This window comes from Streptomyces sp. NPDC055400 (assembly GCF_053644375.1).
In genome coordinates, this window is the sequence record NZ_JBSHLM010000019.1 from 205,797 (window position 1) to 249,286 (window position 43,490).

Consider the following 43,490-nt stretch of genomic DNA (forward strand, 5'->3'; position numbering starts at 1 on the left):
TTCCACGGCGTCGCCTCGAAGCCCTATCGACAGCGCATCTCAAGACGCGCCGTAGCCCTGACGGTTCCCCGCGAGCTGGCCCACCAACATCACGCCGAGGCCGACCACCAGTACCACGCTGCCGATCAGGGTGCCCCATGCCCGGGTGCCGGGGTCGCTGATGACCAGGAAGATGGCCTGCCAGCACAGCGCGAAGGCAACCACCAACTGTCCCCAGCCATAGAGACGGGGGTTACGGACTCGGCGCCGGTTCATGGGAAGCACCCAGCCACGGGTCACCGCTGCCACACCAAGAACGGCAAAGAGCAAGGCCAGCAGCACAAGAGGTATAGCGACGAAAAGCTCCACGGTCTCACTCCTGGGCGCCGGACCCACGCCGCACACCAGCGTGATCATGGCACCCCCCGCGACGCGCGTCCACGGGGTGGGGAATTACGTGAACTTACCCCTGGGGAATAACGTGATCGTTCACACACCACGACATGACGAGTTGTACCTGCCAGCACCTCAACCACCAGACCCGACCATGCGACGTCGTCACGTACGACTCGCCGCCAGACGTGCGGACCCTGCGGCCCAGTCCGGCCTTCGCAACATGGCGAGCCACCTCCGCCGCGACGGGAGCCCTCAACGCCTGCGACAGAACCCCGCTCCCATCAGGCAGCGGCACCGCCACCCGGTGCGGCCGAGCCGCCGGCCCCACCTACCCGACCACATCCGCGTCCACCTGTCCGAGTGCCTCACCTTCTGCCTTCACTGCACCAACACTTTGGGTTCAAGCGCCGATTGCTGTTTCGAACAGGGCGGGTCAGCAGTGAGTTCTGTGGAACGTCCTCGGCCGGTCCGCGGTCGTTGTGCTGGTCGGGTCAGGTGGCGAGCGGGCCGGGTAAGCCGGGCTCGTCGGCAATGGAGTTGGAGGGCGCCGCCGCCCTTGAGTCGGTGCACGCCTGGGACCACCCGGTACCGCGAGGAAGTGGGAGTCCGTGCCGGGAAACCGGATCTCCCCAAGGGCGGGGTCGGATTCACCTTCCTCGAGTACTGTGACTCTCCGTGATCGAATCCGAGATTGAGATCAGCGGAGACCTGGTCCGCGCCCTGCTGCGGGAGCAGCATCCGGACCTGGCCGAGCTGCCCATTCGCGAGGTGGCGGGCGGCTGGGGCAACCAGATGTGGCGGCTGGGGGACGATTTGGCCGTCCGGATGCAACGGATGGACACCTCCCCCGAGCCCCAGCTCAAGGAGCGCCGCTGGCTGCCGGTGCTGGCCCCGCGCCTGCCACTTGCGATTCCGACTCCGGTGCGGGCCGGCGCACCGTCCGAGCGGTTCCCCAAGGTGTGGACCGTCATGACATGGGTCGAGGGCACGCCGCTGGACCACGGCTCGATCACTCGCGGCGACCATGCGGCCGACACGCTGGCGGCCTTCCTCAAGGCGCTGCATGTGGCGGCGCCTACCGACGCCCCGGACGCCTCGGACTTCGGCGCTCACCCCAAGGAATGCACGGACGGCTTCGAGCATTTCCTGCAGGCCGTGGACCTCGGCCGCTTCGCCGAGGACGACATCCGGGCCGTGTGGGACGACGCGGTCGCAGCTCCCGAATGGGAGGGCCCGCGCGTGTGGGTGCACGGCGACCTGCACCCCGCCAACGTCGTCGTCACGGACGGCACGCTGGCGGGCGTCGTCGACTTCGGCGCCCTCTTCGCCGGCGACCCGGCATGGGACCTCGCGGCCGCCTGGCTACTGCTCCCCGTGGGCGGCGCCTCACGGTTCTTCGACAGCTACGCACAGGCGGATGAGGCGACAGTCCGACGGGCGCGCGGGCTGGCCGTGATGAAGAGCCTGTTCTTGATGCTGATGGGTCAGAACGGCGACCTCGGCCTGCCCGGCGGCAAGAGGGAGTGGGGGCCGGCAGGACGGTCGTCACTCGAACGTGCCTTGAAAGGCCTTTGACCTCGGGCAGACCGGCGGTCAGCATTGGTTCAGTCGTCAGCCTGATCGTCTCTCCTGCGTACCGCGCGCCGTGGGCTCGGGATGCCCAGGTCGACCGTTCGGGGCACCCCAGCCAAGCGCACTGCTTCGGCGTGCTTTTGCCGAAGCAGCGTGAGCGTCAGCTCGATGCCTTCGATCTCGCCGAGCCAGCCTTCGGCCTCGGCGCGGGCACGGCGGGCGAGGAGGTCGATCTCGATCTCCTCCAGCGGTGTGATCATCTGCGGGTTCATACGCACGCGGGCTGTCCCGTGCTGCCGCCCTCCGCAATTCCCTTGCTTGAACCCTGGTCCGAATTGGTGCGGCGCTGTTGGGCCACCTCAGGCTCCAGACCAGTTCCGGCTACATCGAGTCCTCCGAGCGCCGTCACCGCTGGACCGTCGAATGCACCATGGCCTGCTCACCGGCTGCCGACGACTGCACCGCCGCTACGAACGCAAAGCCGACCGCTTCCTCGCCTTCGCGAGCATCGCCTGCGCCCTCATCGGCTACCGCAGACTGACGACGTAGCGGCTCCTACGACGCGTCGACGTAGGCGAGATGGGCCCGGCAGACGGTGCAGCGGAAGAGCATGGCAGTAGCAGACTCCCCCAGGTGGGTCAGGAACTGCTCGAGCTGGGCTTCGTCCCGCCAGCCGTCGAGGCGCATGTCGGCCCGCAGCTGGGCGAGAGCATCAGGACGCACGGCCAGCTCGGCGTACCCGGCTTCACCCACGAAGGCGGCCGCGGTCTGGCAGTGGACGAGCCAGTGGGGATCCTGCCAGGCGTGGAAGCCAGGGGTGCGGCGGGTGACCTCATGCAAGACGTCTTCGCTGGCACAGTCCAGCCCGATGGAGTCGGCAAACTCGCCCGCGAACCGTTCGGCCGCACTTCCATCTGCGATACACCACGGGCAGAAACATCCGTTGACCTCGTGGACCGTATAGAAGGGGGCCGTGTAGATCCAGCCCCTGTCGCGCTCGCTGCAAGCGCATGTCCCGGCGGCCTCGCGGATCGAGGCCAACTCCACCAAAGGCAGCGACCTCCTGCGAGAAGGCGCTGAACTGTGTTCCGCATTCAGCGTGGCTGCGGCCCACGGGCTGCTGCAGCAGCCCGTACTCAGCTGGCTCCTTGTCCGCTGTATCGCGGAGGAATCCGGCCTGCGCAGCCGGGCCATGCAAATGCTGCGCGGCAGGTCGAGTTTCACAGGACAGCGGACCAACAGGTCCCTGGATCACCGGCTCGGCACAAGGACACACAACGAGCGTCGCGGCTCTGATCGCGCCTCGTGGAAGGCCCGTTGGGGGGGGTCAGCGGTCGACGGGCGCGAGACGGTCCAGCCCGGTCTCCCGCAGAATGCGTGCCACGGTCTCCTCCTGCCTGCTGGCGGCGCCAATGACGGTCTCGATGCCGCCGGGCAGCAGGTCCCGCTCGCGGTACCAGTCCCGCAAGTGCGCGTCCGTGACCTGCGCCAGGTACTCAAGATCGGGCTTCGTGGCGTGCCGGACCAGCGTCTCCTCGTACGGAATGTCGAGGTAGTAGCAACGCGTGATCCCGCGGTGGTCCCGGATCAGGCCCTGGAGCATCTCGCCGTACCGGTCGGCGTACAGGATCCCCTCAACGACCGTATGGAATCCAGCATCGAGCGCGTAGCGGGCCGTCATCCCGATCAGCCCGATGTTGGCCGCGCCCGGCCGGTCGCGTTCGCGCAGCACGATCCTTCGGAGGTTGTCTTGGCCTACCAGGGCCAGTCCCCGCCCGAAGCGGTCCCGGATTCCGGCCGCCACCGACGACTTGCCCGACGCCGAGTTTCCGCGCACGACCACGAGGCGGGTCTCTTCAGTTCCCACGTTCACGCGCGAACCGTAGCCGCCACCGCTGACAGCGGCCGGCGAGAACGGGAAGTCCCTCGCTGGGACAGTTCCCGACCTACACGTTGTCCGGGCCGATGCCCATAGCGCGGGCCATCGCGGTCAGCAGCCGCTTGACGCCCCTGAGAGGTCGGTGCGTGAGGTGATGTCCGCTTCTCGGTGAAGGTGGTGCAGGACAGAGGGTGGTGTTGAATATGGCTCCATGAATGAGAGTGGGCGTGCGGCGAGCCGGACGGCGGTACTGGTCTGCCAGGGGCGAGCGGCCGCGGACGGGAGGGCCGCTACAGGCCGGTTCGCGGATCCGGTGGCGGGACGGCTGCTGCGCGTCGCGGAGCGTACGCCCGTGGACGAGGTGCGCGCGAGCACTCCGCCGAAGGGCTGGCAGGCGCGCACCGCGTACGAGAGTGTGCGGGCGTGCGCCGAGGTGGTCGTGCCACGGACGGTCGCGATCGACGAGGCCCTGCGCGCCCGCGCGACCGGCCAGCTCGTGATCCTCGGTGCCGGTCTGGACACGCGCGCGTGGCGTCTGCCCGAGCTCGCGCAGACAGATGTGTGGGAGGTCGACCATCCGGCCTCCCAGCAGGACAAGCGCGCACGCCTCGCCGAGGCCGCGCAAGTGGTCCAAGGACCGGATGAGGGCAATCGCCCCGCCGCCGAGCTGCCTGACATCGCCCGTTCCGTACGGTTCACGCCGGTCGATTTCGCCGTCGATGATCTGGGTGCGGCGTTGGACGCCGCCGGGCACAACCCATCCGCGCCGACGACATGGCTGTGGGAAGGCGTCGTCCCGTACCTCACGCGCGACGAGGTGCGCGCCACGGTGGCCGCGCTCGCCGCCCGGACGGTCCCGGGCAGTGCACTCGTCGTCAATTATCAGGCGCCGTCGGTGAAGGCGAACGCAGGGCGGCTGCTGACACGCGTGCTCGGCAGTTCCGTCACGTCGGGCGAGCCGTGGCGCTCGCTGTGGAGGCCACAGCAGATGGCCGCACTGCTCGCGGAGTACAGCCTGCGGGTGGTGTCGGACGACTCCCTCCTCGCCCTCGCACACACCCTCGACAGCCCGGCACGGGGGCGGACATCCTTGCAGTCGAGTCGCGTAGCCGTCGCAGAGAGCCACTAACGCGAGGATATGAATCAGCCGGGCTTGGCCGAGTGCTGCTTCCCGGCAAAGCTGCCGGCGGCGGGACAGCCAATGACGGCCGAGGCTCTCCTGTCACGCTGGCCGACCGGTGCGTGGAAGACCGCGCTGATTGGCGGCGTGTCATACTTCTACGGCGAGTTCGACGCGCGGGATATCGCCATCGCCGAACGTACTTATCCCGCACTCCGAGCGCTGGTCAGTCGCGCGGGCTGCCTTGAAGTACATCCGGCCGGCGACGCCCCGCCGGAGTCCGTGCTGGACGCCGCCGCCGAGGATTCCCAGCACCTGGGACAGCCCCAACACAGATGGGACGCCAACCGCCTTCGCGCCGACTGTAGGGCTGCCCCACCGGTGCGGGCGCGCCGATAAGACGCTCTGGACGCGCCCGCACCGCCTGACGTCACCGCTGGAGCCCGTCACCCACTCTCCTGGCCTCGCCCGCCGTACAACACGGCAACGTGGACCGTGGGGACCCGCCCGGACCCGGACCATCCGCCCAACTGCCGGGGCGGCCCTGCACTCCGCAGACCTACGCGCGCAGACGAGCGCCGCCAGAGCAAACGCCCTGCCCTCCGGCCAAGACCCGCCGCCGCCGTTGGCCCTGGTGGGGAGCGGTCGTTCCCGCGCCGGCGCCCGGACTGGGCACTCCCACGGGAACGTCCGCATGCGGCAGGGCGAGGCGCTCGCGCAGCCGGGCGGCGGCAACGAGGACGCCGACAGCGTCGCGGTGAACCACCGCGAGCGCCTGGGCAATGGTCTCGATCGCCTCCAGGGCGTCGTCGACCGCGTCACGGCTCCACGACCCCCACCCAGTGGCCGTGTCCGCCAGGTGGGCAGCCTCGTCGGCGACGGCTTCCACCCGCTCGCCGACGCCCGGGGCGCCTCTATTCGGCAGCAGGTCCATGACCTCCACATCGACGCCCGCCAGGAGCTGGGAACGAAATCCTCATCCCGCCCAACAGGCTGAACCACCCTGCGGGCGACGACGGCTGCTCCCGGGGCTCGACGTCGCCCGTCAAGAGCAGCTCCGGTCTCCCCTGCCCGCGTGCACAAGTGCCCGGACGGGCAGGCCTCGCAGCCCTTCTGGTCGACGAACCCAGAGGCCAGCGCTGCCGCGAACAACTCCCTTGCATGTTTGGTGCCGTTCACGCCCTCGTGCGTGCCGTACTCCTCGGGGTCGGGGACGCCGAGCTGCGAGCGACAGGCACGCATGTACGCCACCGTCGCCGCAACATCCAAAGGCAACTCCCGCCAGATCGCATCCGGGATACAGGTGCTGGCAGTAGCCTCGTCCTCCTCCCCCACAAACTGCCACGGATCACCGGGGGATTGCGGAGGGCGGCCCATACGTACGAAATACGCTTCACCGCCGTCCTGCTCGTGCGCGAACACCACGAACGCGCCGGCCGCATGGAGACCGTGGATCGACTCGCGCATCGTTTGTGTGCCGGGCGCATTCTGGGCCTGCGCCATGGCCTCCACGGGCACGAGTTCTACCTGCTGGCCGCGGGCGATCGGCAGGCTGCCGCCGTCCAGCAGGTAGTCCAAGTACACGGCGGCCTCGGGAACCTGCCCCTGGTAGACACCGGCAAGTTCATGGACCCGGCGCAGCAGATCCAGAGAACCGGCCTCCAGGCGCGGATCGTTGATGGACGCGGCGTCAACGTCCTTGCTTGCTTGCAGCCATACGTCGTAGCCGAAGCCCGGTGGGTCAAGGTCCCGCAGCGCGTACTGGCGCGGGAGGCGGGCGCGGCGTGGCTTGCCCGGCTTTCTGCGGCCCATCCAGAGGCGTACACAGTGACCTCTTCCGTCGATCCGGTTACCGGCGAGAAGGTCACCGTCCTCGCGTGGATCGAGCAGCATCCGGACGTGGACGGGCGAATCGTCGATCGGGACCGCGCCGAGGAGATCGGAAGGACAACCTTCGGCCCGCTGCTGAGGGCCAACTGACCGACCGGGCGGGCCCGCTCAGGCGAGGGCGGCTGCGCCGTCAGGCTCGTCCTCCGGAAGTGGCGGTGCGATCGCTCCGCCGGGCCGATGGGGCATCTGGCGGCGGGGTTCTCGGACCCGGCGCCGCTGGGCCCCGGACCACCGTCTGGTGCCGGGCAGGTGGGAGCGAGGCGGATGATCCGCAGCGCGAACGCCAGCCAGAGCACCGTCATGGTGGCGGCTGCCACGCCCGTCCAGGTGATCACATGGGCGATGCCGCCGCCCGTCGGAAGACCGGCCATGGCCACCAGTACGGTCAGGGACCAGCGGAAACAGCCGCGACAGGTGCTCACGGTGCGGCCCAGGCTCACGAGGGGGCGAGGTCCCTGCCAGGCCGTGCAGGGCCCGCTGCCGCAGCGAAGGCAGGATGAACAACGAGGTGACCTGCCAGAACAGTTGCCGTCCGCTACGGTCTCCCACCAGGTGATTCCGGCCCCGTACGCATCTTTAGGATGGTCCCGGGCCGACGCCGGAGACATCCCTTCCGCGACCGCGACAGCGGCGGGCCGAATTCCTCAGGTAGGGCCGTGATTCCTTTCAGGCTCGCTATCAGATGGGTGGATGCTCTGCGGTGGATGATGGAGGGATGCTGGTTCGAATCGAGGGATCGAATCTGCCCGGCCGGGAGTGCGGGCAAGAGTGTGGTCCCGGATACCGCAACATCCACGTCGCGGTGCAGCGGCGTGATCGGCCCCGTGAGCTGCTCGGCCTGCATCCGGGAGATGCGCTGTCGGCGCAGTGGGAACTGGAAGTCACGGCCACGACCGTCGAGGGAGGTTGAGACCTGCGGGGCCCCTATGTGCAGGGGCGGCCCGGCGGCAGGTTCATCTACCTGTCCTGGGGGACGGTCGACGATCACGAGGCGTTCACGATGTTCCGGCGGGCGAAACTTTGGTTCGACGGCATCGCCCCCGGGACTCTCGCGGCGGCCGTCGAGGGTGGCCTGCTGGTGGGGAGGCTGGGGCTGACGGACGCGCGTGGGAACCCGTTGTGTGCGGCGGTCCGGCCACCCCTGATCGAGTGGTCCACCTCGTAGCACCGCGTACAGATCGATCCCCGCGGACTTCCAGGTCCACTCCCGCCGACCAGCCGCGTGTGCAGAACCGAACGGGCCACCAGCAGCCGCGTGTTGCTTCAACCGTCAACTGCAGGTTCCCATGAGGGTGGCCCTGGGGGGTGCCCCTATGCCTTTGGTCAAGGGAAACGGGGGTGCGTCGGGTCGGTGAGCCGGGGCAGCATGGCGGGGTGGCTGATCTGCCGTGGGATGACGTGAAGTGCTTCTTCGACCCGGACTTGATGGGGTCGTTGCCGGACGTGCGTGTCCCGGATGCCTCGGTGGAGGACTGGCAGGCGGTCCTCGATCTTGTCGTGGAGAAGGGCTGGAAGTGCCAGTACTCCGAAGGGAAGAGGGTGCTTCCGGTGCCCCGGGCGGAGGTTGTGCTGTCCCGTCCGGCGGATGCCGAGTGCCCGGACCTGCGGGTCTGGCCGGCTGCCGATGTGTTGGCGATCTTCCGTTTCCATGCCGACGATGAAGTCGACTTTGACGTCGACCTGCGGGAGTGGCAAGGCCAGGAGCGACTCGATATGTTCTGCGGCTTCCTTCGGGAGATCGGGCGGCGGCTGGGCAAGCCGGGTGCTGATGGACCCGGAAGGCGACTCCGGCCATCCGGTGCTCGGCTTCGACGTGGAGGCCGATCGAGTCGTTCTCCTCGCAGACCCGCAGGTCAGGTGACTGCGGCCCACGGCTGCGGCTCGTAGAAGGTTCCGTCGCGGAGCATCGCGAACAAGACGTCGGCCCGCCGTCTGGACAGCGGTTGGGGCGGGCCCTCTATCGCAGCTCCTGCGTTCCTATGACGGACAGTAGTTGCAGCTTTTCGTAGCTCTCGCTGCCGGGGGTGGCGGTGTAGACGATCAGGAGGTGCGACTGGTTCGGATCGACCAGCGTCTGGCAGGTCAGTTCCAGTGCGCCGACCTCGGGGTGGACGAAGTGCTTCACCTCGTTGGGACGGATACCGACCTCGTGCTCGTTCCACACCTGCCGGAACTCCTCGCTCTGAGCGAGCAGCAGGTCGGCGAGGTGGGCCGCGCGGGAACCGGGACCCCGCAGCGTGGCCACCCCGCGCAGACCCGAGACGAACATGCGACTGAGAAAGGCATGGTCGTCGGACGCGTAGAGCCGGCGCGTGGCGGGGTCGGTGAACCATCGGTAGCCGATGCTGCGGGCCGGGCCGCTGTAGGCGGTCAGGTCGCCGGTGAGCGCGACGCTCGGTGGGGTCTGCCGCAGTGTCTCGCCGAGCTCGGTGACGATCTCCGCGGGGGTGTCCTGCAGGCGATCGAGGATGCGCAGCAGTCCGGGCCCGATGTGTTCGCTGTCCGCGCCCCGTGTGGGCGGATGGTGTCCGGCGAGCCGGAACAGATGGTCGCGCTCGTCGAGGGAGAGATGGAGTCCCTGCGCGATGGAGGCGATCATCTGCTCGGACGGCTGGGGCCCACGCTCTCGCTCGAGCCGCGCGTAGTAGTCGGTCGACATGTGACAGAGGGCAGCCACTTCCTCTCGCCGCAGCCCGCTCGTCCTGCGGTGCCGCCCGCGCGGGAGACCGACGTCCTCGGGTTGCAGTGACTCCCGGCGGCGCCGGAGGAACCCCGCCAGTCCTGTCCGGTCGATCACCATGCGCGCCTCCTTCGATGCTCATTTCTACCGCCCACGTATCTCGCAAGCCACGGACTGTTGATCCCCCCTTCATCCGTTGCCTCCGGCGCGGCGCCGTCCGAGGCTTGATGACGCACCCACTGTCCCCGTCAGTGGATCGAGCCGCCATGAATGACGCCGCAGTGGTCCACAACGGTGGGGGCACGACACAACCCAGGAGCGGGCACATGCCACGGAAACCCATCGACATCGCCGTCCCCGAGCTGTCCGGTAAGCGCGCCGTCGTCACCGGAGCAAGCGACGGCATCGGGCTCGGTCTGGCCGCGAGGCTCGCCGCGGCCGGGGCCGAAGTGCTTCTGCCCGTTCGCAATCCAGGCAAGGGGGCAGCCGCGATCGCCACGATCCGTCAGGCGGTGCCCGAGGCGGACGTGTCGCTCCGCGAGCTCGATCTGTCCTCGCTCGCCTCCGTCACGGCCCTCGGCAAGACCCTGCAAGAGGAGGGCCGGCCGATCCATATCCTCATCAACAACGCCGGCGTCATGACCCCGCCCGACCGGCAGACGACCGCCGACGGCTTCGAGCTGCAATTCGGCACCAACCACCTCGGCCATTTCGCCCTGGTGGCCCACCTGCTGCCGCTGCTGCACGCCGGCCACGCACGCGTGACCTCACAGGTCAGCGTCGCGGCGAATCGGGGCGCCATCAACTGGGACGACCTGAACTGGGAACGCTCCTACGACGGCATGAAGGCCTACAGTCAGTCGAAGATCGCGTTCGGGCTCTTCGGCCTCGAACTCACCCGGCGCAGTCAGGCCCATGGCTGGGGCATCACGAGCAACCTCTCCCATCCCGGGGTCGCTCCGACGAACCTGCTCGCCGCTCGCCCCGAGGTCGGCCGCGACCAGGACACCAGGGGTGTGCGCATCATCCGGGCTCTGTCGGCCCGCGGCATCATCGTCGGGACAGTGAGCACCGCGCAACTTCCCGCCCTCCACGCCGCCACCTCCCCCGACGCCGAACGTGGCGGGTTCTATGGGCCGCGCGGACTCGGGCACATGGGCGGTCCTCCCGGAGAGCAGAAGCTCTACTCGCGCCTCCGCAGCGCCGAGGAGGCCCGACGCATCTGGCACGTCTCCGAAGAACTCACACAGGTTTCCTTCCCGAGCAATTGATGCGCTCGGCGCCTGCTCCGTGCACGCCGCCCCGCGAGTTGTGGACCGCTGTCATGAGTGCTGGCACCAGGCCGAACCGTCGCACATCCAGGTCCAGTACCTCAGGAGCACCACCTGGGGAGATTCAGAGCAGTAGGCAAGGCAGCGGCGCACTGTCGTCGCGATGTGGTCAGCCGGGGCCCTGGGGACCGTGCGGCAACGTCCCAGGTCAGCGGCGGCCACGCGGGCCCTGCGGCGGTGCGGTGCCTTAACCGCTGGCGTTCTTCGCCTGCCGGGTCGGTTTGCCGGTCTTGTTCTTCGCGTCGGCCCCTTTTTTCGGCGACCGCTGTCTCCAGTGCCTCCAGGACTTCGGCGTCGACGGGTAGTCCGGCTGCATCGTCATGCGCGCGGGCCATGGTCGAGTCCACGCTGACCAGTGACAAGTCCGTCTTGCCCTGCCTCGCGGCCTCGGCGATCACGCCCTCGGGGCGGGTCGTGAACACGCCGGCCTTCCGCCAGTACCGGAACCGGTCCTACACCGTCTGCCACGGCCCGAACCGGCCGGGCATCTCCCGCCACTGGCCCCCGACCGGAACTTCGACACCACACCCTCGAACTGGGCCCGCGGATTCTCCGGATACGGACCGAACTCCCCGATCGGCAGGAACGGAGCAATGAACTCCCAGTCAGCATCAGTCAGTTGCGCACGCGACATACCCCCAGTTCTACCGGGCCCGAGCCCGCACGGGTCCGCAACCCGATAGAGGTGGGGCCTCGCCGCTCGTGACGTGTCGATCTTGCGTGACCTGGGTGTTCTTGGCTGTCTCACGGCCTTGTCACCCATGATCAGTCTGAAATCCGTGGCGTTTCCTCGCGAGGGCGAGGGCGAGGGCGAGGTCTAGATCAGGCGGCTTGCCCGTGTCGGCCGAGCACACCACGCTGAGCCCTGAGCACGAGGACTACCGGCGAGCCCAGATCGCGCACCGATGAGTTTCGCGCGCCGCGCTGGTCTTTACGCCGGACACCCACGGACGGAAGGCTGGGCCATGCGGAAACTGATCTACGGCATGAACCTGACCCTGGACGGCTACATCGCCGCGGCCGGCGACGACATCGGCTGGAGCGGACCGCCGAGCCACGAGCTGTTCCAGTGGTGGCTCGACCACGAGCAGGCGAGTGGCCTGTCGCTGTATGGGCGCAAGCTGTGGGAGACGATGAGCTCCTACTGGCCGACCGGCGACCAGCAGCCGGGCGCCACCCCGGCGGAGATCGAGTTCGCGCGGAACTGGCGGGACACGCCGAAGGTGGTGTTCTCCTCGACGATCGACAAGGTCGACTGGAACACCCGCCTGGTCACCGGCGACGCGATCGCCGAGATCACCCGGCTCAAGGCCGAGGACGGCGGCCCAATGGGCATCGGCGGCGCAACGCTCGCCGGGGCGGCCATGCGCGCCGGGCTGATCGACGAGTACGCGATCGCCACCCATCCGGTCCTGGTGGGCGGCGGCACGCCGTTCTTCGCCGCGCTGGACAGCTGGGTGAACCTGAACCTGGTGGAGACGCGGACGTTTCCCGGCGGCGTGGTCCTGACCAGGTACGAGACGAGGCGCTGAGCAGCCCCCCCGGCCCGAGCCGACCGGCCCCGAGCGGATGCTCCGCGTCCCCAAGTACCGCACCAGCCTCGTCGATCCCTACTGCGAGCACCTGCGCAAACGCTGGACCGAGGGCCCCGCCGTCCCCCGCGACGCCGTGGTCGCCGCGCTCACGCGTCCGTGGAGCAACGGCCCCGCGACCGCTCGCCGCAGCCCAAGGGCCGGCCCCCTCACACACCCGACCAACGCACGGCGCCCAGGCTACTCAGAATCCGGGATCGCGTTCAGGCGCTATGCACCGGACCTCATTCCCGTCGAGGGCATCTGTACTGCTGCGACGCAGCAGCCAGTCCGTCAGCCGCGGGCGAAGGCCAACAGGTCGGCGTTGAACTGATCGGCGAACTTCGGGACCATCGACAAACCGTGCGGGGCGCCCTCGTAGACCTTGAAGGTCGCGCCCTTCACCAGCTTCGAGGACTTGTTGCCCGCGGCCACGATGGGGACGATCTGATCGTCGTCGCCGTGGATGATCAGGGTCGGGACGTCGATCCGCTTGAGGTCCTCGGTGAGGTCGGTCTCGGAGAACGCCTTGATGCAGTCGTAGGCGCCCTTGATGCCCACGGACATGGACCACAGCCAGAACTCGTCGCGAGTGCCCTGCGTCACCGTCGATCCAGGGCGGTTGGCGCCGTAGAAGGCCGCGCTGAGGTCCTGGTAGTACTGCGAGCGGTCGTTCGCGACGCCGTTGCGGATTTCGTCGAAGACCTCGATCGGCAGTCCCTCGGGGTTCTCCGCCGTCTTCAGCATCAACGGCGGGATCGCGCTGAGCAGAACGGCCTTGGCGACCCGGCCGGTGCCGTGCCGGCCCATGTAGCGGGTCACCTCACCGCCGCCGGTCGAGTGGCCCACCAGGATGACGTCCCTCAGATCCAGGGTCTCGATCAGGGACGCCAGATCCTCGGCGTAGGTGTCGAGGTCGTTGCCGTCCCAGGGCTGGCCGGAGCGCCCGCCGCCGCGCCGGTCATGGGCGATCGCTCGGAAGCCGTTGTCCACGACCAGTTTGGCCTGCGGGTCCCACGCGTCGGCAGTCAGCGGCCAGCCGTGGCTGAAGACGACCGGCTGACCGGAGCCCCAGTCCTTGTAGAAGAGCTCAGTGCCGTCCTTTGTGGTGATGAAAGGCATGGTGAGGTTCCTTACGATCGCATCGACACCGGATATGACAGCCCGCCAGATCTGGACTCCACGCGACGCTGGACGCGGAGCGCCCCAGTATCCGGAGCCGGACTTCGCCCGGCATGGGATGGCGGCACGACCTGACGCAGCACGGTCGCCGACCTGCCGCGGCACCCGCGCGGGGACAGTCGTGGTCGCCGCGGATACGAGCCCCCGGACACTGGGGACGACGAAGGTCGCGCCCCACTACCGTGTCCGTGGCCCGGTTCGGGAAGAGGGCCCGTGGCCTCCACGCGTAGACCGCGTGCACTGCAAACAGGCTGCCAGAGAATGCGAGATCTCGCTCATTCCGCTGCTGCGTTGCCCCACCTGAGCTCCGCGACTACCGTGGCCAAGGTGACACCAGGCGCCATCTGCCGCCAGGCGTCACTTCACGTAGATAGTTTCCCGACTCTGAGCCTGCGGCCTCTCGCCCCTCGACCGTACCGATTCTCACGGGCGGATTTGGCGCACATTCCGCGTTCAGGTGCTTCCGGGAGGTCACGTGTCCGCCACGCACCACAACACCACAACCGTCGACGGCCAGGAACTGTTCACGTCGCGTGCGCCGGCCAGCCCAGGGAAGCACCTTTTCGTCCCCTGGCACGAACCAGTCGATCTCTTCGGCGATGCCGTCGGCGTCGCCCTCCTGGTCGACGGCGTCGCCGCCCTGGCCTTGGGCACGTTCAGCCCGGTCGTGAAGGACAACGGCCGCCGGTTCAGCATGCCGTCGCGTTCCACATCACTGTCGAGTCGGGGCGCCTGGTCCGCCTCCACCTCTACGAGGACACCGGCCTGGTCGCCAGGAGCCTGACCGCAAAGCGGCTGAGACAGCGGCCGACAGGCCCGAAGCCGACACGACGCGCCCTCTGCCCGAGTTCGCATGGAAGCCGGCGCAAGAAAGGTGGCGTGGTGGCCACATTGACAGCACTGAACGTCGGGATGCCCAAGGATGTCCCCTGGCACGGCAAGAACGTGCACACCGGGATCTACAAGCAGACCGTGTCCGGGCCACGCATGGTGCGGCGGCTCAACATCGACGGCGACGGCCAAGGCGATCTGGGCGGGCACGGCGGCGAGCAGCGGGCGGTCTTGGTGTACCAGACCGACTCCTACCGCTACTGGGCTCGGGAACTGGGCCGCGACGACCTCACTCCCGGACAGTTCGGCGAGAACTTCACCGTCGATGGCCTGCCCGACGACGAGGTCTGTATCGGCGACCGCTACCGCATCGGCGACGCGCTCTTCGAGGTCACACAGCCGCGCGTGACTTGCTACCGCGTGGGTCTGCGCATGGGCGAGCCTCAGATGGCAGCTCTGCTGGTTGCCCACCACCGCCCCGGCTTCTATCTGCGGGTCATCGAGGAAGGGGAGGTGGAGGCCGGGCAGGAGATCGTCAAGGTCGCCACCGGCCCCGAGGCGATGACCGTCACGGAGATCGACCGGGTGCTCTATCTGCCAGGGCACACCCGCGAACAGGTCGAACGGGCCCTGCGGATCCCCGCGCTCAGCCCCGGCTGGCGGGCCTCCATGCAGACCCTGTTGGACCAGGCAGGCAACGAGGCGGCCGGGGCCTCCGGCAGCGCGGGACTGAACACCGCGGCGACCGCCCCGCCCCCCGCCTGGCCGGGCTTCCGTCCGCTCACCGTCACCCACATCCAGCCCGAGAGCCGCAGCGTGTTCTCCCTGTCGCTGGCCGCCGACGACGGCTCCGATCTGCCCGCCGCGCTGCCGGGCCAGTTCCTTACCGTCAAGATTCAGCCCGAGGGAGATACTGCGCCGCTGATCCGCAGCTACTCGCTGTCCGGGGAACCGGGCACCGGCACCTACCGCATCAGCGTGAAAGTCGAACCCCACGGCGCGGCCAGCAACCACCTGCGCGCCCACCTACGCACCGGCGACCACCTGGACGCCGCCGCACCCCGCGGCACCTTCTGTCTGGCCGGCGGCGACAACGCCGTGGTCCTGGTGTCAGCCGGCGTCGGCGTCACCCCCGTACTGGCCATGCTGCACGCGCTCGTCCGCGACCGCTCCACTCGACAGGTGTGGTGGCTGCACGGAGCCCGCGACGGCACCGAGCACCCCTTCGCCCAAGAAAGCCGGGACCTGATCAGCACACTCCCCCACGCCCGGTCGACCGTCTACTACAGCAAACCGGCCCCCAAGGACCGCCAGGGCGTCGACTACGCGGAGACCGGCCGCCTCTCCGCCGACCGCATCCGCGCCCTCGGCCTGCCGGCCGACGCCGACGCCTACCTGTGCGGACCGACAGCCTTCATGGACGGCATCACCAGCGCCCTCATCGACGCAGGTCTGGAAGCGTCCCGCGTCCACACCGAGATCTTCGGCGCGGGCGCCTCCCTCACCCCCGGGATCAAAGACTCCGCGACCGCGGCCGCGCCCCACCAGCCGGCGGGAGCGGCCGGCACCGGCCCCACGGTGTCCTTCGCCCGCAGCGGTCTCAACGTCCCCTGGAACAGCACCCAGGATTCCCTGCTCGAACTCGCCGAAGCCTGCGACGTCCCCGTCCAGTGGTCGTGCCGCACCGGCGTATGCCACACCTGCGAACTCGCCCTCATGTCCGGCGCAGTGACGTACTCACCCGAGCCGGTCGAGCCCCCCGCCGACGGCAATATCCTCATCTGCTGTTCCAAGCCCACCGAAGACATCATCCTGGACCTGTAGAGCGCGGCGAGCCACCCGCGGGCCGCGGACAACCCCACCATTTATGGACCGATGAGTCAAGAAGTGGTAAGGTGCGGCCATGGGCCGCCCCCGAAACTTCGACGAGAGCCACGTTCTGGAATCCGTGCGCGAACAGTTCTGGAACCAGGGTTATGCAGCCACATCACTGCAGGACCTGATGGGAGCTACAGGGCTGGGCAAGGGAAGCTTGTACGGGGCGTTCGGCGACAAACGCCAACTCTTCCTCCAGGTACTGGACAGCTATCGCGACGAGCAGCTGAACAGTGTCCGCCAGATCCTCACCGGACCCGGCACGGCCATGGAACGACTGACAGACCTCCTTGAAGGCGCAGCCACGGGGTTTGCGGAAGACACGCGGCGACGCGGTTGCTTCATGGTCAACAGCACCTCCGAGCTGCACAGCCAAGAGCCTGAAGTGGCCTCGCGGGCCAGAACCACCTATCAAGCTGTCGAAGATCTTCTGGTTGCCTGCGTGAAGGAAGCACAGCACGAAGAAGCCCTGGACCCGGGTGCCGACCCCCAGGAGCTCGGACGCCTACTGCTTGCCGTCCTTCAGGGCATCGAGTTTCTCGCCAAAACCAACATGGACGGCTCGGCCCTGCTCCAGATCGGCCGCGCCGCACTTTCCCAGCTCCCCCGCCCCTGACCCAGCGGTTGGCCCCGCACCCGCCGCGGACTCACCCTGCAGCAGGACTCGCGGTGATCAGTCCGTCAGAGCAAGGGCATTGCCGACCTCGTCGAGCGGCACCTCGTGTCCCGCCTCGCACATAGCACCTGCCCTCAGCGGCGCACTGCAGTCGTGATGGCTGACGAGAAGAGCCGGGCACCAGGGCTCCGACAGGGCGGGCCAGACCAGTGGGCTTGGACAGGGCCATCGAGCAGGCACGCCGGTGCGCAGGATGCCCGTCAGCACCGGGACCGTCGCCGGGCTCAGATTTCAACCACGAGGCGGCCCTCAGTATCGGAGGCGACCGATCGGGCCCGTCGAAATCCTGCCGCTCGCCCTGCTGCAGAGCAGCTTGCGGGCGGCACCATCAATTCTTGACCACGCGGTCCATATCTGTTCTACTTGACACATCACAAGAATTGCCCGGGATTCCGCGAAGAATAATTTCCGATTCCTGCGTGCGACAGCGAGCCGTACAGGCTCAGGAGTAGTACGTACTCCCCCTCCATCACCCTGGAATGACAGTCCAGGATCCCGTTCTGAAGGGCTTTTGATCATGGCGACGCGTGAGGTTGTGGAGAAGTTCTTCGGCCTGCTGGCCGCCGGAGACCCGCAGGCGGTCGCCGGGGTGTTCGCGGATGACATCGACTGGTACGTTCCCGGCTCACCGTCTCTGCCCTGGACGGGCCAGCGTTCCAAGGGCAGCGACGTGGCCGACTACCTCCGGACCCTCGCGGCGAACATCGTCCCGGAGAAGAATGTCGACGAACTCGAGGCTCTCCTCGTTGACGGCGACCACGCGGTCATGCTGGGACGGTTCACGCGCGTCGCGAAGACCACGGGCCGGACCTACGTGATGCCCATCGCCATGCACTTCCAAGTGGCAGGCGACAAGATCGTCAAGATGTACCTCTATGAGGACACCCTCAAGGTGTCTGAGGCCTACACCGACTGACGGACCGGACACCTCGCAATCGAGGACGGGTCGACACAGGCCCTGCGACTCTCCCGGCTACGCTTGCGCGGGACCGCCCCGTGGCGCGTGACTGCGGGGCGCCTTGTGCGGTTCAGTCGACCGTCTCCCCGTTGTGCATACCACCCTTGCAGAGGTTGTCCACCAGATCGGGCGTTCCGCCGCCCTGCTTGCACTGAGAAGGGGTGACGTCGGTTGGGGCGCCCAGTGCGGGTGCGGTGGCACTGGCGGCGCCTGTGAGGCCGAGTCCGGCGAGGGCTGCCGTGGCGATGACGGCGGGGAGGATTCGTCGAATGCACATTTGGTTCCCCTTTCACGGATTGTCTCGGTTGGGGTACTAATCAGCTTAATCACCATGTGGATGGCACGTCATGTTGCGCCATTCAGGTGACAGCGCTGTCGGGTGCGGGGTCGGTGACGCGACCCGTCGGACAGGCCCTAGGGACCGAGCTCCTTGTTCCGGGCGACTGCCGCCAAGATCCCCCGCTGTTTGTTGAGTGAGTCTCAATTGGGCAAGTCGGTGAGCGCGGTGTGCCGCGGACGGCCGTGGAGCCTCTCGGTGAAGGACCCGGCTCTGCTGGTCGCGGCGTACTGGCGCACGAACCTGACGATGCGCCACTTCGCGCCGCGCTCCAGAGTGTCCAAGCCGGCAGCAGACTGCATCATCGACCACCTCGGGCCGATGCTCGGGAGCCCAGCAGGTCGTACTGGGTGCTGACGCCGGGTGACTCTGACGCTGGAGATTGATCGCGCTGGTCAACGTGCTCTCGATAGCATTGGCTGATGGCTCGCAGCGATAGAAGGGCACGACGTCTCGTGGTCGAGGGGCAGAACTTCCTCTGGACCTTGAGCCACACCCACCGCGCCCTGGGCAACGGCCGATACGAGGACTGCTGCGAAACCCTCATCATCCGCCAGCGCAAAGCGAGGGGACGTCTCCGCATCGTCTTCCAGGCAGGCCCCGACAGGCTTGTCCCTGACGGGTCCCTCATGCCATCAGGAGCCGTCGGCACGGAGCTCGGCAGAACCTTGAACCTGCACGAGCCGGGCACGGTCAGAGCCCTGCTCGACGCAGCCCTGAAAGGCGGTTGGCGTTCCGACGATGCCATGACTGAAGAGATCGACGGCTGGAGCATCTTCGATGAGGTGGTCCAGTACCGCGGAGCGACTTCGCCCGACTGAGCTGCCCGCATGGCCGGCTGGTTCTGATCGTCTGCGCTGCCGGCCACCCCTCAGCGGCAACCGGTTGACTTTCATAGTCACCGGGCAGCCGGGCTGCGATCGGGGTCTCTCGTCTCTACCGTGATGGAGGAGGAGTGGCGGATGGGCTCGCTGTCCGAGGAGTTGGAAGCGCGCGAGGCAGCCGCCCGGCTGCTTGTGAAGGAGCGGGAAGCCGAGGTCGCCGAGCTGTCGGAGAAACCGGAGCTGGCCAGGGCGGGGCTGGAGCATCTCCGGATCACGCGGGAGACAGTCAATGAAGTGGGCGGAGATGACGCCGGAGAAGCCGGCTGTCGCGATCCATGCCGACCGGTCGATCGAGGATGAGCCGGTGGTGTCGGCGTATGCGGGGTTTCACCCTCCCGACCCCGACAGCGCCGTCGCGCTGCGCCGCTTGCGCCGCACCATCGCCTGGATCGTCTACCGCCGACCCGGCAAACGCATCGCCCTCGCGGTAGAAGTCACGCCGTCAGTCCTGCCCGGCACACTGACCATCATGATGAATCGAGAAGAAGCGGCGGCCGCGCGGCAGCGGGTGATCGACGCATACGCACAACTACCGCAAGCAGTCCCTGACGTCGCTGTCGAAGACTTACGGCAGGCGAACCAACTGGCGTGGGCGGAACTGGACATGGCAGGCGCGCCCTTGGATGCACCCGGCGAGCGAATCTACGCGCTCGGCTTCGTAGGACCCGGACCGGACCTGAAGGTAGGACTGACAAGCTCACGACCGGGGCAGGCCGACAGGTCTGGCAGAACTGCCACCGCGCGCATCAAATCTCTGGAGCGGATTGGCCTGGCTCATCACACCGTCATGGTGCGGGCCTGGATCTCGAGGCCAGTAGCGAACGCCCGCGACTGGGAGGCTCAATCCCTCAATGTGCTGGGTGCGCTTGAGGGAGCCACAGCGATCGGCGAGTACTTCCGCGGCGTCGACTTCGACTTGGCAATGGACGTCATCCACAGCGTCCGCAGCGACTCCATGACCTCAGTCCGTCGAGTACACAGGTGAGCGACCCGCGTCGCCGACCGTCACGGCGAACGCCGCCAGGATGGTCGGCGTCCTTCTGAGCCACCTCGGCGCGCACTCGGCCACGGCCGCTGCCAACTCTCTGCGAGTCATGTGCGGTACTCCAATGTCGGGCTCGGAGGCCCCACTCCCGAGGGGTGGATGTGGATCAAGCCGCAATGCTGTCACCCACCAACAGTTCACCAGCTGATGCCGGCCATCACCGGCAGGTGGTCGCTGCCGGTGGCAGGCAGCACCGATGAGCTCTTCGCCTCCACGCCACGGATCAGGATCTGATCGATCCGCGCCACCGGGAACTTCGCCGGCCAGGTGAAGCCGAAGCCGTCTCCGGCCGCTTCCTGGACCGAGTGCAGTTGCGAGGTGATGCCGTCGAGCGCGCGGTCGTCCGTGGTGGCGTTCAGGTCGCCGAGCAGCACCACCCGTTCGTTCTGCTCGGCGGCGATGGCCTCATCGAGCGCCTGCGCGTTCCTGTCCCGCGTTTCCGTCCGGAAGCCCCCCCTGGGCATGACCCGTACGGACCCCAGATGGGCCACGTACACGGCGAGAGGTCCCTGGTCCGTGGCCACCGTGGTGCGCAGCGCCCGGTTGTCGACGAGCTTGACGTCGGCCGGCTTGCTGTCGCCGAGCGGGCCCACATCCTGCTTGATGTCGACCGGCTGGGTGTCCGACAACGGCAGCTTGCTCCACAGCCCGACCGTGCCCTTCACCGTGTGGTACGGGTACGCCTTCGCCAGCTCCTTCTCGTACGTGCCCTTGTCCTGCGCGGACAGCTCCACCAGCGCCAACACGTTCGCACCGGAGGCAGCCAGGTGGCGGGCGGTGCCCACCGGGTCGGGATTCTCGGCGCCGACATTGTGGCTGGCCACCGTGAGGTCGCTGCCCGCCTGTGACTTGTCGCCGAACAGTCCGCCGAAGAGGTTCAGCCACACCACGGCCGGCAGCAGCAGGGCAATCACCGCGGAGGCGGATCGGCGCCACAGCGCCCCGGCAAGCAGCACCGGCATGAACACGCCGAACCACGGCAGGAAGGTTTCGACCAGGCTGCCGAGGCCCCCGGAATTCGGGATCTGCGCGTGCAGCAGCATGACCAGACCGAGCAGCAGTGCCAGCGCCGCGAGCACCAGGCCGCGCCTCCAGGGCCCGGGCCGGGAGGCGATACGGATCGCCCGGCGGATGCTCGCGCGCCTGCCATGGGAGTCGGCATTCCGGCGGCCGTCGGCGTCCCGCCCGTTCCCCGCCGTGTCCGGGGCCTCGGCGCGCTCCTCGGCGTCGACCTGGTGCCGCCCATCCGACATTGCTTGCGTTGCTTCAGTCACTGATCAAATTCCCGAACTCTAAAACCGTGGAAAGGTTGCCTGGTTGGCCGTATGCGGTGCTGGGGTGGGCAGTTCAACGGCGACAAGGAGTCCGCCGGCAGGGCGCGGGGTGATCGTGAGGCATCCGTCGTGTACGTGGGTGATCGTCTTGACGATGGCCAGACCGAGACCGACGCCTGCGTGGTCGGAGTGGATACGTTCGGTGCCGCGCTGGAAGGGCTCGGTGAGAGTCGAGACCAGCTGGGGGGTGAGGTGCCCGCCGGTGTTCTCGACCGTGAGCACCACGCTGTGGGGGCGGACGCTGGTGCGGACCCACACGTTGCCTTGTCCGGGCACGTTGTGGACGATCGCGTTCTGCACGAGGTTCGTGGCCAGCTGGAGCAGGAGCGCCGGTGATCCGATCGTGGGGGCGATGTCGCCGCTGGTTTCGAGGGTGACGCCGTTCTTTTCCGCGAGGGGGAGGAGCGTTTCGGTGGCTTCTTCCGCCATGAGGGACAGATCGACGTGTTCCCGCGTGAAGGACCTCTGCTCGGCGCGGCTGAGCAGGAGCAGTGCCTCGGTGAGATCGATGGCCCGGGTGTTGACGGCACTGAGGCGGTCGATCAGTTCGCCGGTGTCGCGGTTCGGATCGGTGCGGGCCACGTCGAGAAGTGACTTCGAGATGGCCAGCGGGGTGCGCAGCTCGTGAGAGGCGTTGGCGGCGAATCTCTGCTGTTCGGCGACGTGCGCTTCGAGCCGTACGAGCATCGTGTCGAAGGCGTCGGCGAGTTCACGGAACTCGTCCTTGGCGCCCGGCAGCTGGATGCGGTGGGAGAGCGATCCGTTCGCGGCCATGCGGGTGGCGTGCGTGATGCGGTTCAGCGGGGCGAGCATGCGGCCGGCGAGGAACCACCCTCCCGCGAGACCGAACACCAGCAGGAACAACATCGTGACGGCCGCCATCGGAGCGAAGTCGCGCGCGACCGAGAGGCGGTAGTTCGGCGGGAAGACGAGCCCGACGTGCCTCACACGAGTCAGGAACAACCACCCGGCGATGATCATCAGGACACCGGCCAGCATGAGGAATCCGGTGTAGCTGAGGGTGAGTTTGAGGCGAACGCTCAGCCCGGGCTGCCTATCCACGGTCCCCTGCCTCACGTCCGGTGCCGGAGCCTGTGTCGATGCGGTACCCGACTCCGGGCACGGTGGCGATGATCCACGGTTCTCCCAGACGCTTGCGCAGTGCCGAGACGGTGATGCGCACGGCGTTGGTGAACGGGTCGGCGTTCTCGTCCCATGCGCGTTCCAGAAGTTCTTCGGCGCTGACGACACCGCCTTCGGCAGCGATGAGGACTTCGAGTACGGCGAACTGCTTCCTGGTCAGCGCGACGTAGCGGCCGTCCCGGTGGACCTCCCTGCGAAACGGGTCCAGGCGCAGACCCGCCATCTCGCGCACCGGTGGCCTGTTGTGTGCACGCCTGCGGTTGAGTGCTCTGAGCCTGAGCACGAGCTCCCGTAGGTCGAAGGGTTTCGTGAGGTAGTCGTCGGCGCCGAGCTCGAACCCGGTGGCCTTGTCGTCGAGACGGTCGGCCGCGGTGAGCATGAGGATCGGCATACCGCTGCCGGAGGCGACGATGCTCTTGGCGACTTCGTCGCCGCTGGGTCCGGGAATGTCACGGTCCAGGACGGCGATGTCGTAGGCGTTGATGCTCAGCAGCTCCAGAGCGGTGTCGCCGTCACCTGCGATGTCGGAGGCGATCGCTTCCAGGCGTAGGCCATCACGGATGGCTTCTGCCAGAAAGGGTTCGTCCTCGACGATCAGAACACGCATGCTCCGAGGCTACGAGGCCGCACATATCGTCGGCATATCGAAAACCGGATACGTGCCGGCAACATCACGCTCCCTTGACTGTCAGCATGAATCGCACTCCGCCGGCAGCTCGCACGAGGACCCGCCGGATTCCCTGGCTCCGCACCATCTGCCTCACAGCCGTCATCGCAGCGATCACCGTTGCCCTCGGCTACCAGCTGCTGAAGCCCTCGTCTTCCTCAGTCGCACCACCTGTGACGCCCTCCTCGTCCGCACCCCCCTCGAAGTCGTCCCCGGCCGCGCCACCCTCGAAGTCCACCCCGGCCGCACCACCGAATGCCTCTCGCGGTGACCGCCGAGGTGCGCTCGGCGAGGCCGACGGCGCGGTCCCCGACGGCACCTCGGTCTTCGATGACGGGATTCCGGGTGTGGCCAACCTCGATCCAGGTCTGCTCAAGGCCCTCCGCCAGGCGGCAACGGATGCCGCGCAGCAGGGAGTCGATTTCCGTGTCAACAGCGGCTGGCGTTCCCCGGAATACCAAGATCAACTTCTGGGCAAGGCGGTCTCCAAGTACGGGTCCGAAGACGAGGCCGCCCAATGGGTCGCCACCGCACAGACGTCGCCTCACGTGTCGGGTGACGCGGTGGACATCGGCAGGTCCGATGCGACGGCATGGCTGTCCCGACACGGTGCGCAGTACGGGCTGTGCCAGACCTACAAGAACGAACCATGGCACTACGAACTGCGCACCGATGCGATCGGCAGCGTGTGCCCCCGTATGTATGCCGACCCCACCGAGGACCCGAGGATGCAGCAGTGACCGGCAGTGAGCGAGGACGGACAATGCCGCAGGTGGACACGACCGGGACCGGACAGAGCGGCGCCGGCCACCGCACCCGCATGTCCATCACCGAGAGGTGTCAGGGCACGGGCGGGGGTCTGAGTTCCGTCGAGGGCCACGATGCCGTGCGGGGTGCGCGGCGCGCGGCTCGGCCAGGGCGTCGGGGAAGCGCCCGCGTGTTGTGCGAGCGATCTCGTGGGCCCGGCCCTTGAGGTGATCGCTCCCGGACTTGGTCACGGTCGTCTCCACAGCGGGACCGTACGCATTCCCGCCGGACGTCGCGTGAAATTGGAGCAGCCGGACAGACGGGGCCTTCGGGTGGTGCTGCGCGGGACCCGACCTCCGTCCTTGTCAGGCGGCGCTGCCCCGCCGAAGTGCCGGCCGGGGCCGCGGGCGAGGGGGCGGAGACAGCAGGACCGGCCGGGGGCCTCTCGCGTGCCAGAAAAGCCACGGAGGCCGGCCACCGGCCGGTGTCTGTGCTCGGAACTACCGGGACTACATCGTCGGGTCGATGTCCTGCTTGCCCGTACCGCCGATGTGCTCGCTCTGCTCCTTGAGCTGGCGGGCCTTGTCCTTCAGACGCTGACGCTCCTGCGGGTCAGTGGCACGTTCCGCGGCCTGTTCCAGGTCCTGAACCTTCGCACGCATCTGCTGGACACGACCGGACTCACCTGCAGCGCTCATGATCACTCCTTGGGTGATGAGGAAGAGCGGGCCACATCAGCGAAACAGGACCCGCCACCCCCTGCATCCCGAACAGTCACCCACCGCTATCAACCCAGCTGAAAAGCCCCGCGGAACGACGGCAGGCACAGCCCGGGGAGCGCCGGCCAGCCACCTGGCGGCGCTGTGAGTGGCCCCTGGGGCCTGCATCAGGACCGCCGGCCCTGGCGATGCCGCGCTCAGCGGTCCCGGTCCCACGGGGTCGGATACGAGATGGTCGGCGTCCACAAGGGTCTGCGCTTCAGCGACGCACTGCTCACGGACGCCAGCCCGGTCGTGCGCGGGGCTGCCTACGTGTACCTCCACGAGGTCGCGACCACTCAAACCCGGGACCTCCGTACCCGCCTCGGCTGGGCCCTCGTGGAAGTCGGCCTGCGGCTGGCGGCAGCCGCCATTCCGTAGCACCGTTCGCGACCGCCGCCCCGTGGCGAACATGCCCGCGAGGATGGGGAATTGGCTGACGCCAAACCCACCGAGGTGGGGGATTGCATGACCGTCCGTCGGCGTCGCCGGCCACGGGTTCGGCCGGTCAGCCCTGCCCGGCACCTCGGCCACCGACGGCGAGTACGCGTTCTCGATCTACTCCAACGACGGCTTTGTACGCTCCTTCGCCGGTCGGCTCGCGCCCGCCGAAGACTGGGACGGTGGCCTCCTGCGCGTGAAGGTCGACCTCCTGAAGGGCAGGGGTCCCCGGCACGAGGCCCAGGTGAAGCTCATGTTGCTCAACGACGGCACCAAACCGCTCGACTTCACGCTCACCGCTCATGACCACGTCGGGGGCACCCAGAAGGTCACCGTGGCCCCCGGCATGCGGCCCGCGGGACTGGGATGGATGTCGGTGTGCCTCGTGCCAGCTGGGGTGCAGCCCGCTCCGGTCACACGTTGATCGGAGCAGTCAAGCGGCGATCCGCGACGGACGAGCCGGCCTGGACCACGTACGAGCCAGGCATAAAGGACCACGCCTTCGCCGTCTCGTCCCACGTCTCGAAGGCGCGGCGCGGGAGTTCGACCACCGCGTCGACGCTCTCGCCGGGGCCCGCGGTGGCGCCCGCGAAGCCCACGAGCCAACGGGCCGGCCGGGCCGCGTCGGGTTCGCCCGGGGACAAGTAGACCTGAACGACCTCGCGGCCGGGGCGGTTGCCGGCGTTGCGGACGCGGACCGTCGCCGTCGTGCCGGACACCTCGATCGACTCGTACGTCCAGTGCGTGTAGCCGAGGCCGTGTCCGAACGGGTACGAGGGGGCGGCACCGGACTTCTCCCAGGCGCGGTAGCCGATGAACACGCCCTCGCTGTATGGGAGTTCACCGCCATCCGGGACGACCTGCGTGACGGGGGCATCTGCGAGGGTGCCCCAGGTGGTGGGCAGGCGGCCGCCGGGCTCCTCGGCGCCGGTCAGCACGTCGGCGAGGGCAGCGCCGCCCTCTTGGCCCGCGAACCAGTTCAGGAGCACGGCCGCGACGTCGTTGCGCCACGGGAGTTCCACCGGGGATCCGGAGTTGACGATGACGACGGTGTTCGGGTTGGCGGCGGCCACTGCGCGCACCAAGTCGTCCTGGCGGCCGGGGAGTTGGAGGTTGGTGCGGTCGTATCCCTCGGATTCGACGCGGTCGGTGGTGGCGACGACGACCACGGCGGTGTCGGCGGCCCCGGCGGCCGCTGCCGCTTCGGCGATCAGGTCGTCCGGGTCGCGCTGCGGTTCCTGGTGAGCGAGTGTGAACGAGATGTCGCTCGCCGGACCGTCATCGACGACGTGGCGGAGAGAGACCTCGACGGGCTCGCCCGCGGTGAGTTCGGCCAGGCCGCGGGTCAGGGGAGCGCTGAAGAACCCTCCGAACGGGTCGTTGTCGTCGAGGGGCTGGATGTCGTCGTAGTACGTCGTTCCGTCGACGACGAGCCGGAAGGCTCCGATGCCCTTGATCGCGAACGCGTGAGGGCCGGTGTCGCGCGGCGTGAACGTACCGGCGAGCTCCACGCTGTGGAGGTGATCGCGGGTGACACCGTCCGGGAGATCCGCGCCTGCCCAGTGGATCTGCCCGTTGTGGACGTCATAGGCACCGATGACCCTGCCGCTCGCGTCCCTGCAGACGGCCTGCAGGTCGAAGCCCTGTTCGGCGACGGCCGGTTCGGTGCGCGGGTCGGCACCGACGGCATACGTCACGGTCCCTTCCGGCAGCGCTGCAGTGAGCCCTTCGAGCGGCGAGACGACCCGGGACGGGAAGACCGTCGCGGAGCCACCGCCGAGGATCCGGGCGTCGCGGGCAGCCGCACCTGTCACGGCGACCTTGCCCTGCTTCAGGGGAAGCGCACCGCCCTCATTGCGGACGAGAACGAAGGACCGGTGGGCGATCTCGCGGGCCAGGGCCACACCGTCGATCTCCGCCGGCACCTCGGTGACGACGGGCTCGGCCCCTTCGAGGATGCCGACGCGGGCGGCGAGCCGCAGCACGTTCCGCACGGCCTCGTCGACCTCCGACTCCTCGACCTCGCCCGCGCGGACGGCCTCCGCCAGGGCCGGGCCGTATACGGTCTGCGGGCCGGGCATCGCGACGTCCAGGCCGCCTTCGATGGCATGCTTCGTCGACCGCGCGGCCGACCAGTCGGAGACGTTGAAGCCGTCGAAGCCCCATTCGCCGCGCAGGACTTCGTTCACGAGGTAGCGGTGTTCGCTCATCGTCGTGCCGTTGACCTGGTTGTAGGCGGTCATGATGCCCCACGGGTGGGCGTTCGCCACGATCGCCTCGAAGGGCGCCAGGTACAGCTCGCGCAGCGCCCGTTCGGAGAGCAGGTTGTTCACGGTGAAGCGGTCGGTCTCCGCGTCGTTGGCCACGAAGTGCTTGACCGTGGTACCCACGCCACCGGACTGGACGCCCTGCACGTAGCCGGTGCCGATGACGCCGGTCAGGTACGGGTCCTCGCTGTACGCCTCGAAGTGCCGGCCGCCGAGCGGGGACCGGTGCAGGTTCACCGTCGGCGCGAGCAGCACGTGGACGCCCTTGCGGCGGGCCTCCTGGGCGAGCAACACGCCGACCCTGTATGCGAGTTCCGGGTCCCAGGTTGCCGCGAGCGCGGTCGGGGACGGCAGGGCGATCGACGGGTCGTCGACGCTCCAGCGCACGCCGCGTACACCGATCGGGCCGTCCGACATGACCAGGGACTTCAGGCCGATCTCCGGGAGCTCGGGGAGCGACCACCGGTCCTGGCCGGACAGCAGCCGCGCCTTGGCGTCGAGGTCGAGCTTCCCGAGGGCCGTTTCGACGACCGTCTCCCGTGCCTGATCTGCCCGCACGGTGGCGTCATCTTCTCGTCGAGAGCTGTTGGGCTGGGTCATCCCGCAGTCGTTCCTTAAGAGCCGTAGGTTGCTTGGTGTGAAAGGGCCGCCGCGCTTCAGCCCTTGACAGCGCCGGAGAGCATGCCGCGGATGAACTGCCGCTGGCAGAACACGTAGAGGCCGACCACGGGGAGGCAGATCAGCACCGCCGCCGCGGCGAGCAGGTTGATGTGCACGAGGTAGCGGCCGGAGAAGGCGCCCAGGCCCAGTGTCAGCGGCTGATGAGACGGGTCGGAGACGAGGATCAGGGACAGGAAGTAGTCGTTCCAGGTCCACATGAAGTTGAGCAGGACGAAGGTGGACACCGCGGGCCGGACGACCGGCAGGTAGATCCGCCACAGCATGGTCCAGGTGTTGGCGCCGTCCATCTGCGCCGACTCGCCGATGCCGGCGGGCACCGAGCGGAAGGCGGCGCGCATCCAGAAGGCGCCGAAGCTCACTCCGGTGCCGACGTGGGCGAGGATGATGCCCTGGTAGGTGTCGGTCACGCCGGCGTACTGGAAGTCGTAGTAGAGCGGGACGATGATCGCTTCCATGGGGATCATGACCCCGAAGAGGATCAAGGGGAAGAGCAGCTTCTCCCCCGCAACGCCCAGGACTCCGAAGGCGTAGCCGCTGAGGATGGCCAGCACGGTCGAGACGGCCACCGCCGTCCCGGTGATGATCACGCTGGACTTCAGGTACTGGGTGAAGTCGGCCTGTCTCCAGGCTTCGGTGAAGTTGGACCACTGCAGATGGCCGAGATCCAGGTGCCCGGAGATGTCGGGACTCACCGCGACGCCGAGGATCCAGGCGACCGGGAAGAGCACCGCGACGGTGAGCAGCGTAAGGATCACGTAGTTGAAGATCTTTTCCCGCTTGGAGATCATCAGTTGTCTCCTTCGGAGATCTTGACCACGACCAGGGACACGACGAGTGCGACCAGCGCCAGGACGACACCGATGGCGCAGGCGGCTCCGACGTCAGGGTTGGCGAAAGCTCTCTGGTAGAGCACCACGGTCGGGGTGATGGTGGAGGTGCCCGGGCCTCCTCGGGTGGTGAGCCAGACGATGTCGAAGACCCGGATCGCGCCGAGCAGCGTGAGCGTCAGGACGACGGCGAGCTGGCCGCGCAGGCCGGGCAGGGTCACGGAGAAGAACTCCCGTATCGGGCCCGCTCCGTCCATGCGCGCGGCGTCGTAGAGCTCGCCGGGGATGTTCTGCATTCCCGCGGCGAACAGCACCATGCACAGTCCGAACGCTCCCCAGGTGCCGGCGAGTCCGAGGGCGGGGAGGGCCCAGGTGAAGTCGCCGAGCCAGCCTCGCGTCAGTCCGCCCATGCCGAAGGCGGTCAGTACGGAGTTGAGAGGGCCGTCGGGGGCGTAGATCTGCTTCCACACCACGGCGACGACGGCCGGGGTGAGGACTTGGGGAAGGAAGATGAACCAGCGGTAGATCCCGGCGCCGCGGACGTCTTTGCGTGCTGCCAGCGCCGCGCTCGTCAGGCCGAGGACGATGGGCAGCAGGGAGAAGAAGGCGATGAAGTACAGGGTGTGGGTGACCGCTTGGCGCAGCGTCGGGTCGGTGAAGAAGCCGGTGTAGTTGTCGAACCCGGCCCAAGTGGCCTTGGTGATGCCGTCCCAGTGGTAGAAGGACAACTGTGCCCCCTGCCCGGCGGGGAGCAGCACGACGAACCCGTAGATGAGCAGCGCCGGGGCGAGGTAGACCAGTCCCAGGAGTCGCCGGCGGCGCCGGTGCGGGGACGTATGGGTACGGGGCGCTCGGCGTAGGGGCCGACGGACTTGGGTGTGCGGGCTTGCGGGGTGCGGGGTGCGGCTCTTGTCGAGTGTGGCCATGACTACCTCGCCAGGCTCTGCTGGAAGGCGGCGACGTTCTTGGCTGCCGCGCCTACTACGGCGTCCGGTGTGGACTTGCCGGCCAGCATGCTCTGCATGGTCGTGTTGAGAGTGTTGAACAAGGTGGGTGTGGCCCAGTCCAGGTAGGGCACAGCGGTTCCCTTCGCCGAGACCTCCTGGGAGATCGCCACGTCGTCCGTGAACAGGGGGTCGCCGCTGGGGGCCTTCACGTCAGGTTGCAGCAGGGGCATCGTGCCCTTCTGTACGGCGAGTTCGGCCGCTTGCCTGCCGGACGCGAAGTCGAGGAAGGCCGCCGCGGCATCGGGGTGCTTCGACTTCGAGGCGATGGAGAAGTTGGTTGCTGATGAAGCCGTGGCGACCGGGTCGCCGTCGTCCTTGCGCGGTAGAACGAAGGACCCGAACTCCTTGGACTGGCCTGCCTTGAGCGGTAGTGAGCCCGAGTAGTTGAAGTGGAACAGGCCCTTGCCGTTCGTGAAGTCCTGGGCGGCGTCCGCTGCGGCGGTGCCCGCGTAGTCCTTGCCCAGGTATCCCTTGTCGGACCACTGCTTGAAGGCTGAGACCGCCTGCGGGAAGCCCGTCTGGTCGATGTTCACGTTGCCGTGCGAGTAGATGAAGTCGGAGATGGTGCTCTGTGTGCCGAAGGCGTTCATGAGCGAGAAGAGGGGTGCGGTGATCCCGAGCTGGTCCGAGTTGCCCAGCGCGATGGGGGTGATGCCCGCTGCTCTGGCCTTGCCGAGGACGGCCTGGAAGTCGTCGTAGCTGTGCGGGACCTTGGCACCGATCTTCTTGAGCAGCGCCCGGTTGTAGTACACCTCGATCAGGGAGGCCCGGGCGACCGGGGCGCCGAACAGCGAGCCCGTGCCCATCTGTTGGCCGTCGGTGGTGAACTGGTGCTCGTTCACGATCGACGCGGGGAAGTTCTCTCGCCATCCGTAGGCCTTGGCGTAGTTGTCCAGGTTGAGCACCAGACCACCGCGGACCAGTGTGCCCAGCGACTGCCAGCCGTTGTTGGCCGGGACGATGTCCGGTGCGTCGGCGGACTTCAGTTTGAGCGGGAGGGCTGCCATCACGTCGCCCCAGGGCAGTGACGTCCGCTCGATGGTGATGTTGGGGTACTTCTTCTCGAATGCGTCGACCACCGACTTCATCCAGGCGTCGTCGGGGTCTCCGGTGAAGTAGTCCAGGACGTGTACCGTGACGTGGCCCATCTTGGCCGGATCGGTGGTCACCGCGCCCGCACCGGCGCCGTTGGCCGCGCCGGTTCCGTTGGTGCCTGGTACGCAGCCGGCCAGTAGGCCGGCCGTTGCGAGCGGCGCCAACAGGCTGGCGATCCGCCGGGTTCTACTGCGCGAGACCACGGTGTCTCCTGTCCTCGATGGGATGCCCCGAGAGCCCGGGTAGGTGAGTTTGAGCCTAGAGCCCAGCAGACCACTTAGTCCAGATCTCTGAAGTTGGTTTGTTAGCTCTGCCGAGCAGACCAGTTTTGGTACGGTGGGTACATGACGAGCGTGGACGACACCAAGGCGGGGGCCGCCGTCGAGCAGACCTACCGCCGACTCAGCAACGCGCTGCGCCGCGGGGTCTACCCGCCCGGGAGCCGGCTGCCCGGCGAGCGTGATCTCGCGACGACCCTCGGGGTCAGCCGCTCGACCCTGCGTCTCGCACTGGGACGGCTCGCTGAGGAGAACAAGCTCGAACGCTCCTCGCAGCGCGGCTGGTTCGTACGCCGCAACATCGTCGGAGAGCCGCCCAGCACGCTGCAGAGCTTCTCCGAGATGGCTCGCGCCCGCGGCCTGCGCCCGCAGTCCGCGGTGCTCCACCAGCGCACCCGCCCGGCCACCTTCGAGGAGGCCGAGCAACTGGGCATCGCCCCCGCGTCCAAGGTTCTGGATCTGCGGCGGCTGCGCAGCCTCGACGATGTGCCTGTGTGTGTGGACTCCAGCGTCGTGGTGCTGGCCCTCGCTTCCGAGCTGGCCGGCATCGATCTCTCCGACCGCTCGCTGTACGAGACCCTGGAGCAGGAGTGCGGGCTGCGCATCGCCCGCAGTTCTTATACGGTCCACGCTGCGGCCGCGGACCAGGCCACCGCGAAACTGCTGCAGATCGAGCCGGGCGACCCGGTGCTGATCGGCGAGGAGTTGACCTACGCGGACGACGGCTCGCTCCTGCTGTCCGGACGCATGGTGTACCGCAGCGACGCCTACCGGTTCCAGGCCGACCTGTTCCGCCCGGTCGGCAACTGACACCGCCCCGGCTGCCTCAGGCAGCCGGGGCGACCGCCGCTCAGGTGGTCAGGAATTCCCTGGGCGGCAGGCTTCTTGTCACCTTTTCCACGACGGCGTCGGCGATCCCTGCATCCCCCAACGCCACCCCGCCCTCGCCGAGCGCGTCCAGCAACGCCCCGGCCACCGGGGGCAGGGAACTGCGGTGCAGCACCGCTCCTGGCACGTGAGCGGGCAGTTCGGAGCACAGCGCCTCGGCCACCGGGGAGTCCTCGGCCATCAGGACCGAGCCCGACAGCACGACACTCACCGGCCGCCCCTCCCCCACAAGCCCGGTGCGCCGTGCGGCCACCCCGGCGTACTGGGCGAAGTGGTTCCCCTGGGCGCGGACGATGTCGACGGCCACCGGATCACCGGCCGACGCCACCGCCGTGACCACCCGCGCGCAACTGGTCCGTTCCCGCCCCGACGCCTGCCCCTGGCGGCGCGTCAGCCAGTGGTTGAGCGCCTCCGCCGAGGACTTGTCATAGTGCGCAAGCAGCGCCGCGGTCAGCGCGGTGTGCGGCCCGAGCCCCAGCTCTGCCAGGAAGACCGCCCGGAAGGCCTCCTTCGCCAGGCCCACCGCGCCCATCCCGTGCTGGCCCCACCAGCCCATGTCCCACAGCTCACCGCCGTGTCCACGCGCGGCGATCGCCGCCGCCGTGCCGCCGGTCACCGAGATGCCGATACCACCAGGATTCCCGCAACGAATTGCCGCGTAGCCGTCGTTGAGGACGCTGCGCCGACCCAGGGCACCAGGGAAGCGACGCGACAGGGCCGCCTCCCAGTACTCCCGGTCCTCGGGCCAGTCGACTCCGGCAAGCCGGAACGCCGCGCTGACCACGGCCGCGATGTCCGCCCCCGCCTGGTCCAGCGCCTGTCGTACCGCCGCGAGCACCTCCGCCACGGCATCCTCGGGCGTCGGCGCCCCGTAGATGTCCCCGCAGCCGGAGCGCCCGGCGCCCACCACCTCGCCGGAGGCCGTGGCCACCAGGGCCGCCGTCTTGCTGTTGCCGGCGTCCACGCCCAGGTAGAGCGCGGACGCCGGCAGCACCGAGTCCGCCCCGATCACGGGACCAGACGCTCCGGCAGCCAGGCCCGCTGAGCCTTGGCCATCTCGGCGTACAGCGCCTCGGCGACCGGCAGCGACGGCACGAGGGGGTTGGCCATCATCGCGCGGACAGCGTCCGCCGGAGAGCCCTCCCATCCGGCCTTCGCGGCGAGGATCTGGTACTCGGCCAGCTGCTGGACCACGCCGCGCACGGAGTGCGGCAGCGGCTTCTGCGATTCGGGGTGGAAGCCCTTGCCGTCGACCGTGCCCCACAGCTCGACCACGGTCGACTCCTCGAAGCCGGGCAGCCAGGAGCCGGTGTTGGTGATGTTGAACGGCAGGCGCGTCGGGGCGTCGTTGTAGAACGCGCTGATCGCGTCGATGGCCAGCTCCAGCTCGTGGATGCCGCCGCGGGAGCGGCCCTGGTCCAGGCGCGGCGCGTCGCAGCACGACTGCTCCTGGTAGTGCGCCCAGTAGTCGGGCAGCGCGTCCATGATGACCTCGGAACGGGTCTGCGCCGACAGCTGCTGCTCGCGCAGGATCTCGTCGCGGAAGTAGTAGTAGTTGAAGTAGTCCGAGGGGATGGACTCCATGGCCACCGCCAGGTGCAGCGCCCGCAGTCCGTTGCGGTCCTCGGTCGGCTTGTCCTTGAGTGCCTCGTAGCGTTCGCGCAGGATCGGGAAGGCGTCCTGGCCGTCGTACGTCGCCTCGTTCGACCAGCAGTTGTGGTTCACGCCGACGAGGTTGGCCTTGAGCTTCTCCGGATCGAGACCCGCGGCCTTGGCGACGACCGGCGGGAAGACGATCGGGCCCTCGCAGAAGGAGACGATGGGGACGTCGGTGTAGTCGGAGACCGCCTGGGAGACGATGTTGACCGGGTTGGTGTAGTTGAAGATCCGGGCGCGGGGCGCGACGTCGGCCAGATCGGCACAGAGCCCCTTGATGACGTTGATCGAACGGAGCGCCATCATCAGGCCGCCGGGCCCCTGCGTCTCCTGGCCGATGACGCCGTACTTGAGCGGGATCCGCTCGTCCAGCGCTCGGGCCTCGAAGCCACCGGGGCGGAAGCTGCTGAGCACGGCGTCGACGTCGCGCAGTCCTTCACGCTGGTTAGTCGTCGTGCTGACCGTGATGTCGAGGCCCTCGTTGCGGGCCATCTTCTCGGCGATCGTGCGGACCGTCTCCAGACGGTCCGGGTCAAGGTCGATCAGGACGAACTCAGAGCCGTCGAACTCCTTGCCGTGGTGCATGAACGAGGCCATGGTGCCCGCCGCGCGCGAGGAGCCACCACCCAGGTAGGCAATCTTGACGCGAGCCATCGATCCTCCAGGATCTGTTGGTGTCACAGGTGTCACAGGTGCTACAGGTGTTACAGCTTCGGATTCGTTGTGAACTTGGGCTTTCGAGCGGCTTGTTCAAAGCTGCTTGCTCAAAGCCGCCTGCTCAAAGCTGCTTGCTCAAAGCTGCCTGCTCAGAGCGATGTGAGGGCCGCGGACGCGGACACTGCCGCCTCGTCGATGTAGAGCCGCGGCCGCGCGCAGTCGGCCAGGACGGTGGCCGGCCAGTCGGCTTCGTATCCCTCGGCCCGGGCGAGCCGCTGGACCGCCCGCCCCTTGTCCCGGCCGTGCGCCACCATCACCACGCGCTTGGACTGCGTACGGATGGTGGAGATGCCGACCGTGACGCCGTACTGAGGCACATCGGCGAGGCCGCCGAACGTCGGGAACGTCGACAGGTTGTCGGTTCTGGTCTGCTCCTCCAGGGCCACCACCCGGGTCCGCGAGTCTCCCGCGCTGCCCACCGGGTTGAACGCGATGTGCCCGTCCCCGGCACCCGAGGCGAGGAGGAACAGATCGATCCCGCCCACGTCCGCGATGCGCCGGTCGTAAGCCTCCGGATCGGCCGGATCGGGCACCCACAACCGCTCCGGCCCGATCCCCCGTGCCGGGCCGGCCGCGGCGTTCAGCGGTGCGACGATCTCCCGCTGCCCGAACCCGAGGCAGCTGTGCGGCAGCTCCGGATCGATCGCTTGGTACTCCCGGTCCCCAGGGCCGGACGACGTCACCTCGACGTACTCGTCCATCATCACGATCACGACGTGCGCGAGGTCAAGGCCGCGCGTGGCCACCTCAGCCGCCAGCGCCCGGTAGGTGCTTGCGGCACTGCGACCGCCCGGGCAGCCGAGCACATACATCCGCCCCGCCCACGCGGCCTCCTCGATCTCCACCGCGATCTCCGCGGCCAGCTTGCGCCCCAGGACCTCCGGGTCCTGGAAGACAGTCGGCGACACCCGCACAGAATGAACTCCCTTTCCGCCAACACTTACGCAGACCAGTTACGCCACTGACGATACGCTGGTCTGACTGGTTCAGGCAATGCCCAACTGGAGCCTCCCCGGCCGACGTGCCGAGATGACGCTCGAGGCGGCAGCCGTTGTGCGCCAACTCCCTTACTCCGGGGTGCCATTGGATGCCGGACACGGTCAGGTGATCCAGGCACGGTGCGCCCAGGAAGGGCTGCCCGGCATCCGACTCAGGAGACGATTCGCCGCCGTTGCACAGCCCGCGATCAGTCGGAGGGCGCGCGAGGTCGAACCGAGGGCGCGGCGCAGAGCGCGGGCGAGGTGGCCTGGTCGGCGAATTCCGGGGCAGCGCAATGTCCGTGATGAGCGCGTTACTGGCTCGCTCAGTCACGATTTCGGTTGCGGGCTCTTCGACAGCCAGGCACCGTGCCTTGCGACGATGCATGTGTCTTGGGGAGGTGCTTGTGACTGTCGTTCCGGAACGCCGGCTGATTCTCCTCGGAGGCGGCTTTTCCACGGATGCCGATGGGCTGCTGGACGACTGGGTGCTCGAGAGCTCGCGCGCTGCCCGACCCAGGGTCTGCTTCGTGCCGACGGCCAGCGGTGATAACCCCGGGTACTTCGAGCGCTTCTTGGCCGCGTTCCAGGCACGCGACTGTGAGGCCGGCGTCTTGCCGCTGTTCCGTAGAGAACTCGACGATGAAGGTGTGCGGGCGTTGCTGCTCTCTCAAGGCATCGTCTACGTCGGTGGCGGCAACACGGCGAATCTTCTGGCGGTCTGGCGCGCCCACGGGGTGGACCTGTTACTGCGCGAGGCCTATGACCGGGGAACCCTGCTGTGCGGCATCAGCGCCGGCGCCAACTGCTGGGCCGATGCCTCACATACCGACTCCTTCGGGCCGTTGACGTTCCTCAGCGACGGGCTGGGGCTCCTGCCCGGCTCGGTCTGCCCGCACTACGACAGCGAACCAGGGCGCCGCGCCTCCTACCGAGCCACGGTGGCAACCGGGGCACTTCCAGGCGGCTGGGCGCTGGACGACGGGGTCGGCGCCCTGTTCACCAATGGCCGTCTCGCCGACGCAGTGACACGCATCCCACAGGCCCGCCTCTACCGGGTAGAGCCAGCTGGGGGCGGAGTGGCCGCGGAGCAAACTCGCGCCTGCCGCCTGCTCACCGAACCGGTAGCGACCGAACCGGTCGCGCCGGACTGACGCGAGGCCATCCCAGACGCTGATCATCAACGTGACGTGCCCGAGCCGGGACCGGTCGAGGTCGTCGTCGTATCACCGGTGCGGTGGCGGTCAACCGGCCCCGGCGTGGCGCGGGCACGCCCATTGGTGCCCCGTTCCTCGGCGACTCCTGTCATGCGGGAGTCATGCGGGTATCGGGGCGACACCGCCCCTGGAGGCCGTGAACGACCGCTACTCCGAAGCAGAGCGCCGGGAAGAGACACTCACACTCCCCCACAGCGGACCGCCGCCTCGCGAAACGCCGCTCCTCACCGCGCCATGACCGCTGCCCCGCTGGGGTCCTGATACACCCGGTCCAGAGCCAGATGCGCGCCGCCGCGAGCCGCCGCGCTGAACCCCAGCGTCGACAGCAGCACCTCGCATCCGCCCGCCGCGGGAGCCATGACGCGGGAGGCGAATTCACCACGCACCCGCTCGATCAGATAGTCGCCGAAGTGGACGAAATAGCCGCCCAGGACGATGGCCCGCGGGTTGAGGACATCCGCGAGGAGAGCGGTGCCAAGCGCAAGACCGTCGGCGATCCGCTCGAGCGCCGCGAGGGTGGCTCCGTCGCCCGCATCCGCGCGGCGGCGCAGCTCGGTCAACCGCTGTTCCAAGTCGACGGTGGGGTCGTGGACGGGGTCGTCCGAGGAGGCGGCGCGGCGCAGCAGGGCGGTGAGGCCGACCATCGTCTCCCAGCAGCCGACGCGCCCGCAGACGCACGGTTCGCCGCCCGGATCGAGGGGCATGTGGCCGATCTCGCCCGCGAATCCGGCGGCGCCTCGCAGGAGCCGGCCGTCGGAGATGATGCCGCCGCCGACGCCGGTCTCGCCGGTCACGTAGATCAGGTCGTGGATGCCTGCCTCGGCTGCAATCAAGTACTCGGCGATGGCGCCCAGTTTGGCGTCGTTCTCCAACGTGACCGGCGGGGCCCCACGGCCGAGCCGCTCTCGCAGACCGTCGACGACAGCGACGTCCCGCCAGGCGATATTGGGAGCGTAGGAGACCACGCCGGTGTCGCTCTCGATCACCCCGGGCGCCGCGACGGCCACTCCCACCGGGTGCGTCCCCTTGGCGCGCAGGGCGTGGAGCGTGTCCCGAACCACCTCCGCCATGCGGTCCAGCACGATCTCAGGGGCGCTGCCCCGTGTGTCGATCGGAGTGTGGCATTCGGCGACGGTCTCGCCCCGCAGGTCGAGAGCGATGAGGCTCAGGTAGTCGACGCTGATCTCGACACCGATGCCGCAGATGGTGCGGCCGTCGATCTCCACGGTGCGGCTGGGACGTCCGACCGAACCGTGGCGCTCGATGTCGCCTTCACGCACCAGGCCGCGTTCCATCAGCTCCGCGACGAGGTTGGTGACAGTGGCTTTGGGCAGTCCGGTCTCGGTCGCGATCCGGATCCGGGGCCGCGGTCCGGCGTCACGCAACAGGCGCAGCACCAGGCCGAGATTGGTGCGCCGCAGCGACGCGCGGTCGCTCGCCCGCGGCGGCCCTCCGCTGCCCATGTCACGCACGCCGGCTTCCCGTAGATCTGCCTTCACCAGGCCTGCTCCTTGATGCGCACTGATCGTTTCGTATGCGGGTCCCCGTCACGTTACGCGGCCGTAGCGCCACGCAATACGGCTGGCCTCATCCAGTTCAAGAGTCTCGCCTCCAGTCTGTTGACTAGGGAGTATTAATTTTGGATCCTAGCCGAACTAATTAGGGCTGGGGGAGACACAAATGACGTTCCAGGGATGCGGGCGGCAGTCGGACCCGCCGGAGGCTCCGGCCCGGCCGCAGCAGGACCGCCCGAACTGCCGCATCGCGGCTGGGCGGTCTTCGAATGGTGAACCACCGCCCGGGGGCCCGATGCCCGCAGGCGCATCGACAACGAGAGGAGCACCAGTGTCAGTCCGTTCCAGAGCAAGAACCCTCGCGGCCATCGTCGCCGTGGGTGCCGTGCTGGCCGGCGCGGCGGCGTCCGTCCCCGCGTCCGCCGACCCGACCTCGCTCACCGTCACCGTCGGACAGAAGGGTTCGTGGTCACACCCCGACGACTCCCCCGCCTCCACCTTCATCGACAAGGACGGCTCGTTCCACTACCAGTCCGCGCACGCCCTCTACAGTGCGAGCGATCCGCGCGAGTGGATGTTCTACAGCGGCAAAGACTTCGACGCGGCCACCGAGGACAAGGAGTTGAACAAGGCGGTCAATCCCGCCAACGCCGACGACCGCAACGACGACACCACATGGCGCTGCAACAACAGCCCCACCGGCCGCGAAGCCACCCAAGCCCCCGCCGATTCCCGCTACGCGCAGAAGAACTACTGCGACCTGATGGGCGTCTGGGTCGATCCGGACACCGGCGACTGGTACGGCCTGGTCCACAACGAGTTCACGCCGAGCCCCTTCGGTGACGGCCTGCACTACGACGCCATCGACTACGCGATATCCAAGGACCAGGGCAAGACCTGGGACATCAAGAACCACGTCCTCACCTCGCCGTACAGCACGAACCGCGACGACGCCGCGGCGTTCCCGCACGACACCTACTACTACGGCGATGGCGACCCGCGCCTGTTCGTGGACACCGCCTCCGGCTACTTCTACGTCTACTACAACTCCAGGGTGATTCCGAAGGGCGGTGTGCCGGGCGGCTGGACGGACGGCAGCAGGGCGCACGTCGCCCGCGCCCCGATGTCCGGCAAGATGGCGCCCGGTTCGTGGAAGAAGTGGTACGACGGCACGTGGTCGCAGCCCGGCCTCGGCGGCCGGGAAAGCAACATGGAGCCGGTCGACTCCACGCACACCACCGGCTACACCCCCGTCGCACACGACTACGATCCGGCCAATGACGGCTCAGTCGCAGAACAGCAGGCCGCGGGTGAACTGCCCGCGAAGGCAGACCTGTTGACGATGAACATCGCCTACAACGCCTACCTGGGCCTGTACATCGGCCAGCCCGAGGCCATCACACAGGACAGCACCGAACCCCAGCGGTTCTACGCCACCGACAACCTCGCCACGCAGAAGTGGCGGCTCATCGGTGACACCGGCGACTACCTCTCCGGGTCCTGGTACCGGTGGATGCTGGACTCCGTGAACAAGACCGGTTCGACGATCGTCGGGAAGCAGTTCCGCAGCTACTGCTCGTTCCAGTGCTCGGGCGGCGCCGACGGCGAGTACTACGACACCACCATCGGAACCAGCACCCCTGCGGCCCCGGTCACGTCCGGCAAGGCCTACACCATCGGAAACAGCGACGGCCGCATCCTCACCCAGGCAGGCGACAGCAAGACCGCCACTTCGCTGTCCTCCCACTCCACATCGCACTACGCCCGTTGGACTTTCACCTCGAACGGCGACGGCTCGTACCGCATCACCAATACCGCCACCCGCCGGCTCCTCGGCGTCGACTCCACCCGTGACGCGGGCCGTGCCTGGGCTGCCAAGCCGACCGTGACGGCTGCGCCCAAGTCCGGCCCCACGGTCGGCCAGCAGTGGTTCGTCATTCCGGGCCGCGACACCGACGGGCACACCACAGGCACGTACAAGATCGTCAACCGCTACAGCGGCCTCGTCATCGGCATGTCCGACGACGACGAGCGGCGCGTCGAGACCACCCCCACACGCGCCTGGACCGACGCCAGCGGCAGCGCCGTCGGCGATGCCCGCACCGCGGGCGAGCAGACGCTGAAGCTCACACCCAAGGGCTGACTCCACTGCTCCATGCGTCGGCCCCGTGTCCGCCGTGCCACAGCCGGCAGACACGGGGCTGTTCGCAGACTGCCCCTTGCCCAGCTCCTGACGAAGGCGCGCCAATCATCCGAACCTTCCTCCGAGTTGGGCTCGGACGTGCCCGCACCCGGGCGGATACGAACCCCCATTCCCTCGAGACTCACCACCCTGGGTCCCACAGCGCGCATCACCCTGTCCCTATCAAGCTGTGCGCCCTACCATCGCGCTGCACTCCATCCCCCAACAGCCGATTGCGGGAGGATCCATGCGCCGACGACGCCTCACCCTCATCCTGACCACGCCGGCCGCACTCTCCGGACTGCTGTCCGCCGCCCCCGCACCCTCCGCAGCAGCAGCCTCCGCCGATCAACGGCCCGTGATACTCGTCCACGGCTACAACGCCGGTCCCGGCGTCTGGGGCGCGTTGGCCGAGGAACTCAAGGCCTCCGGATACTCCGACAGCCGCCTCTTCCGATGGAGTTACGACAGCTCCCCCTCGGTGAACGAGACGCTGTCCGGGCAGTTCGCCGCATACGTGGACACCGTCCGCCGGCAGACCGGAGCGGACCAGGTCGACATCGTCGCGCACTCCTTCGGCAGCCTTGTCACCCGCCGGTATCTCAAGTTCGGCGGCGGCACGGCACACGTGGCCCACTGGATCTCGCTGGGCGGACCGAACCACGGCACCTACACGGCGTGGGCCTGCGCCGCCTGGGACCAGGCCTGCCGTGACATGTCCCCCGGAAGCTACGTCCAGGACCGGCTCGCCGACGGCGACGAGACCCCGGGAGCCACGCGGTACAGCACCTTCTGGTCCCCTTGCGACGAAGTGATCGATCCCGACGACAGCGTCCCGCTGACCGGCGCCACCAGCACCGGGGCAGGCTGCCTGGACCACGACGAGCTTTTCACCGACGACGGCGTCTCGCAGGGGGTACGTGCCTTCCTCGCCACGCCGTGACCGACCGGGGGACGGGCGGTTTCCCGAGAGGCTCCCGTGAAGCTGTCGCAATCCCCGTCGCCGGCAACACACTCGGCACCGCCCGTTCCCTGAGGCACCGGTACGGATCTGTTCGACGTTCCCCTGTCGAGGAGTAGGTCACTGGACGACACCGACAGCGGATGAGGGCGGTGTCCTTCGACAGGTCGTCGGCGGGCGCGACGAGATGAGCCACCTGCCCCGGGCACCGGAGCAGGCACAGCTCTCGCACGGGCCGACGCAGTAGTCGCTGCGCAGCTGTACGTAATCCCCCCGCAGACGTGTCCGGACAGGGCGGCCGGTTCGGGGCAACGGCCCAGGAACGTCTTGAGCCGGTGGTGCTGGAGTTCGTCGAGACTGTCGGGGCGACTGAGACGTCATTTCATCTGGCTCGGTAAGCAATTGGCAAAGAAAGGGTTTCGATTCCCCCGGTTCCGCACCGTGGGCGAACCTCAACCCTTTCGGATCGGCGCAACCTGGTGAAGCCCACTGGCTCGGGAACCAATCCGGACAAACTAGGGAGCCTGATCATGGCCGATGTCGACGTACTCGTGGTGGGCGCAGGCCCTGTGGGGCTAACGGCGGCGGCCGAGCTGCGGCGGCACGGCGTGGACTGCCGCATCGTCGATCGGCTGCCCGTCCCGCAACCCCATGCCAAGGCCATCGGCATCGTGCCCCGCACCCTGGAGGTATGGGACGCCATGGGCCTGGTCCGCAGAGCTCTGGACGAGGCGGTGCCACACCTGGGGCAGCTGGTCTACATCGACGGCAAGCCTCGCCCCCGGGTCGAGCTCACTTTGCCGCCCGAGATCCCCTATCCCTTCGCCACACTGCCCCAGTACGAGACCGAGCGGCTGCTCACCGAGCACCTTGCGGGTTTTGGCACGGAGGTGGAGCGGTCGACCGAGCTCCGCTCGCTGGAGATGCGCCCGCACGAGGTCGAAGCCGTTCTCGCGCACGGAAGCGGCCGGACCGAGCGGCTGCACGCCCGCTACGTCGTGGGCTGCGACGGCGCGCACAGCCTGGTCCGCAAGGCGGCCGGGCTGACCTTCGAGGGCGATGCCCTTCCCGAGCAGTACATGATCGGCGACGTCGAGGTCGACTGGGAACTGCCCGCCGGCTACAGCATGCGGTCCGTGAACCTGGACGCGAACGGTGAGGTGGACGACATGCTCGTCTGCATTCCGATGCCGGGCGTCCGGCGGTACTGGCTGTCGATGCTGCACCCCCACGCCCAGGCCGAGGGCGAAGACGGCCCGAGCACCCCGGACGGGACCGTCCTGGGCCTGAGTGATGGCCAGGGCCTGGACCTCGGGCAGATCCAGGCCGTGCTCGACCGGCTGTCCCCGGAAGTGACGACCGCCTCCACGCTGCGCTGGTCGTCCGCCTTCCGGACCAGCCACCGCATGGTGGACCGCTACCGGAACGGCCGTCTCTTCGTCGCCGGGGACGCCGCACACATCCAGCCGCCGATCGGCGGGCAGGGTCTGAACACCGGTGTACAGGACGCCCACAACCTCGCGTGGAAACTGGCCCTGACCGTCCGCGGTCTGGCCACGGACGACGTGCTGGAGAGCTATCACGCCGAACGCCACCCGGTGGCGCAGGAGGTGGTCGACCGCACCGTCCGCCATGCCCGCACCGTCCGCCAGGCCGGTGCCGGCCCCCTCAACAACGGCGCCGACACCGAGATGGCGCTGCGGCGCCAGGCTCAGCTGCTGGTCGCCTACCCGGACAGCCCGTTGGTCCAGCCGCAGACGGCGGACGGCACACCCGCGGCCTGTCCCGCCCCCGGCGACCGGGCACCGGACTGCCGCGGCCTGTTGAGCGACCTCGCCACCTACCCGCGGCGGCTGTTCGACCTGCTGCGCACCCCGCGGCACGTGCTGCTGCTGTTCGCGGGCTCGGAGCACGCCTCGGGCGACGG

General features: G+C 68.3%; 41 protein-coding genes and 5 pseudogenes (1 of these 46 only partly in view). 25 read left to right on the top strand and 21 right to left on the bottom strand.

The window, feature by feature from the left end:
- A protein-coding gene (locus ACWIGU_RS38845) for a DJ-1/PfpI family protein (RefSeq protein WP_454406473.1) crosses the window boundary here: on the bottom strand, positions 1-139 show its beginning. The gene continues 584 nt to the left of window position 1, outside the view; 139 of the gene's 723 nt are visible here — the first part of the coding sequence; the start codon lies at positions 137-139; its stop codon lies beyond the left edge, outside the window.
- Positions 40-348, bottom strand: a complete 309-nt coding sequence (locus ACWIGU_RS38850; protein ID WP_454406543.1) for a hypothetical protein — start codon at positions 346-348, stop codon at positions 40-42. The genes ACWIGU_RS38845 and ACWIGU_RS38850 overlap by 100 nt, the downstream gene beginning before the upstream one ends.
- Before the next feature lie 702 nt (positions 349-1,050).
- Between ACWIGU_RS38850 and ACWIGU_RS38855 the strand changes: the two genes are divergently transcribed.
- A complete protein-coding gene (locus ACWIGU_RS38855) occupies positions 1,051-1,950 on the top strand; it encodes an aminoglycoside phosphotransferase family protein (RefSeq protein WP_454406475.1) in 900 nt (299 codons plus the stop codon).
- 29 nt (positions 1,951-1,979) lie between these two features.
- On the opposite strand, the gene ACWIGU_RS38860 is transcribed toward ACWIGU_RS38855, so the two are convergent.
- Positions 1,980-2,207, bottom strand: a complete 228-nt coding sequence (locus ACWIGU_RS38860; RefSeq protein ID WP_454406477.1) for a recombinase — start codon at positions 2,205-2,207, stop codon at positions 1,980-1,982.
- A 143-nt stretch (positions 2,208-2,350) separates the two neighbouring features.
- Here ACWIGU_RS38860 and ACWIGU_RS38865 point away from each other — a divergent pair.
- Positions 2,351-2,496 (top strand): annotated as a pseudogene (locus tag ACWIGU_RS38865) (transposase); the annotation flags it as partial.
- A gap of 6 nt (positions 2,497-2,502) precedes the next feature.
- Here the strand turns inward: ACWIGU_RS38865 and ACWIGU_RS38870 are convergent.
- Both ACWIGU_RS38870 and ACWIGU_RS38875 read right to left on the bottom strand, forming a co-directional pair.
- A complete protein-coding gene (locus tag ACWIGU_RS38870) occupies positions 2,503-3,141 on the bottom strand; it encodes a CbrC family protein (protein WP_454406544.1) in 639 nt (212 codons plus the stop codon).
- 133 nt (positions 3,142-3,274) lie between these two features.
- Positions 3,275-3,814 carry an AAA family ATPase gene (locus ACWIGU_RS38875; protein WP_454406545.1) on the bottom strand — a complete coding sequence of 180 codons (540 nt, stop codon included), beginning with the start codon at positions 3,812-3,814 and terminating at the stop codon, positions 3,275-3,277.
- Between the two features lie 223 nt (positions 3,815-4,037).
- Between ACWIGU_RS38875 and ACWIGU_RS38880 the strand changes: the two genes are divergently transcribed.
- The 5 genes and pseudogenes from ACWIGU_RS38880 to ACWIGU_RS38900 all read left to right on the top strand — a co-directional run bounded on the left by ACWIGU_RS38880 (position 4,038) and on the right by ACWIGU_RS38900 (position 8,697).
- Entirely contained in the window at positions 4,038-4,955 is a 918-nt protein-coding gene (locus tag ACWIGU_RS38880; protein ID WP_454406479.1) for a class I SAM-dependent methyltransferase, read from the top strand.
- Positions 4,956-5,640: 685 nt separating this feature from the next.
- On the top strand, positions 5,641-5,943 hold the full coding sequence (locus ACWIGU_RS38885) for a hypothetical protein (RefSeq protein WP_454406481.1): 303 nt from the start codon (positions 5,641-5,643) through the stop codon (positions 5,941-5,943).
- A 413-nt stretch (positions 5,944-6,356) separates the two neighbouring features.
- A complete protein-coding gene (locus ACWIGU_RS38890; protein ID WP_454406483.1) occupies positions 6,357-6,926 on the top strand; it encodes a hypothetical protein in 570 nt (189 codons plus the stop codon).
- Between the two features lie 625 nt (positions 6,927-7,551).
- Positions 7,552-8,001, top strand: a pseudogene (locus ACWIGU_RS38895) (DUF5990 family protein).
- A gap of 209 nt (positions 8,002-8,210) precedes the next feature.
- Positions 8,211-8,697: pseudogene (locus tag ACWIGU_RS38900) on the top strand (hypothetical protein).
- Positions 8,698-8,793: 96 nt separating this feature from the next.
- Here ACWIGU_RS38900 and ACWIGU_RS38905 read toward each other — a convergent pair.
- Positions 8,794-9,636 (bottom strand): helix-turn-helix transcriptional regulator, encoded by an 843-nt coding sequence (locus tag ACWIGU_RS38905; RefSeq protein ID WP_454406485.1) that lies wholly within the window; start codon positions 9,634-9,636, stop codon positions 8,794-8,796.
- 206 nt (positions 9,637-9,842) lie between these two features.
- Between ACWIGU_RS38905 and ACWIGU_RS38910 the strand changes: the two genes are divergently transcribed.
- The gene (locus tag ACWIGU_RS38910) at positions 9,843-10,787 is read left to right on the top strand and encodes an SDR family oxidoreductase (protein ID WP_454406487.1); all 945 of its coding nucleotides are present in this window, start codon (positions 9,843-9,845) and stop codon (positions 10,785-10,787) included.
- 233 nt (positions 10,788-11,020) lie between these two features.
- Here ACWIGU_RS38910 and ACWIGU_RS38915 read toward each other — a convergent pair.
- Positions 11,021-11,481: pseudogene (locus ACWIGU_RS38915) on the bottom strand (transposase); the annotation flags it as partial.
- A 331-nt stretch (positions 11,482-11,812) separates the two neighbouring features.
- Here ACWIGU_RS38915 and ACWIGU_RS38920 point away from each other — a divergent pair.
- Positions 11,813-12,379, top strand: a complete 567-nt coding sequence (locus ACWIGU_RS38920; protein ID WP_454406489.1) for a dihydrofolate reductase family protein — start codon at positions 11,813-11,815, stop codon at positions 12,377-12,379.
- Positions 12,380-12,712: 333 nt separating this feature from the next.
- On the opposite strand, the gene ACWIGU_RS38925 is transcribed toward ACWIGU_RS38920, so the two are convergent.
- Entirely contained in the window at positions 12,713-13,540 is an 828-nt protein-coding gene (locus ACWIGU_RS38925) for an alpha/beta fold hydrolase (RefSeq protein ID WP_454406491.1), read from the bottom strand.
- A gap of 535 nt (positions 13,541-14,075) precedes the next feature.
- On the opposite strand from ACWIGU_RS38925, the gene ACWIGU_RS38930 reads away from it, so the two are divergent.
- From ACWIGU_RS38930 to ACWIGU_RS38945, 4 genes are all read left to right on the top strand, one after another.
- A complete protein-coding gene (locus ACWIGU_RS38930) occupies positions 14,076-14,384 on the top strand; it encodes a hypothetical protein (RefSeq protein ID WP_454406493.1) in 309 nt (102 codons plus the stop codon).
- A gap of 98 nt (positions 14,385-14,482) precedes the next feature.
- Positions 14,483-16,255, top strand: a complete 1,773-nt coding sequence (locus ACWIGU_RS38935; protein ID WP_454406495.1) for an MOSC domain-containing protein — start codon at positions 14,483-14,485, stop codon at positions 16,253-16,255.
- Positions 16,256-16,334: 79 nt separating this feature from the next.
- Positions 16,335-16,922: a TetR/AcrR family transcriptional regulator gene (locus ACWIGU_RS38940; protein ID WP_454406497.1), complete on the top strand. Its 588-nt coding sequence runs from the start codon at positions 16,335-16,337 to the stop codon at positions 16,920-16,922.
- Between the two features lie 577 nt (positions 16,923-17,499).
- A complete protein-coding gene (locus ACWIGU_RS38945) occupies positions 17,500-17,898 on the top strand; it encodes a nuclear transport factor 2 family protein (protein ID WP_454406499.1) in 399 nt (132 codons plus the stop codon).
- Positions 17,899-18,010: 112 nt separating this feature from the next.
- Here the strand turns inward: ACWIGU_RS38945 and ACWIGU_RS38950 are convergent, their stop codons facing one another.
- Positions 18,011-18,217 carry a hypothetical protein gene (locus ACWIGU_RS38950; protein ID WP_454406501.1) on the bottom strand — a complete coding sequence of 69 codons (207 nt, stop codon included), beginning with the start codon at positions 18,215-18,217 and terminating at the stop codon, positions 18,011-18,013.
- Positions 18,218-18,370: 153 nt separating this feature from the next.
- On the opposite strand from ACWIGU_RS38950, the pseudogene ACWIGU_RS38955 reads away from it, so the two are divergent.
- The 4 genes and pseudogenes from ACWIGU_RS38955 to ACWIGU_RS38970 form a co-directional block, all read left to right on the top strand.
- Positions 18,371-18,604: pseudogene (locus tag ACWIGU_RS38955) on the top strand (transposase family protein); the annotation flags it as partial.
- Between the two features lie 95 nt (positions 18,605-18,699).
- Entirely contained in the window at positions 18,700-19,098 is a 399-nt protein-coding gene (locus ACWIGU_RS38960; RefSeq protein WP_454406503.1) for a hypothetical protein, read from the top strand.
- A 120-nt stretch (positions 19,099-19,218) separates the two neighbouring features.
- A complete protein-coding gene (locus tag ACWIGU_RS38965; protein ID WP_454406505.1) occupies positions 19,219-19,461 on the top strand; it encodes a hypothetical protein in 243 nt (80 codons plus the stop codon).
- Entirely contained in the window at positions 19,406-20,146 is a 741-nt protein-coding gene (locus ACWIGU_RS38970; protein WP_454406507.1) for a hypothetical protein, read from the top strand. Before ACWIGU_RS38965 ends, ACWIGU_RS38970 begins: the two co-directional genes overlap by 56 nt.
- A gap of 197 nt (positions 20,147-20,343) precedes the next feature.
- Here ACWIGU_RS38970 and ACWIGU_RS38975 read toward each other — a convergent pair whose 3' ends face one another.
- The 3 genes from ACWIGU_RS38975 to ACWIGU_RS38985 are packed head-to-tail and all read right to left on the bottom strand — an operon-like array spanning position 20,344 to position 23,290.
- The gene (locus ACWIGU_RS38975; RefSeq protein WP_454406509.1) at positions 20,344-21,459 is read right to left on the bottom strand and encodes an endonuclease/exonuclease/phosphatase family protein; all 1,116 of its coding nucleotides are present in this window, start codon (positions 21,457-21,459) and stop codon (positions 20,344-20,346) included.
- Between the two features lie 39 nt (positions 21,460-21,498).
- Complete coding sequence (locus tag ACWIGU_RS38980; protein ID WP_454406511.1) at positions 21,499-22,602, bottom strand: sensor histidine kinase; 1,104 nt, start codon at positions 22,600-22,602, stop codon at positions 21,499-21,501.
- Entirely contained in the window at positions 22,595-23,290 is a 696-nt protein-coding gene (locus tag ACWIGU_RS38985) for a response regulator transcription factor (RefSeq protein WP_454406513.1), read from the bottom strand. Before ACWIGU_RS38985 ends, ACWIGU_RS38980 begins: the two co-directional genes overlap by 8 nt.
- 407 nt (positions 23,291-23,697) lie before the next feature.
- On the opposite strand from ACWIGU_RS38985, the gene ACWIGU_RS38990 reads away from it, so the two are divergent.
- Positions 23,698-24,090 carry a M15 family metallopeptidase gene (locus tag ACWIGU_RS38990; protein WP_454406514.1) on the top strand — a complete coding sequence of 131 codons (393 nt, stop codon included), beginning with the start codon at positions 23,698-23,700 and terminating at the stop codon, positions 24,088-24,090.
- A gap of 516 nt (positions 24,091-24,606) precedes the next feature.
- Here ACWIGU_RS38990 and ACWIGU_RS38995 read toward each other — a convergent pair.
- Positions 24,607-24,795, bottom strand: coding sequence for a DUF6381 family protein (locus ACWIGU_RS38995; protein ID WP_454403680.1), 189 nt, complete (start codon positions 24,793-24,795; stop codon positions 24,607-24,609).
- 252 nt (positions 24,796-25,047) lie between these two features.
- On the opposite strand from ACWIGU_RS38995, the gene ACWIGU_RS39000 reads away from it, so the two are divergent.
- Together ACWIGU_RS39000 and ACWIGU_RS39005 are read left to right on the top strand one after the other, a co-directional pair.
- Positions 25,048-25,236 carry a hypothetical protein gene (locus ACWIGU_RS39000; RefSeq protein WP_454406515.1) on the top strand — a complete coding sequence of 63 codons (189 nt, stop codon included), beginning with the start codon at positions 25,048-25,050 and terminating at the stop codon, positions 25,234-25,236.
- 256 nt (positions 25,237-25,492) lie between these two features.
- Positions 25,493-25,720 carry a hypothetical protein gene (locus tag ACWIGU_RS39005; protein ID WP_454406517.1) on the top strand — a complete coding sequence of 76 codons (228 nt, stop codon included), beginning with the start codon at positions 25,493-25,495 and terminating at the stop codon, positions 25,718-25,720.
- On the opposite strand, the gene ACWIGU_RS39010 is transcribed toward ACWIGU_RS39005, so the two are convergent.
- From ACWIGU_RS39010 to ACWIGU_RS39025, 4 genes are read right to left on the bottom strand one after another with little or no spacing between them, the layout of a single operon-like run.
- Entirely contained in the window at positions 25,710-28,163 is a 2,454-nt protein-coding gene (locus tag ACWIGU_RS39010) for a beta-glucosidase (RefSeq protein ID WP_454406518.1), read from the bottom strand. The two genes, ACWIGU_RS39005 and ACWIGU_RS39010, sit on opposite strands and share 11 nt — an antisense overlap.
- 56 nt (positions 28,164-28,219) lie before the next feature.
- On the bottom strand, positions 28,220-29,032 hold the full coding sequence (locus ACWIGU_RS39015; protein ID WP_454406519.1) for a carbohydrate ABC transporter permease: 813 nt from the start codon (positions 29,030-29,032) through the stop codon (positions 28,220-28,222).
- Positions 29,032-29,997 carry a carbohydrate ABC transporter permease gene (locus tag ACWIGU_RS39020; protein ID WP_454406520.1) on the bottom strand — a complete coding sequence of 322 codons (966 nt, stop codon included), beginning with the start codon at positions 29,995-29,997 and terminating at the stop codon, positions 29,032-29,034. Before ACWIGU_RS39020 ends, ACWIGU_RS39015 begins: the two co-directional genes overlap by 1 nt.
- 2 nt (positions 29,998-29,999) lie before the next feature.
- The gene (locus tag ACWIGU_RS39025) at positions 30,000-31,376 is read right to left on the bottom strand and encodes an ABC transporter substrate-binding protein (protein ID WP_454406522.1); all 1,377 of its coding nucleotides are present in this window, start codon (positions 31,374-31,376) and stop codon (positions 30,000-30,002) included.
- 141 nt (positions 31,377-31,517) lie between these two features.
- Here ACWIGU_RS39025 and ACWIGU_RS39030 point away from each other — a divergent pair, with 141 nt between their 5' ends.
- Positions 31,518-32,261 carry a GntR family transcriptional regulator gene (locus tag ACWIGU_RS39030; protein WP_454406523.1) on the top strand — a complete coding sequence of 248 codons (744 nt, stop codon included), beginning with the start codon at positions 31,518-31,520 and terminating at the stop codon, positions 32,259-32,261.
- Positions 32,262-32,301: 40 nt separating this feature from the next.
- Here the strand turns inward: ACWIGU_RS39030 and ACWIGU_RS39035 are convergent, their stop codons facing one another.
- From ACWIGU_RS39035 to ACWIGU_RS39045, 3 genes are all read right to left on the bottom strand, one after another.
- Positions 32,302-33,351 (bottom strand): N-acetylglucosamine kinase, encoded by a 1,050-nt coding sequence (locus tag ACWIGU_RS39035; RefSeq protein ID WP_454406524.1) that lies wholly within the window; start codon positions 33,349-33,351, stop codon positions 32,302-32,304.
- Positions 33,348-34,649, bottom strand: a complete 1,302-nt coding sequence (locus ACWIGU_RS39040) for a family 4 glycosyl hydrolase (RefSeq protein WP_454406525.1) — start codon at positions 34,647-34,649, stop codon at positions 33,348-33,350. Before ACWIGU_RS39040 ends, ACWIGU_RS39035 begins: the two co-directional genes overlap by 4 nt.
- Before the next feature lie 152 nt (positions 34,650-34,801).
- Positions 34,802-35,620: a 6-phosphogluconolactonase gene (locus tag ACWIGU_RS39045; RefSeq protein WP_454406526.1), complete on the bottom strand. Its 819-nt coding sequence runs from the start codon at positions 35,618-35,620 to the stop codon at positions 34,802-34,804.
- A gap of 455 nt (positions 35,621-36,075) precedes the next feature.
- Between ACWIGU_RS39045 and ACWIGU_RS39050 the strand changes: the two genes are divergently transcribed.
- On the top strand, positions 36,076-36,843 hold the full coding sequence (locus ACWIGU_RS39050) for a Type 1 glutamine amidotransferase-like domain-containing protein (protein WP_454406528.1): 768 nt from the start codon (positions 36,076-36,078) through the stop codon (positions 36,841-36,843).
- A gap of 287 nt (positions 36,844-37,130) precedes the next feature.
- On the opposite strand, the gene ACWIGU_RS39055 is transcribed toward ACWIGU_RS39050, so the two are convergent.
- Positions 37,131-38,405 (bottom strand): ROK family transcriptional regulator, encoded by a 1,275-nt coding sequence (locus tag ACWIGU_RS39055; RefSeq protein WP_454406530.1) that lies wholly within the window; start codon positions 38,403-38,405, stop codon positions 37,131-37,133.
- Positions 38,406-38,751: 346 nt separating this feature from the next.
- Here ACWIGU_RS39055 and ACWIGU_RS39060 point away from each other — a divergent pair, with 346 nt between their 5' ends.
- The 3 genes from ACWIGU_RS39060 to ACWIGU_RS39070 all read left to right on the top strand — a co-directional run.
- Positions 38,752-40,563 carry an RICIN domain-containing protein gene (locus ACWIGU_RS39060; protein ID WP_454406531.1) on the top strand — a complete coding sequence of 604 codons (1,812 nt, stop codon included), beginning with the start codon at positions 38,752-38,754 and terminating at the stop codon, positions 40,561-40,563.
- A gap of 286 nt (positions 40,564-40,849) precedes the next feature.
- On the top strand, positions 40,850-41,545 hold the full coding sequence (locus tag ACWIGU_RS39065) for an esterase/lipase family protein (RefSeq protein ID WP_454406532.1): 696 nt from the start codon (positions 40,850-40,852) through the stop codon (positions 41,543-41,545).
- 548 nt (positions 41,546-42,093) lie between these two features.
- Positions 42,094-43,490 (top strand): FAD-dependent monooxygenase (locus tag ACWIGU_RS39070; protein WP_454406533.1); only part of this gene is annotated, 1,397 nt, incomplete at its 3' end.

Coding starts and splice junctions, on each gene's coding strand:
- ACWIGU_RS39030 (WP_454406523.1), top strand. CDS start 31,518: ATGACGAGCGTGGACGACACCAAGGCGGGGGCCGCCGTCGAGCAGACC.
- ACWIGU_RS38985 (WP_454406513.1), bottom strand. CDS start 23,290: ATGCGTGTTCTGATCGTCGAGGACGAACCCTTTCTGGCAGAAGCCATC.
- ACWIGU_RS38910 (WP_454406487.1), top strand. CDS start 9,843: ATGCCACGGAAACCCATCGACATCGCCGTCCCCGAGCTGTCCGGTAAG.
- ACWIGU_RS39015 (WP_454406519.1), bottom strand. CDS start 29,032: ATGATCTCCAAGCGGGAAAAGATCTTCAACTACGTGATCCTTACGCTG.
- ACWIGU_RS38925 (WP_454406491.1), bottom strand. CDS start 13,540: ATGCCTTTCATCACCACAAAGGACGGCACTGAGCTCTTCTACAAGGAC.
- ACWIGU_RS39010 (WP_454406518.1), bottom strand. CDS start 28,163: ATGACCCAGCCCAACAGCTCTCGACGAGAAGATGACGCCACCGTGCGG.
- ACWIGU_RS39000 (WP_454406515.1), top strand. CDS start 25,048: ATGGTCGGCGTCCACAAGGGTCTGCGCTTCAGCGACGCACTGCTCACG.
- ACWIGU_RS38995 (WP_454403680.1), bottom strand. CDS start 24,795: ATGAGCGCTGCAGGTGAGTCCGGTCGTGTCCAGCAGATGCGTGCGAAG.
- ACWIGU_RS38885 (WP_454406481.1), top strand. CDS start 5,641: ATGCGGCAGGGCGAGGCGCTCGCGCAGCCGGGCGGCGGCAACGAGGAC.
- ACWIGU_RS38870 (WP_454406544.1), bottom strand. CDS start 3,141: ATGGCCCGGCTGCGCAGGCCGGATTCCTCCGCGATACAGCGGACAAGG.
- ACWIGU_RS38970 (WP_454406507.1), top strand. CDS start 19,406: ATGACGCCGGAGAAGCCGGCTGTCGCGATCCATGCCGACCGGTCGATC.
- ACWIGU_RS38905 (WP_454406485.1), bottom strand. CDS start 9,636: ATGGTGATCGACCGGACAGGACTGGCGGGGTTCCTCCGGCGCCGCCGG.
- ACWIGU_RS39020 (WP_454406520.1), bottom strand. CDS start 29,997: ATGGCCACACTCGACAAGAGCCGCACCCCGCACCCCGCAAGCCCGCAC.
- ACWIGU_RS38950 (WP_454406501.1), bottom strand. CDS start 18,217: ATGTGCATTCGACGAATCCTCCCCGCCGTCATCGCCACGGCAGCCCTC.
- ACWIGU_RS38975 (WP_454406509.1), bottom strand. CDS start 21,459: ATGTCGGATGGGCGGCACCAGGTCGACGCCGAGGAGCGCGCCGAGGCC.
- ACWIGU_RS38860 (WP_454406477.1), bottom strand. CDS start 2,207: ATGATCACACCGCTGGAGGAGATCGAGATCGACCTCCTCGCCCGCCGT.
- ACWIGU_RS38880 (WP_454406479.1), top strand. CDS start 4,038: ATGAATGAGAGTGGGCGTGCGGCGAGCCGGACGGCGGTACTGGTCTGC.
- ACWIGU_RS38960 (WP_454406503.1), top strand. CDS start 18,700: ATGGCTCGCAGCGATAGAAGGGCACGACGTCTCGTGGTCGAGGGGCAG.
- ACWIGU_RS39065 (WP_454406532.1), top strand. CDS start 40,850: ATGCGCCGACGACGCCTCACCCTCATCCTGACCACGCCGGCCGCACTC.
- ACWIGU_RS38945 (WP_454406499.1), top strand. CDS start 17,500: ATGGCGACGCGTGAGGTTGTGGAGAAGTTCTTCGGCCTGCTGGCCGCC.
- ACWIGU_RS38920 (WP_454406489.1), top strand. CDS start 11,813: ATGCGGAAACTGATCTACGGCATGAACCTGACCCTGGACGGCTACATC.
- ACWIGU_RS38940 (WP_454406497.1), top strand. CDS start 16,335: ATGGGCCGCCCCCGAAACTTCGACGAGAGCCACGTTCTGGAATCCGTG.
- ACWIGU_RS39050 (WP_454406528.1), top strand. CDS start 36,076: ATGTGTCTTGGGGAGGTGCTTGTGACTGTCGTTCCGGAACGCCGGCTG.
- ACWIGU_RS39040 (WP_454406525.1), bottom strand. CDS start 34,649: ATGGCTCGCGTCAAGATTGCCTACCTGGGTGGTGGCTCCTCGCGCGCG.